This window comes from Janibacter hoylei PVAS-1 (assembly GCF_000297495.1).
GTDB classification, from domain to species: Bacteria; Actinomycetota; Actinomycetes; order Actinomycetales; family Dermatophilaceae; genus Janibacter; species Janibacter hoylei.
In genome coordinates, this window is record NZ_ALWX01000004.1 from 1 (window position 1) to 55927 (window position 55927).

Annotated in this window: 53 protein-coding genes and 7 pseudogenes (1 of these 60 cut by a window edge); 32 read left to right on the top strand and 28 right to left on the bottom strand. The window is 71.6% G+C overall.

Annotated features, from left to right (window positions below; genetic code table 11):
- The 3 genes from B277_RS01045 to B277_RS01055 form a co-directional block, all read left to right on the top strand.
- A partial coding sequence (locus B277_RS01045) for a PhzF family phenazine biosynthesis protein (protein WP_007924187.1) occupies positions 1–440 on the top strand: 440 nt, incomplete at its 5' end.
- Positions 441–519: 79 nt separating this feature from the next.
- The gene (locus tag B277_RS01050; RefSeq protein WP_007924188.1) at positions 520–753 is read left to right on the top strand and encodes a superinfection immunity protein; all 234 of its coding nucleotides are present in this window, start codon (positions 520–522) and stop codon (positions 751–753) included.
- A gap of 216 nt (positions 754–969) precedes the next feature.
- A complete protein-coding gene (locus tag B277_RS01055) occupies positions 970–2655 on the top strand; it encodes an ABC-F family ATP-binding cassette domain-containing protein (RefSeq protein ID WP_007924189.1) in 1686 nt (561 codons plus the stop codon).
- 31 nt (positions 2656–2686) lie between these two features.
- On the opposite strand, the gene B277_RS01060 is transcribed toward B277_RS01055, so the two are convergent.
- The 5 genes and pseudogenes from B277_RS01060 to B277_RS01075 all read right to left on the bottom strand — a co-directional run bounded on the left by B277_RS01060 (position 2687) and on the right by B277_RS01075 (position 8366).
- Entirely contained in the window at positions 2687–4621 is a 1935-nt protein-coding gene (locus tag B277_RS01060) for an acyl-CoA dehydrogenase family protein (protein ID WP_051987791.1), read from the bottom strand.
- Between the two features lie 106 nt (positions 4622–4727).
- Entirely contained in the window at positions 4728–5762 is a 1035-nt protein-coding gene (locus B277_RS01065) for a phosphotransferase family protein (protein WP_007924191.1), read from the bottom strand.
- The gene (locus tag B277_RS19400) at positions 5755–6957 is read right to left on the bottom strand and encodes a class I adenylate-forming enzyme family protein (protein WP_274517164.1); all 1203 of its coding nucleotides are present in this window, start codon (positions 6955–6957) and stop codon (positions 5755–5757) included. The genes B277_RS01065 and B277_RS19400 overlap by 8 nt, the downstream gene beginning before the upstream one ends.
- A gap of 103 nt (positions 6958–7060) precedes the next feature.
- Positions 7061–7402 (bottom strand): annotated as a pseudogene (locus tag B277_RS19405) (AMP-binding protein); the annotation flags it as partial.
- 7 nt (positions 7403–7409) lie between these two features.
- Positions 7410–8366: a cyclase family protein gene (locus B277_RS01075; RefSeq protein WP_007924193.1), complete on the bottom strand. Its 957-nt coding sequence runs from the start codon at positions 8364–8366 to the stop codon at positions 7410–7412.
- A 137-nt stretch (positions 8367–8503) separates the two neighbouring features.
- On the opposite strand from B277_RS01075, the gene B277_RS01080 reads away from it, so the two are divergent.
- A complete protein-coding gene (locus B277_RS01080; protein WP_007924195.1) occupies positions 8504–9412 on the top strand; it encodes a TetR-type transcription factor C-terminal domain-containing protein in 909 nt (302 codons plus the stop codon).
- Positions 9413–9504: 92 nt separating this feature from the next.
- Here the strand turns inward: B277_RS01080 and B277_RS01085 are convergent, their stop codons facing one another.
- The 3 genes from B277_RS01085 to B277_RS01095 are packed head-to-tail and all read right to left on the bottom strand — an operon-like array spanning position 9505 to position 12996.
- Positions 9505–10923 (bottom strand): MFS transporter, encoded by a 1419-nt coding sequence (locus B277_RS01085; RefSeq protein WP_007924196.1) that lies wholly within the window; start codon positions 10921–10923, stop codon positions 9505–9507.
- Positions 10920–12296 carry a M20/M25/M40 family metallo-hydrolase gene (locus B277_RS01090; protein WP_007924197.1) on the bottom strand — a complete coding sequence of 459 codons (1377 nt, stop codon included), beginning with the start codon at positions 12294–12296 and terminating at the stop codon, positions 10920–10922. The genes B277_RS01085 and B277_RS01090 overlap by 4 nt, the downstream gene beginning before the upstream one ends.
- 25 nt (positions 12297–12321) lie before the next feature.
- Positions 12322–12996 (bottom strand): TetR/AcrR family transcriptional regulator, encoded by a 675-nt coding sequence (locus tag B277_RS01095; RefSeq protein ID WP_007924199.1) that lies wholly within the window; start codon positions 12994–12996, stop codon positions 12322–12324.
- Positions 12997–13120: 124 nt separating this feature from the next.
- On the opposite strand from B277_RS01095, the gene B277_RS01100 reads away from it, so the two are divergent.
- From B277_RS01100 to B277_RS15600, 4 genes are all read left to right on the top strand, one after another.
- Positions 13121–14410 carry an acetyl-CoA C-acetyltransferase gene (locus tag B277_RS01100; RefSeq protein ID WP_007924201.1) on the top strand — a complete coding sequence of 430 codons (1290 nt, stop codon included), beginning with the start codon at positions 13121–13123 and terminating at the stop codon, positions 14408–14410.
- 34 nt (positions 14411–14444) lie between these two features.
- Positions 14445–15782, top strand: a complete 1338-nt coding sequence (locus B277_RS01105) for a 3-oxoacyl-ACP reductase (protein WP_007924202.1) — start codon at positions 14445–14447, stop codon at positions 15780–15782.
- Positions 15782–16627: a MaoC/PaaZ C-terminal domain-containing protein gene (locus B277_RS01110; protein WP_007924203.1), complete on the top strand. Its 846-nt coding sequence runs from the start codon at positions 15782–15784 to the stop codon at positions 16625–16627. The genes B277_RS01105 and B277_RS01110 overlap by 1 nt, the downstream gene beginning before the upstream one ends.
- Positions 16628–16746: 119 nt before the next feature.
- Complete coding sequence (locus B277_RS15600; RefSeq protein WP_007924204.1) at positions 16747–17211, top strand: hypothetical protein; 465 nt, start codon at positions 16747–16749, stop codon at positions 17209–17211.
- On the opposite strand, the gene B277_RS01120 is transcribed toward B277_RS15600, so the two are convergent.
- From B277_RS01120 to B277_RS17215, 3 genes are all read right to left on the bottom strand, one after another.
- Positions 17203–18129 (bottom strand): family 1 glycosylhydrolase, encoded by a 927-nt coding sequence (locus tag B277_RS01120; protein WP_420795257.1) that lies wholly within the window; start codon positions 18127–18129, stop codon positions 17203–17205. The genes B277_RS15600 and B277_RS01120 overlap by 9 nt on opposite strands.
- On the bottom strand, positions 18038–19732 hold the full coding sequence (locus B277_RS01125; protein ID WP_007924208.1) for a family 1 glycosylhydrolase: 1695 nt from the start codon (positions 19730–19732) through the stop codon (positions 18038–18040). Before B277_RS01125 ends, B277_RS01120 begins: the two co-directional genes overlap by 92 nt.
- A gap of 149 nt (positions 19733–19881) precedes the next feature.
- The gene (locus B277_RS17215; RefSeq protein WP_156811703.1) at positions 19882–20019 is read right to left on the bottom strand and encodes a hypothetical protein; all 138 of its coding nucleotides are present in this window, start codon (positions 20017–20019) and stop codon (positions 19882–19884) included.
- A 45-nt stretch (positions 20020–20064) separates the two neighbouring features.
- On the opposite strand from B277_RS17215, the gene B277_RS01130 reads away from it, so the two are divergent.
- Complete coding sequence (locus tag B277_RS01130; RefSeq protein WP_007924209.1) at positions 20065–20430, top strand: VOC family protein; 366 nt, start codon at positions 20065–20067, stop codon at positions 20428–20430.
- A gap of 115 nt (positions 20431–20545) precedes the next feature.
- Here the strand turns inward: B277_RS01130 and B277_RS01135 are convergent, their stop codons facing one another.
- Entirely contained in the window at positions 20546–21280 is a 735-nt protein-coding gene (locus B277_RS01135; RefSeq protein ID WP_007924211.1) for an MOSC domain-containing protein, read from the bottom strand.
- A 72-nt stretch (positions 21281–21352) separates the two neighbouring features.
- Complete coding sequence (locus B277_RS01140; RefSeq protein ID WP_156811704.1) at positions 21353–21787, bottom strand: HNH endonuclease; 435 nt, start codon at positions 21785–21787, stop codon at positions 21353–21355.
- A 129-nt stretch (positions 21788–21916) separates the two neighbouring features.
- Here B277_RS01140 and B277_RS01145 point away from each other — a divergent pair, with 129 nt between their 5' ends.
- Positions 21917–23266 carry a M20/M25/M40 family metallo-hydrolase gene (locus B277_RS01145; RefSeq protein ID WP_007924215.1) on the top strand — a complete coding sequence of 450 codons (1350 nt, stop codon included), beginning with the start codon at positions 21917–21919 and terminating at the stop codon, positions 23264–23266.
- Between the two features lie 48 nt (positions 23267–23314).
- On the opposite strand, the gene B277_RS01150 is transcribed toward B277_RS01145, so the two are convergent.
- A complete protein-coding gene (locus B277_RS01150) occupies positions 23315–23515 on the bottom strand; it encodes a DUF5703 family protein (RefSeq protein WP_202865232.1) in 201 nt (66 codons plus the stop codon).
- A 38-nt stretch (positions 23516–23553) separates the two neighbouring features.
- On the opposite strand from B277_RS01150, the gene B277_RS01155 reads away from it, so the two are divergent.
- Positions 23554–23862 (top strand): primosomal protein, encoded by a 309-nt coding sequence (locus tag B277_RS01155; protein WP_306511886.1) that lies wholly within the window; start codon positions 23554–23556, stop codon positions 23860–23862.
- Positions 23863–23875: 13 nt separating this feature from the next.
- Here the strand turns inward: B277_RS01155 and B277_RS01160 are convergent, their stop codons facing one another.
- The gene (locus B277_RS01160) at positions 23876–24880 is read right to left on the bottom strand and encodes a magnesium and cobalt transport protein CorA (protein WP_007924218.1); all 1005 of its coding nucleotides are present in this window, start codon (positions 24878–24880) and stop codon (positions 23876–23878) included.
- A 49-nt stretch (positions 24881–24929) separates the two neighbouring features.
- On the opposite strand from B277_RS01160, the gene B277_RS01165 reads away from it, so the two are divergent.
- On the top strand, positions 24930–25646 hold the full coding sequence (locus B277_RS01165; protein WP_007924219.1) for an MSMEG_4193 family putative phosphomutase: 717 nt from the start codon (positions 24930–24932) through the stop codon (positions 25644–25646).
- Complete coding sequence (locus B277_RS01170) at positions 25643–26167, top strand: DUF3090 family protein (protein WP_007924220.1); 525 nt, start codon at positions 25643–25645, stop codon at positions 26165–26167. Before B277_RS01165 ends, B277_RS01170 begins: the two co-directional genes overlap by 4 nt.
- On the opposite strand, the gene B277_RS18520 is transcribed toward B277_RS01170, so the two are convergent.
- Positions 26155–26607: a hypothetical protein gene (locus tag B277_RS18520; protein ID WP_238539335.1), complete on the bottom strand. Its 453-nt coding sequence runs from the start codon at positions 26605–26607 to the stop codon at positions 26155–26157. The two genes, B277_RS01170 and B277_RS18520, sit on opposite strands and share 13 nt — an antisense overlap.
- A 1-nt stretch (position 26608) precedes the next feature.
- On the opposite strand from B277_RS18520, the gene B277_RS18525 reads away from it, so the two are divergent.
- Together B277_RS18525 and mshC are read left to right on the top strand one after the other, a co-directional pair.
- Positions 26609–26959: a protein kinase family protein gene (locus tag B277_RS18525; RefSeq protein WP_238539336.1), complete on the top strand. Its 351-nt coding sequence runs from the start codon at positions 26609–26611 to the stop codon at positions 26957–26959.
- Between the two features lie 23 nt (positions 26960–26982).
- Entirely contained in the window at positions 26983–28224 is a 1242-nt protein-coding gene (gene mshC, locus B277_RS01180; protein ID WP_040880506.1) for a cysteine--1-D-myo-inosityl 2-amino-2-deoxy-alpha-D-glucopyranoside ligase, read from the top strand.
- A gap of 163 nt (positions 28225–28387) precedes the next feature.
- Here mshC and B277_RS01185 read toward each other — a convergent pair whose 3' ends face one another.
- Complete coding sequence (locus B277_RS01185) at positions 28388–29245, bottom strand: PAC2 family protein (protein ID WP_007924223.1); 858 nt, start codon at positions 29243–29245, stop codon at positions 28388–28390.
- Positions 29246–29279: 34 nt separating this feature from the next.
- On the opposite strand from B277_RS01185, the gene B277_RS01190 reads away from it, so the two are divergent.
- Complete coding sequence (locus tag B277_RS01190; RefSeq protein WP_007924224.1) at positions 29280–29978, top strand: HAD family hydrolase; 699 nt, start codon at positions 29280–29282, stop codon at positions 29976–29978.
- Here B277_RS01190 and B277_RS01195 read toward each other — a convergent pair.
- The 5 genes and pseudogenes from B277_RS01195 to B277_RS20455 form a co-directional block, all read right to left on the bottom strand.
- Positions 29975–30814, bottom strand: a complete 840-nt coding sequence (locus B277_RS01195) for a RecB family exonuclease (protein ID WP_007924225.1) — start codon at positions 30812–30814, stop codon at positions 29975–29977. The genes B277_RS01190 and B277_RS01195 overlap by 4 nt on opposite strands.
- The gene (locus B277_RS20440) at positions 30811–31095 is read right to left on the bottom strand and encodes a vitamin B12 dependent-methionine synthase activation domain-containing protein (RefSeq protein WP_338009718.1); all 285 of its coding nucleotides are present in this window, start codon (positions 31093–31095) and stop codon (positions 30811–30813) included. Before B277_RS20440 ends, B277_RS01195 begins: the two co-directional genes overlap by 4 nt.
- Positions 30995–32743 (bottom strand): vitamin B12 dependent-methionine synthase activation domain-containing protein, encoded by a 1749-nt coding sequence (locus tag B277_RS20445; protein ID WP_338009717.1) that lies wholly within the window; start codon positions 32741–32743, stop codon positions 30995–30997. The genes B277_RS20440 and B277_RS20445 overlap by 101 nt, the downstream gene beginning before the upstream one ends.
- 39 nt (positions 32744–32782) lie before the next feature.
- Positions 32783–32974, bottom strand: a pseudogene (locus B277_RS20450) (hypothetical protein); the annotation flags it as partial.
- Positions 32928–34463 (bottom strand): annotated as a pseudogene (locus B277_RS20455) (homocysteine S-methyltransferase family protein); the annotation flags it as partial. The pseudogenes B277_RS20455 and B277_RS20450, both read right to left, overlap by 47 nt.
- Positions 34464–34702: 239 nt before the next feature.
- Between B277_RS20455 and B277_RS18545 the strand changes: the two are divergent.
- The 3 genes and pseudogenes from B277_RS18545 to arc form a co-directional block, all read left to right on the top strand.
- Positions 34703–35200 (top strand): annotated as a pseudogene (locus B277_RS18545) (site-2 protease family protein); the annotation flags it as partial.
- A 531-nt stretch (positions 35201–35731) separates the two neighbouring features.
- A complete protein-coding gene (locus tag B277_RS18550) occupies positions 35732–36751 on the top strand; it encodes a tRNA (adenine-N1)-methyltransferase (RefSeq protein WP_040880507.1) in 1020 nt (339 codons plus the stop codon).
- A gap of 60 nt (positions 36752–36811) precedes the next feature.
- Positions 36812–38471, top strand: a pseudogene (gene arc, locus B277_RS01210) (proteasome ATPase).
- Positions 38472–38488: 17 nt separating this feature from the next.
- Here the strand turns inward: arc and B277_RS17225 are convergent.
- From B277_RS17225 to B277_RS01220, 4 genes and pseudogenes are all read right to left on the bottom strand, one after another.
- Entirely contained in the window at positions 38489–38650 is a 162-nt protein-coding gene (locus B277_RS17225; RefSeq protein ID WP_156811705.1) for a hypothetical protein, read from the bottom strand.
- A gap of 85 nt (positions 38651–38735) precedes the next feature.
- Positions 38736–39098: pseudogene (locus B277_RS18555) on the bottom strand (DUF3054 domain-containing protein); the annotation flags it as partial.
- Complete coding sequence (locus B277_RS01215) at positions 39082–40086, bottom strand: alpha/beta hydrolase (protein WP_007924230.1); 1005 nt, start codon at positions 40084–40086, stop codon at positions 39082–39084. The pseudogene B277_RS18555 and the gene B277_RS01215, both read right to left, overlap by 17 nt.
- A complete protein-coding gene (locus tag B277_RS01220; RefSeq protein WP_007924231.1) occupies positions 40083–41036 on the bottom strand; it encodes an alpha/beta hydrolase in 954 nt (317 codons plus the stop codon). The genes B277_RS01215 and B277_RS01220 overlap by 4 nt, the downstream gene beginning before the upstream one ends.
- A 277-nt stretch (positions 41037–41313) precedes the next feature.
- On the opposite strand from B277_RS01220, the gene B277_RS01225 reads away from it, so the two are divergent.
- The 8 genes from B277_RS01225 to B277_RS01260 all read left to right on the top strand — a co-directional run bounded on the left by B277_RS01225 (position 41314) and on the right by B277_RS01260 (position 48054).
- A complete protein-coding gene (locus tag B277_RS01225; protein ID WP_051987793.1) occupies positions 41314–41871 on the top strand; it encodes a GNAT family N-acetyltransferase in 558 nt (185 codons plus the stop codon).
- A complete protein-coding gene (gene dop / locus B277_RS01230) occupies positions 41868–43364 on the top strand; it encodes a depupylase/deamidase Dop (protein ID WP_007924233.1) in 1497 nt (498 codons plus the stop codon). The genes B277_RS01225 and dop overlap by 4 nt, the downstream gene beginning before the upstream one ends.
- Before the next feature lie 33 nt (positions 43365–43397).
- Entirely contained in the window at positions 43398–43595 is a 198-nt protein-coding gene (locus B277_RS01235) for a ubiquitin-like protein Pup (protein ID WP_007924235.1), read from the top strand.
- Entirely contained in the window at positions 43592–44416 is an 825-nt protein-coding gene (gene prcB, locus B277_RS01240) for a proteasome subunit beta (protein ID WP_007924236.1), read from the top strand. Before B277_RS01235 ends, prcB begins: the two co-directional genes overlap by 4 nt.
- Positions 44413–45108 carry a proteasome subunit alpha gene (prcA, locus tag B277_RS01245; protein ID WP_007924239.1) on the top strand — a complete coding sequence of 232 codons (696 nt, stop codon included), beginning with the start codon at positions 44413–44415 and terminating at the stop codon, positions 45106–45108. The genes prcB and prcA overlap by 4 nt, the downstream gene beginning before the upstream one ends.
- Before the next feature lie 9 nt (positions 45109–45117).
- Positions 45118–46506 carry a Pup--protein ligase gene (gene pafA, locus B277_RS01250; RefSeq protein ID WP_007924240.1) on the top strand — a complete coding sequence of 463 codons (1389 nt, stop codon included), beginning with the start codon at positions 45118–45120 and terminating at the stop codon, positions 46504–46506.
- A 70-nt stretch (positions 46507–46576) separates the two neighbouring features.
- A complete protein-coding gene (locus B277_RS15605; RefSeq protein WP_128277103.1) occupies positions 46577–47626 on the top strand; it encodes an FKBP-type peptidyl-prolyl cis-trans isomerase in 1050 nt (349 codons plus the stop codon).
- A gap of 41 nt (positions 47627–47667) precedes the next feature.
- Complete coding sequence (locus B277_RS01260; RefSeq protein WP_007924242.1) at positions 47668–48054, top strand: FKBP-type peptidyl-prolyl cis-trans isomerase; 387 nt, start codon at positions 47668–47670, stop codon at positions 48052–48054.
- Between the two features lie 122 nt (positions 48055–48176).
- On the opposite strand, the gene B277_RS01265 is transcribed toward B277_RS01260, so the two are convergent.
- On the bottom strand, positions 48177–49274 hold the full coding sequence (locus B277_RS01265) for a DUF3866 family protein (protein ID WP_007924244.1): 1098 nt from the start codon (positions 49272–49274) through the stop codon (positions 48177–48179).
- 38 nt (positions 49275–49312) lie between these two features.
- On the opposite strand from B277_RS01265, the gene B277_RS01270 reads away from it, so the two are divergent.
- The 5 genes and pseudogenes from B277_RS01270 to B277_RS01290 all read left to right on the top strand — a co-directional run bounded on the left by B277_RS01270 (position 49313) and on the right by B277_RS01290 (position 55305).
- Positions 49313–50299 (top strand): helix-turn-helix transcriptional regulator, encoded by a 987-nt coding sequence (locus B277_RS01270; RefSeq protein ID WP_007924246.1) that lies wholly within the window; start codon positions 49313–49315, stop codon positions 50297–50299.
- Entirely contained in the window at positions 50296–51258 is a 963-nt protein-coding gene (locus tag B277_RS01275) for a helix-turn-helix transcriptional regulator (RefSeq protein WP_007924248.1), read from the top strand. Before B277_RS01270 ends, B277_RS01275 begins: the two co-directional genes overlap by 4 nt.
- A gap of 70 nt (positions 51259–51328) precedes the next feature.
- Entirely contained in the window at positions 51329–51598 is a 270-nt protein-coding gene (tatA, locus tag B277_RS01280; protein WP_040880495.1) for a Sec-independent protein translocase subunit TatA, read from the top strand.
- Between the two features lie 26 nt (positions 51599–51624).
- The gene (gene tatC, locus B277_RS01285; protein WP_238148125.1) at positions 51625–52452 is read left to right on the top strand and encodes a twin-arginine translocase subunit TatC; all 828 of its coding nucleotides are present in this window, start codon (positions 51625–51627) and stop codon (positions 52450–52452) included.
- A 23-nt stretch (positions 52453–52475) separates the two neighbouring features.
- A pseudogene (locus B277_RS01290) lies at positions 52476–55305 on the top strand (DEAD/DEAH box helicase).
- A 122-nt stretch (positions 55306–55427) separates the two neighbouring features.
- Here the strand turns inward: B277_RS01290 and B277_RS01295 are convergent.
- Positions 55428–55927, bottom strand: partial view of a 5'-3' exonuclease gene (locus B277_RS01295; protein ID WP_007924257.1) — the 3' portion only. It continues 436 nt past the right edge of the window; the window shows 500 of its 936 coding nt (coding positions 437–936); its start codon lies off the right edge, out of view; the stop codon is at positions 55428–55430.

Consider the following 55927-nt stretch of genomic DNA (forward strand, 5'->3'; position numbering starts at 1 on the left):
CGGAGCGAGCTCGCCTTCACCGCACCGCCGCTCGTGGCGCACGGGGCCGTTCGGACGACGCCGATCTCGACCGGCTCGTCGCGGCTCTGGGGATCACCCGCGCCGACGTCGTCGGACACCAGTGGGTCGACAACGGCCCGGGCTGGGCCGCGGTGCGGCTGCGCTCCGCCGAGCAGGTGCGGGCTCTCAAGCCGGACTGGTCGCGCGCCCCCGACGCCAAGGTCGGGGTCATCGGCTGGCACGAGGACGGCGGCGAGCACCTCTACGAGACGCGGGCCTTCGTCCCGGGCCTCGGCGTCGGCGAGGACCCCGTGACCGGCAGCCTCAACGCCGGCATCGCCCAGTGGCTCGCGGGCGAAGGGGAGGTCCCGCACCGCTGGAGCGTCACGCAGGGTGGGTGCATCGGTCGGGCGGGGGGTGCTGTCGCTGACGGCTGCTGACGACGGCGAGGTGCGGGTCGGCGGCGCAGTCGTCTCGCTCGTGGAGGGGACGATCAGGCTCTGAGCCTAGGCTGGGGCCATGCCACGCATCGTCACCGACCAGAAGACCCGAGTCGTCAGCGCCCCGGTGGCGATCATCGTCGCCATCCTCTCCGCCGGCTACATGCTCCCGTGGGCCATCGCGGCCGTGCGCGGCAACCGCAACGCGTGGTCCGTAAACTGGGTCAACCTGCTCCTCGGCTGGACCGTCATCGGCTGGATCATCGCGCTCGTCATGTCGATCAAGGAGCACCGCATCCTCGAGGTGCGCTGACCCTTCGAGACGGCCGCGGGCGGCCTCCTCAGGGACCGGCCCTTCGAGACGGCCGCGGGCGGCCTCATCAGGGACCGGCCCTTCGAGACGGCCGCGGGCGGCCTCCTCAGGGACCAGCCCTTCGAGACGGCCGGCCGCAGACGCCTCGCTCCTCAGGGAGCGTGGGGGCCGAAATGCGGTTGGTGACACCGGGCGGATCGGGGAGGATCCCCCTTCGTGGGACATGTCGACGTCGCCGGTGTCAGGTACGAGCTCTCGGACGGGCGGGTGCTGCTCGACGAGGTCTCCTTCCGCGTCGGTGAGGGGGCCAAGGTCGCGCTCGTCGGGGCCAACGGCGCCGGCAAGACGACGCTGCTGCGCATCGTCACCGGCGAGCTGACCCCGCACGCGGGATCCGTCGCCCGCAGCGGTGGTCTCGGTGTGATGCGCCAGCACGTCGGCGCCGGCCTGGGGGAGGCGCCCACCGTCGCCGACCTGCTCATGTCGGTCTCTCCGCAGCCGGTCCGCGATGCGGCGGCGGAGGTCGACCGGCTCGAGCTGGCCCTCATGGAGACCGAGGACGAGCGCACGCAGATGCGCTACGCCACGGCCCTCACCGACTACGTGGACGCCGGTGGCTACGACCAGGAGGTCGTGTGGGACGTGTGCACGACGGCCGCGCTGGGCGTGCCCTTCGAGCGGTGCAAGTACCGGGAACTGAGCACCCTCTCCGGCGGCGAGCAGAAGCGGCTCGTCCTCGAGTACCTGCTCCGCGGACCCGACGAGGTGCTGCTCCTCGACGAGCCGGACAACTACCTCGACGTCCCCGGCAAGATCTGGATGGAGGAGCAGATCCGGGCCAGCGACAAGACGATCCTCTACATCAGTCACGACCGCGAGCTGCTCGCCAACACCGCCACCCGCGTCGTCACCGTCGAGCTGGGCAGCGCGGGCAACCGCGTGTGGACCCACCCCGGTGGGTTCGGGACCTACCACGAGGCGCGGCAGGAGCGCTTCGCCCGCTTCGAGGAGCTGCGCAAGCGGTGGGACGAGGAGCACGCCAAGCTCAAGGCGCTCGTGCTCATGTACAAGCAAAAAGCCAAGTACAACTCCGACATGGCCACCCGCTACCAGTCGGCGCGGACCCGGCTGGAGCGCTTCGAGGCCGACGGGCCACCCACCGAGCAGCCACGCGAGCAGAGGGTGACGATGCGGCTGCACGGCGGCCGCACCGGCAAGCGCGCCGTCATCTGCGAGCGGCTCGAGCTCACCGGGCTCATGCAGCCCTTCGACCTCGAGGTCTGGTACGGCGAACGGGTCGCGGTGCTCGGCTCCAACGGCTCGGGCAAGTCGCACTTCCTGCGGCTGCTCGCCGCCGGTGGCAGCGACCCCGAGGTGGACAACCTGCCGGTCGGCGAGGCGGTCATCGCGCCCGTGGCGCACACCGGCCGGGCGAGGCTCGGAGCGCGGGTGCGCCCGGGGTGGTTCGTCCAGACCCATGAGCACCCCGAGCTCATCGGCCGCACCCTGCTGGCGATCCTCCACCGCGGCGACGATCACCGGTCGGGCCTGGGCCGCGAGGCGGCCAGCCGGGTCCTCGACCGCTACGAGCTCGCGCACGCGGGGGAGCAGACCTTCGAGTCGCTGTCCGGCGGGCAGCAGGCGCGCTTCCAGATCCTGCTGCTCGAGCTGTCCGGGGCGACGCTCCTCCTGCTCGACGAGCCGACCGACAACCTCGACGTCGAGTCCGCGGAGGCGCTCGAGGAGGGTCTGGCCGCCTTCGAGGGCACGGTCCTCGCGGTGACCCACGACCGGTGGTTCGCGCGCGGCTTCGACCGCTTCCTCGTCTACGGGGCCGACGGTCGGGTGCGCGAGAGCGACGGCCCGGTCTGGGACGAAGGGCGCGTCGCCCGCGGGCGGTGAGCGGCGCGGCCGTGGCGTGGCCCCGGTCGCGCTAGAAACTGGCCAGGTCCGACATCATCTCGGTCGTCAGCCACGAGTCGGGGATGCCGAAGCCGGAGATGAGCGTCCCCGCGTGGGGGCGCAGCTGGCCACACAGCTCGTTGACCCGGGCGACGACCGCCTTGGACTGGCTGGCGCTCAGCCGGCCGTGCTCGATGAACCACGCGCGGTTGGCCTCGACGGTGCTGAAGACGAAGAGGTCGCACACGAGGTTGAGCAGGTCCCGTCCGGGCCCGTCGGGGGCCTCCTCGATCGCGGTGACGAAGGCCTCGAGCGCGATCCGGTCGATGTGCGCGCGGGCCGACTCGAGCAGGTGGTCCTGCGCCTCGTTGAAGACGCGGAAGGAGTCGGCGCCCTCCTCGCCGGCGCGACGCAGGCGCATCGCGAGCGTCTCGGTGAGGTGCGACTCCCGGTCCTCGAAGAAGGCGAGCTGACCGCCGCGGTCCTCGAGGGCGTTGTCGCCGTCCTTGCCCGGCGCGCCGGAGATCAGCCGCTGGATGATCGACCCGCCGATGGTGTGCTCGATGACCGAGGTCGTCACCTGCCGGGCCCCGAAGAGGATCGCGCCACGGGTGTCGAGCTCCTGGAAGTCGCTCTTGTAGTCGGTGAGCATGCCCTTGGCGAGCAGCTGCAGCAGCACCGTGTTGTCGCCCTCGAAGGTCGCGAAGACGTCGGTGTCGGCCTTGAGGTCGGCGAAGCGGTTGAGCGCCATGTAGCCGGCCCCGCCGCACGCCTCGCGGCAGGCCTGGATGGTGTCGTTGGCGTGCTCGGTGGTGATCGCCTTGAGGCCGGCGGCGCGTGCCTCGAGCTCGCGCTGCGACGACTCGTCGGTGATCTCGCCGGTGTTGATGTCGGCGAGCTTGCCGGTCAGCGCGTTTTGCGCGAAGGCCAGCGCGTAGGACTTCGCGAGCCGGGGCAGGAGCTTGCGCTGGTGGGCCCGGTAGTCCATGACGACGACCTCGTGCTCGCCGTCGGGGTAGGTGAACTGCGTGCGCTGCAGTCCGTAGCGCACCGCGAGGGTCAGGGCGCTGCGGGTGGCCGCACCCGCGCCGGCGGCGACCGTCACCCGGCCGCGCACGAGGGTGCCCAGCATGGTGAAGAAGCGCCGGTTGACGCTCTCGATGGGCGAGGAGTAACGGCCCTGGTCGTCGATGTCGCCGTACTTGTTGAGCAGGTTGGCCCGCGGCACACGGACCTGGTCGAACATCAGCCGGCCGTTGTCGACCCCCTTGAGCCCGAGCTTGGCCCCGCAGTCGCCGATCGTCACGCCGGGCATCGGCTGCCCCGCCTCGTCGCGCAGGGGGACGAGGACGCAGTGCACGCCGTGCTGCTCCTCGCCGACGACGAGCTGGGCGAAGACCGCTGCGAGCCGGGCATCGCGCGCGGCACCACCGATGTAGTCCTTGCGGGCGGCGGGCGAAGGGGAGTGGACGACCAGCTCGTCGGTCGCGGGGTCGTAGGTCGCGGTGGTGAGGATCGACTGCACGTCGGAGCCGTGGCCGGTCTCGGTCATCGCGAAGCACCCGGGCAGCGACAGGTCGGCCATGCCGGGCAGGTACTCGCGGTGGTGGCGCTCGGTGCCGAGGTTGGCGATGGCCCCGCCGAAGAGACCGAACTGCACGCCCGCCTTGACGAAGACCGACAGGTCGCCGTGGCCGATCATCTCCAGCCCGGTGACCGAGGCCCCGACGTCACCCGTGCCACCGAGGTCGACCGGCAGGGTCGCCCGGACGAGCTCGCTGTCGGTGAGTGCGGTGACGAGCTCGAGGGTGCGCGCCCGGTGCGCCTCGAGGTCGAGCCGCAGGTCGGGCTCGGCGACCGGGAAGCGCGGGTCCGCGCGCAGCTGCTGCCGGATGGCCTCCCACCGACCGTCGAGGACGGATCGGATCTGCTCGGCGACGGGGTCCTTGGTCTGCTCGGCGCTCATGCTCCGCATGCTCGCAGATGCACGGTCGTCACGGGCACCGGGGCGGGTGCCGAGCGCGTCACGCGGACCCCAAGGGCGTCACGCAGACCTCAGCGCAGCCGCCGGGTCAGGCGTCGCGGGCGGAGTCGAGCAGGTGGGGCACGAGCGGGCCGAGCCGCTCGAATCCCTCACCGACCGTGAGCCCCTCGTCGTGCCGGTGCCGGATGCCCTCGAAGATCGCGGCGACCTTGTACAGGGCGAAGCCGACGTACCAGTCGAGGCCGGAGAGGTCGAGCGTGGAGACCTCGGCGTAGGCCGCGACGAGCTCGCGCCGGTCCGGGTAGCCGGGCACGTCGCCCGGGTGGGCCGCCACGGGGGAGTCCAGCCCACGCATGCCGTCCCACCACACGAGCGTGGAGGCGACGTCGGCCAGGGGGTCGCCCCTCGTCGCCATCTCCCAGTCGAGCACGGCGTCGATCTGGTCGTCGGGGCCGACGACGACGTTGTCGAGCCGGTAGTCGCCGTGCACCAGTCGGGTGCGCTGGGTCGTGGGCAGGCTCCGCCGCAGGCACCGCGCGACGTCCTCGAAGTCCCCCAGCAGCGGCGAGCCGACGGCCGAGACCTGACGCAGCCAGGTGTCGAGCTGGCGGGAGAGGTAGCCGTCGGGCCGGCCGAGGCCGGCGAGCCCCACCTCGTCGGGGACGACCTCGTGGAGGTCGGCGAGGCACCGCATGAGGTGGCGGGCGAGCCGCCCCGGCTCCGGCACCGCGGCGAGCTGCTCCCGATCACGCAGGACCTCCCCTTCGGCGAAGCCCATGACGAAGAAGGGGGTGCCGAGCAGATCCTCGCCCTCCGGCCCCGCGAGGTGCACAGGGCGGGGGACGGGGACGGCGGTGGGGTGGAGCGCCGAGATCATCCGGTGCTCCCGCCCCATGTCGTGCGCCGTCTCGAGCGCTGCCCCGAGCGGGGGCCGACGCAGCACCCAGCGCCGCTGCCCGTCGGTGAGCAGGTAGGTGAGGTTGGACCGTCCCCCGGAGATCAGCGACGCCGTGAGGGGGACGTCGCCGATCTCCGGTACGTGCCGGGCGAGGTACGGCGCCAACCGACGGAGGGGGAGCCCCGGCAGGTCCTCGCCGGCGACGGCGATGGTCGGCTCAGCCACGCAGCTCACGCCGCAGGATCTTGCCGGTCACCGTCTTGGGCAGCTCGTCGAGGACCTCGACCTGACGCGGGTACTTGTAGGCGGCCATGCGCTCCTTGCAGAAGGCGATGATCTCGTCGGGCTCCACCTGTGCGCCCGCCCGGGTGGAGACGAAGGCCTTGACCGTCTCGCCGCGCTTGTCGTCAGGCACGCCGACGACGGCCGCCTCACGGACGGCCGGGTGCTCGGCGAGGACGTCCTCGACCTCGCGCGGCCACACCTTGTAGCCCGAGGCGTTGATCATGTCCTTCTTGCGGTCGACGATGAAGATCCAGCCCTGCTCGTTCATGAAGCCCACGTCGCCGCTGTGCAGGGCACCGCCGGGCAGCGAGGCCCGGGTCTCCTCGGGCTTGTCCCAGTAGCCGGCGACGACCTGCGGGCCCTCGGCCACGATCTCGCCGATCTCGCCGAGCGGCAGGTCCCTCCCTTCGTCGTCCTGGATCCGCACGATCGTCGACGGGACCGGTGCCCCGACGGACAGGGCGCCGGATGCCGGGTCGATCGGCGACTGCACGCCGAAGGGGGTGAGCGTCATCGGGCTCGTCGTCTCGGTCAGGCCGTAGGCGTTGTGGACCTGGCGGCCGGTGACCTCGTGGAAGCGCCGCTCCGCCGTCGGGGAGATGGGCGCGCCACCGGAGTAGACCGTGTCGAGCGAGGCGAAGTGCTCCGGCGTGACGTCGGGGTGGTCGAGCAGTGCGTTGAGCGCGGTGATCGCCCCGATCGTGCACGTCGGCCGGTGGCGCTCGAGGGTGTCGAGCATGACGCCCGGCTCGAAGCGGTAGGCCAGCACGAGCGGCATCGGCGCGAGCAGGCTCAGCGCGATGTGCCCGATGAGTCCGGTGATGTGGAAGAGCGGCGCGATGGCCAGGACCGACCCGCCGGGCGCAAACATCGCGCAGTCGCGGTAGACCATCGCGGTGAAGACGACGTTGCCGTGCGTGTTCATCGCGCCCTTGGGGCGGCCGGTCGTGCCGGACGTGTAGGTGAGGAAGGCGATGTCGTCCGCGCTCGGGCTGACCGGTGGTGGCACCTCGCCGCGGTGGCGCGCGATGAGCTCGGCGAGGTCGCTCGTCCCCTCGTGCCGCGCCCGGCTGCTGCCGGCGAAGAGCCGCTCGTCGGCCTCGGTCTGGTGCTCGAGCTCGCTCGTGGTGAGCACCAGCTGCACGGGGGGAGTCGGGCACGACGTGGCGGGCGACCTCGTCGTAGAGCCCCTCCTGCGACAGCAGGACGCGCGCGCCCGAGTCCTCGAGCAGGTAGCGCAGCTCGCGCTCGCGACTCATCGGGTTGATCGACACGAGCATCCCGCCCGCCTTCCACGCGGCGACCATTGCGATGACGAACTGCGGGATGTTTTGCAGGTACACCGCCAGCCGGTCACCTGCGGCGAAGCCCTCGGCGAGCAGCCCGACGGCCAGGGCGTCACTCATCTCGTCGAGCTCGCGCCGCGAGATCACCCCGTCGAAGTAGCGGATGGCGTCGCCGTTGGGGTCGGTCTGCACGCCGGCGCGAAACATCTCCAGGGCAGAGGTGTGCTCCGGGTCGAGCGTCTCCGGCATCTCGCCGTAGAGCCCCAGCCAGGGCTTGTCGTCGTAGGCACTCATCCACGCCTCACTTGATGACGATCGGGTTGACCGGCGAGCCGGAGCCTTGGTGCACCTTGAGCGGGGCCGCGGCGTAGAAGACGTCGTAGGCGCCGTCCGCGGCGCAGTCGGCGGCGAGGTCCTCGAGGTCGACGATCTCGGTGAAGGCGATGCCGAGGTTGCGCATCAGGGCGTTGTGCAGCGTCAGCGCGACGCCGGTCTCGGGGTCGGTCGTTACCTCGTTGGCGATGGTGTCGGTGACGAGGTTGGGGATCTCCATGTCGGCGAACCACTGGACGAGCTCGGAGCTGTAGATCAGGCCCGGCTCGCAGAAGTCGTCGTAGAAGGCGGCGCCGAGCTCGTGGAAGCGGGCGAGGTAGTTGGTGCGGATGAGGATGATGTCGCGCTTGCGCAGTTCGACGCCCTGTTGCGCGGCGCACGCGAGCAGGTCCTCATGGGTGTAGGTCTCGGCGGAGTCGAGGCTCCCCTTGCCACGGTAGCGGGCCATGTCGAGCAGCACCGCACGGCCGACGACACCGCGCTCGGCGATGGGCTGGACGCTGGCCTTGTCCATCCCGCCGACGGTGGTGCGGGCGTCGTAGCCGTTCCACAGCTTGCCGCCGTACCAGACGTGTCCGAGGGCGTCGTACTGCGTCGACCCCTGGAGGAAGGCCTCGATCTTGTCGTCCGCGTAGTGCAGGCCGCCGGGGAAGACCGGCGCGTCGTCGCCGTCCCAGGTGGACTCGTCGAAGATCTGCGTGCGGGTCGCCGGCTCGCGGCTCGGCCACACCGGATCCCCCTTCGGGTCGCCGATGAGTCGCTGGATCGGGAAGACCTTGCCGCTGCGGATCAGGCCGGCCGCCGCGATCACCTGCTCCGGGCCGAGGTAGTTGAGCGAGCCCACCTCGTCCTCAGGGCCCCACTTGCCCCAGTTGGTGGGAGCGTCCTTGAGCAGGTCGGTCAGGTCGGGCGCAGCGTCGGTCATGGCTCCTCCTTGAGCACAACGGTCTGAACAATCACTTGGTCGATCCGTGATGTGCCTACCGTGCTGGTAGGGCCTCTAGGGTGTCAACGACGATCTTGTTCAGTATCGCTGAACATCTGGGACGAAGGGAGCCGGCCGTGGGCGTGCCCGAGGAACCGTCGCTGCACCGGGTCGCCATGGGCCGCGCGGTCCGTGATCTGCGCACGAGGCGTGGCCTCACCGTGCGTCAGCTCGCCGACCAGCTCGGGGTGAGCATCGGCACCGTCAGCGCCGTCGAAAACGGCCGTGTCGCGACCTCCACCGAGCGTGCTGTCCAACTCGCCGACGTGCTCGGCGTGCGGCCCGAGCGGCTGCTGCAGGGCGTCGCCGAGCCGATCCGCGACGAGCGGTGGCGCGTGACCGCGGGCGAAGGGGAGGCCGCCGGGGCCGGGCACTGGCGCCGCTTCGAGCCGCTCGACCTCGACCCCGCCCTGCGCGGCGCGCTCGCGTGCTTCCTCGAGCTGGGTTACCACGGCTCGACGATGCGGGGAGTCGCCGAGCGCGCCGGGCTGTCGGTCGCCGGCCTGTACCACTACTCCTCCTCCAAGCAGCAGCTGCTCGTGTCACTCCTCGACCGCACCATGGACGACCTGACCCGTCGCACCTCCGCAGCGCAGGCCGAGGCGGAGGACCCGTGGACCCGGTTCGCCCGGCTCGTCGAGTGCCAGGCGCTCTTCCACAGCCACCGGCGCGAGCTCGGCTTCATCGGGGCGACCGAGATGCGCAGCCTCGCCGGCCCGGCCCGGGCGCGCATCGCGCGGGTCCGTCGGGAGGAGCAGGCGCGCATCGACGACGAGGTGCGGGCCGCTTGCCGGGCTGGGGCCTTCGCCACGCCGCTGCCGCACGAGGCCGCCCGCGCGGTCGTGACGATGTGCACGGCCATCCCGCAGTGGTACCGGCACGAGGGTGACTCCACGCCCGAGCAGGTCGCGCAGTGGTACGTCGACTTCGCCCTCGACCTCGTGCGCTGCGACCCGGCGCTCCGGCCCGGGGTCGCCCTGACGTAGGGCATCGGGACAGGGGACGCACGTGCGGAGTCAAAGACGTCCCGCGTGTCGGGGCGCGCGGGCTGTCTCTGAGCTGCCCGCTCGGAGACGACTCAGACCTCGACGGGCTCACGTTCCCGATCGGTCGCCGGCAGTCGCGAGAGGGCGATCGCCGCGAGCAGTGCCGACCCGGCACACACGCCCCACACGGTGAGGTAGCCCGACATCGGGGCGTGCCCCGCGGCCGGGTCGGAGATGCTGCCGGTGGAGGCGAGGGCGACGGCGAAGATCGCCGAGGCGATGCAGCCGCCCACGGTCTTGGTCGCATTGGTCAGCCCCGCTGCCTCGGCGGTGCCGCCGTGGGCGGCGACCGCGGCCGCTGCGGCCGGCAGGGAGGCGACGAGGGCCCCCGAGCCCAGGCCGGCCACCCCCATGGCGAGCATCGTGTGCGCCAGGGCGGTGTGGAGCGGCAGGAAGGTCGCGTAACCGAGGGCGACGAGCCCGGCGGCGCCGACGAGCATCCACCGGACTCCCACCCAGCGTGCCGCGACGGGGGAGAGCAGCGCCCCGACCGCCATGCACGCGACGTAGAGGCCGATGAGGTTGGCGATCGCACCGGCGTCGACACCGAGCCCGTAGCCCACCTCCGCCGGGTCGGTCCGGGCGAAGGTCGACAGGGGGATCTGCGCACCAAGCACACTCATGCCGAAGAGGGCCGCGGCCAGCTGCACCGGCCACATGCCCGGCGCAGCCAGGGCCCGCACGTCGACGAGCGGCGAGTCGGCCCGCGACTCGACGCGGACGAAGGCCCACATGACGAGGCATCCCCCGATGACGAGTGCCCACGCGAGCCCGCTCGTCAGACCCTGCAGCCGGATGACGACCAGACCGCCGAGCACGAGGAGCAGCCCGCTCGAGAGCAGGGCGGTGCCGGCGAGGTCGAGCCGGCCGGTGGCCGGCGCCGACTCGTCGCGCACGCCGAGGACGATCGCCACGAGCGCCAGGGTGGTCGCCGCCGCCGGGACGGCGAGCAACCCGGTCATCCCGATCACGGGCTGGAGCGCGCCCGCCCCGAGCGCACCGATGATGACGCCGACCTCGAGGGCGAGCACGAGCAGCGCGGCCCCTCGACGCACCAGGGCGGGTTGGTCGGGGCGGTCGCGCGTGCGCTCGTGGAGGATGGCGATCTCCATCGGCAGCCACACGGTGTAGGCGCCCTGGATCGCCCAGCCGACGAGGAAGGTCCAGAAGCCCGGGGCGAGTGCGACGAGCCAGCCGCCGATGGCCGTGATGAGCGTCGCGACGATGAGCACCCGTCGGTGACCGTGCAGGTCGCCGAGGCGGGAGAGCACGGGTACGGCGAGGGCCGCGACGATGAGCTGGGCCGCCTCGAACCAGTTGACGTCGCCGTCGGGGATCGCGAGGTGGTCGGCGATGTCGGAGTAGATCGGCGTGTAGTACCCCTGCAGGACGCCGGAGGCGATCTCGACCGCCGCGAGGAAGCCGACGATCCGCCAGATGGCCGGGCTCATCCGGCCACCGCCGCAGCGACGGACTCGTGGGTGAGACCGTCGAGCAGGGTGCGGTACCACCGCACCCCGTCGAGGAAGTCCTGCACGCCCAGACGTTCGTCGTAGCTGTGGATCGACTCGCGCTGCTCGGCGCTCATCCGGAAGGGGGCGAAGCGGTAGACGCGCGGGCAGATCGTCGTGAAGTGCCGGGCATCGGTCGCCGCGTACATGACGTACGGCACGGGGACGGCCTCGGGGAAGACCGTCGTCACCGTCCGCTCGAGCAGGGCGAAGGCGGGGTCGTCCGTCGGGGAGAGCGGGCTCGGCTCGTGCGCTTCGGCGACCTCGACATCGATGGTCCGACCGACGACGCGGCGGATGCGCTCGGTCGCCGCCGCGGTCGTCTCGCCGACGGCGATGCGCAGGTTGAGCCCGGCGACGACGGAGGTCGGGTTGACGTTGATCGCCGGCGAGCCGCTGAGCGTCGTCACGGCGACCGTCGTCCGCGCGAGGGCAGCGGCCTCGGGGCCTGCCGCCACGAGGACGCGTGCGAGGAGCGAGGGGGGCGCGCTCCGCGCGAGCCACGACCGGCCGCAGTGCGCGCGGCAGGTGCGGCACCAGGCGCCCGAGCATCTCGAGCGTCGCGGGGGGAGACGTGCGCGGGGAAGGGGTGGCGCTCCAGTCGGGTGATGGCCGCGGCGATGCGGGCGGCGGGTCCCCCCCTTCGCCGGTCGTGAGGCGTGGCCGCCGCGGCCACTGGCGGTGAGTCGAAGGGAGAGCACCCCCTTTTCGGATACGCCGACGACGCCCAGGGAGCGGGTCACGCCGGGGAAGGCGTCGGAGGCGACGGCACCCCCTTCGTCGAGCACGAACCACGGCCGCACCCCGCGCTCGCGGAGCAGCTCGACCGCGGCGAGCGCGCACGTGCCCATGACCTCCTCGTCGCTGCCGAAGGAGAGCCACACGTCGCGTGCCGGGGCCAGGCCCTCGGCGAGGAGGGACTCGACCGCTGCCATGACTGCGACGAGCTGGCCCTTGTCGTCGAGCGTGCCGCGCCCCCAGATCATGCCGTCGACGACCTCGGCAGCCAGCGGCGGGTGGGTCCACAGCGACTCGTCACCGATGGGCACGACGTCCATGTGGGCCATGAGGACCACGGGGTCGGCGTCGCAGGTCGGGGAGCCGGGGTCGGCCGGGACCCGGATCAGTAGCCCGTGGGGAGGAACGTCGACGACCTCCCCGGCCTCGTGCACCCGCGGGAAGTGCCGGCGGAGCACCGCGTGCAGCTCGACGAAGGGGGCCGGGTCTGTCCGGTCCGGGTCGTCCGAGGCGACGGTGTGGAGTCGCAGGACCTCCCTGAGGGCGGTGACGGACGGTGCCTCGGTGGTCGCCATGGCCCGACCCTACCCACGCCGGGCGTCAGGAGGAGGGGCGTTTCCAGGCGATCTTCGTGCCCGACCAGGCGAGGTCGGTGAGCCGCTCGGTCAGCTCGCCGCGAGTGAGGTCACCGGCGAGCCCGGCGAGCCAGGCATCGGCGCCGGCCCGCACGAGCCCGACGAGGGAGTGGCCCCACAGGCGGGCGGGGGCCGGGTCGTTGCCGCGGTCGACGAGCGCCGCGGAGATGAGGTCGCTGATCTGGCCGGCGATCTTGCCGGTGGCGGTGGCGACGGCCTCCGCCGCATTGCCGGACCGGTCGGAGACGACGATGGGTGCGGAGACGATGAAGCGGTAGAGCTCGGGGTCGCGCTCGACGAGCTGGAGGTAGGCGTCGATGGCCGCGCGGACGACGGAGCGGGGGTCGACGTCGAGGGCGCTCAGGCCCGTGCGCTTGGTGTTTTCGCCCAGGACCTTGCCGATGTCGCGCAGGATCAGCTCGTCGACCCGCTCGGCGACGGCCTGGTAGAGGCCGTGACGGTCGCTGAAGTGGCGGTAGAAGACGGTCTTGGAGGTGCCGGCCTCCGCGGCGAGCTCGTCCATGCCGACGGAAGCGCCCCGCGCGCGGATCGTGCGGATCGCGGACTCGACGAGCGTGCGTCGTCGCTCCTGTCGATGCGCCTCCCAGCGGGAGCTGCGGCCGTCGGTGGTGGTGCTCACAGGACGGACGGTAGCAGGTACCGCGAGTACCTGCTACCGTCCGTATCGTATAAGTGCACACTCGGGGGCGCCGGCATCCGCCCGGACCGTCCCGACTCCAACACTCACGACCAGGAGACCTGTGGTGGCTAACAACCTGCCGCGTCGCGCCGCCGTCCTCGGTGGCAACCGCATCCCCTTCGCCCGTCAGTTCGGCGCCTACGCCGAGGCGTCCAACCAGGACATGTTCACCGCTGCCCTCGACGGGCTCGTCGCGCGCTACAACCTCGGCGGCAAGCACATCGACGAGGTTGCCGGCGGTGCCGTCATCAAGCACTCCCGCGACTTCAACCTCGTCCGTGAGGCCGTCCTCGGCTCCGCGCTGGCCCCGACGAGCTCCGCCTACGACCTGCAGCAGGCCTGCGGCACCGGCCTCGAGACCGCGATCCTCGTCTCCAACAAGATCAAGCTCGGCCAGATCGAGTCCGGCATCGCCGGTGGCGTCGACACCGCCTCCGACGCCCCGATCACCGTCACCGAGTCCCTGCGCAAGAAGCTGCTCAAGGTCAACCGCGCGAAGGGCGGCAAGGCGCAGGCCCTCGCCCTCACCAAGATCCGTCCGACGGACTTCGGCATCGCGACCCCGGCCAACGTCGAGCCGCGCACCGGCCTGTCGATGGGTGACCACATGGCCATCACGGCCAAGAAGTGGGGCATCACCCGCGAGGCGCAGGACGAGCTGGCGATGAAGAGCCACCACAACCTGGCCCGCTCCTACGACGAGGGCTTCCAGGACGACCTCGTCACGAGCTTCATGGGTCTGGCCAAGGACCAGAACATGCGGGCCGACTCCTCGATGGAAAAGCTCGCGAAGCTCAAGCCGGTCTTCGGCAAGGGCGATGACGCGACGATGACCGCCGGCAACTCCACGCCCCTGACCGACGGCGCCTCCGTCGTCCTCCTCGGCTCCGAGGAGTGGGCCGCCGAGCAGGGCCTCACCCCGCTCGCGTGGTTCGTCGACGGCCAGGCCGCGGCGGTCGACTACGTCCACGGTGCCGAGGGTCTGCTCATGGCCCCGGCCTACGCCATCCCGCGCATGCTCGAGCGCAACGGCCTGACGCTGCAGGACTTCGACTACTACGAGATCCACGAGGCCTTCGCCGCGACCGTGCTGTCCACCCTCAAGGCGTGGGAGGACGAGGACTTCTGCCGCGAGAAGCTCGGCCGCGACGCCCCGCTCGGGTCGATCGACCGCGACAAGCTCAACGTCAACGGCTCCTCGCTCGCCGCGGGCCACCCCTTCGCCGCCACCGGTGGCCGCATCGTCGCCGCGCTGTCGAAGATGCTCCACGCCAAGGGTCCGGGCAGCCGCGGCCTGATCTCCATCTGCGCCGCGGGTGGACAGGGCGTCGTGGCCATCCTCGAAGGCGCCTGAGCCTTCCACCGACACACCTCCTAGGAGACATCACATGGGATTCGAGTACGGCAAGTTCGTCAGCTCCGGCCTGGGCAAGCAGATCGCCAACACCCTCGGCCTGCCCCGCCCGACGACACTGCGTCGTCACAAGGCCGGTGGCTCGCTCATCAACGGCGCGGTGCTGCTCGCCGGTCACGGTGACGCCCCCGTCGCGGCGCTGCTCACCGAGGCCCTCTCGGCCGACGGCGTCCAGATCGCGACCTCCCCGTCGACCTCGGTCGCGGGCGTCGTCGTCGACATGACCCAGGCGGCCACCCCGGCCGACCTCGAGACGCTGCGCGGCATCCTCGCCCCGGCGCTGAAGACGCTGGCCCCGACCGGTCGCGTCATCGTCATCGGCCGCCCGGTCGAGGAGACCGAGGACGTCGCCGAGGCCGCGGCCCGCCGCGCCCTCGAGGGCATCGTCCGGTCGGTCGGCAAGGAGATGCGCGCGGGTGGCACGGCCAACCTCGTCTACGTCTCCGAGGGCGCCGACGCCAACGTCGAGGCGACGATCCGCTTCTTCCTCTCCGGCCGCTCGGCCTACGTCTCGGCGCAGGTCGTGCACGTCGGTGACGCCGTCGCCGACATCGACGTGCCCGAGAGCTGGGACGCCCCGCTCGCCGGCAAGGTCGCCGTCGTCACCGGTGCCGCTCGCGGCATCGGCGCGGCCATCGCCGAGGTGCTCGCCCGCGACGGCGCGACCGTCGTGTGCGTCGACATCCCGGCTGCCGGTGGCCCGCTCTCCGCGGTCGCCAACAAGCTCGGGGGCTCGGCCCTCCAGGTCGACGTCACCGCCGAGGACGCGGGCGCCAAGATCGTCGAGCACGCGCGCTCGCTGCACGGCGGCTTCGACATCGTCGTGCACAACGCCGGCATCACCCGCGACAAGCTCCTCGTCAACACCGACGCGGACCGTTGGGGCTCGGTGCTCAACGTCAACCTGCTGTCGATCCTCAAGATGAACGAGGCGCTCGTCCCGGCCATCAACGAGGGCGGGCACATCGTCAACGTCGCCTCGATCGCCGGCATCGCGGGCAACCGCGGTCAGGCCAACTACGCGGCGAGCAAGGCCGGCGTCATCGGCATGACCTCGAGCCTGGCCAAGGACCCGCAGGTCCTCGCCAAGGGCATCACGGTCAACGCCGTGGCCCCGGGCTTCATCGAGACCGAGATGACCGCCAAGATCCCGCTCGCCACCCGCGAGATCGGTCGCCTGACCAACTCCCTGTCGCAGGGCGGTCAGCCGATCGACGTGGCCGAGACGATCGGCTGGTTCTCCTGGGACGCCAACCGCGCCGTCACGGGCAACACCGTGCGGGTCTGCGGCCAGATGATCCTGGGCGCCTGATGTCGGTCACGACCGTCAAGAGCATCCCGGCGCTCGGGCCGATCTACGCCAAGGCGGCACTGCCGGGCAAGGGTGGCGGCAGCTCGCTGCCGGACGTCACCCTGCGCCTGGAGGGGCACGCGATCGACCGCTCGGACCTGCTGGAGTACCAGCGGATCTGCGGCTTCAACAACAGCGACGTCCTGCCGCACACCTACCCGCACGTCGTGGGCTTCCCGCTCCAGATGCAGCTGATGTCCGGCAAGGGCTTCCCCCTGCCGCTCATGGGTCTGGTGCACGTCGAAAACGTCATCACGGTCCACCGTGAGATCCGCTTCGACGAGGCCCTCGACATCACCGTGCGTGCCGAGGCCCTGCGGCCCCACCCCAAGGGCAAGGTCGTCGACCTCGTCACCGAGGTGGACGTCGAGGGCGAGCGGGTCTGGGAGGGGCGCTCGACCTACCTCGCCCGTGGCAAGGGTGACGCCGACGCCGAGCGGGGGGCCCAGCCCCCGGCGATCCCGACCGGTCAGGCCGCCGCCACGTGGAGCCTGCCGGCCAACCTCGGGCGCACCTACGGGCTCGCCTCCGGCGACATCAACCCGATCCACATGAGCGGGCTGACGGCCAAGGCGATGGGTTTCCCGTCGGCGATCGCCCACGGGATGTGGACCTATGCCCGGGTCCTGGGCGCCATTGGTCCGCGTACCAGCGGCCCGTGCACGAGCCACGTGTGGTTCAAGAAGCCGGTGCTCCTGCCGGCCAAGGTCGACTTCGTCATCGACACCGATGGTGCGGAGACGGTCGCCGGGCTGCGCAGCACGCGCAAGCCGGAGATCGAGCACCTCGTGCTCACCCTCGTCTGACGAGTCGTCGACACGATGGCCCGCACCCTCGACCGGGGTGCGGGCCATCGTGCGTCCCGTGCCGTCTCGCGTCGCGTGCCGGCGGCCTCCCCGGACGATCCGTGCGAGACGATGGGGGCATGACGTCCCCGCCGCTGCCGCCACCCCCGCAGGTCCAGCAGTTCCAGCAGCCCGTGCCGGGACCCGGCCGCGGGACGATCGCCTGGGCGATGGGCCTGGCCGTCCTCATGTGCCTGCCCTTCGTCGGCAGCGTGCTCGCGAGCGTCCTCATGATCACCGTCGGCCTGTCCCTGCGGTCGAAGGGAGGGCTCGCCGCGCGCAACGGTGTCCATGCGGCCAACTGGGGTCTGACCTACCTCGTCCTCACGGTCGTCCTCGTCGGTACGCACTTCGGGCTGCTCTGGTACCTCACCGCCGACGACCCCGACGGGATCGAGGGCTTCTTCCCCTTCGGCCTCATCATCACGGCCTGGGCCCTGGTCTCGCTCTGGCACCTCGTGCTGTGCACGTGGGGCATCGTCGCGAGCGGTCAGGGGCGTGAGCTGCGCGGCACCGGCCTGCCCGTCTGGCGTGCCTCAGCCTGAGGACCGCAGGGTCCGGGTGCGGTCGCGCAGCCAGGCGTAGGAGTCCTTGGGGACCCGCTCCTGGTCGGCGCCGACGTGGACGAGGCCGAAGCGCTGCGTGTAGCCCTCGGCCCACTCGAAGTTGTCGAGCAGCGACCACACGAAGTAGCCCCGGACGTCGACTCCCGCATCGATCGCGGCGGCGACGGCCTCCAAGTGCCGGTCGAGGTATCGGATGCGCGCCTCGTCGTGGACGGTGCCGTCCTCGACGACGTCGTCGGTCGAGCACCCCGACTCGGTGACGTGCACGGGTGGCAGGCGGTCGCCGTAGCGGTCCCGCAGCTGGACGAGCACCTCGGTCAGTCCCTCGGGGGCGACCGGCCAGCCGAAGGCCGTGTACTCGTCCGCCGCCATCGGCACGACGTCGAAGGGGATGCCCTCCGGCACGCTCAGCTGCGCCTCGAGCCGGGGCGCCGCAGCCCGGGCGGCGACGGTCGCCGGTAATCCGGGTGCCCCGACGAGGGTGGGGTTGTAGTAGTTGACGCCGTAGGCGTCGAGCGGCTCGCTGATGACCGCCAGGTCCTCGGCGACGGGACCGGGCATGCCATCGCCCATGCCGTTGGGGTACTCGCCGAGCAGGATCGGCTCGGCGAAGGCGCGGTTGTGGATCGTGTCGTAGAGCGCGGCGGCGGCGACGTCCTCGTCGGCATCGCCCACCGCGTGCACGGGCGTGTGGTTGTTGGCGGTCCCGACAGCGCGCGCCCCCGCGGCCCGCAGCGCCCGGGTGGCCAGGCCGTGCCCGAGGAGGAGGTGGTGGCCGGCGGCGAGCGCCTCGAAGCCACGCGACTCACCGGGCGCGTGGATGCCGATCGCATGCCCGAAGAGGGTCGAGACGACCGGCTCGTTGACCGGCATCCACATCGCGACCCGGTCGGCCAGCCGAGCGGCGACGAGAGCGGCGTAGTCGCCGAAGCGCTCGGCGGTCTCGCGGGCCATCCAGCCCCCCCTTCGCCTGGAGGGCCGACGGCAGGTCCCAGTGGTAGAGCGTGGCGAAGGGAGCGACCCCCGCCTCGCACAGGGCGTCGACCGCCCGGTCGTAGAAGTCGAGGCCGACAGGGTTGGCCGCGCCGTCACCCGTCGGCTGGATGCGGGGCCAGGCGATCGAGAAGCGGTAGGCATCGACACCAAGGCCGCGCAGCAGGTCGACGTCCTCGTCCCAGCGGTGGTAGCTGTCGCAGGCGACGGCACCCGACGACCCGTCGGCGATCGCGTCGGGCCGGTCGCAGAAGTCGTCCCAGATGCTGCGGCCACGACCACCGGCGGTCACACCCCCTTCGATCTGGTAGCTGGCGGTCGAGGTGCCGATCACGAGGTCACGGGGCAGGGGCACGGGCTCTCCTAGTCGACGGAGCGGATCTTGCGGATGAGCAGGGCGGCGGCGACACCGATGGCGGCCGCGAGGAGGTAGAGGGTGCGGTAGCCGTCGGCGTGCGTGCCGTGCCTCGCCGACCACGTGATGATCGGGCCGGCGAGTGCGGGCGCGAGGACCTGGGGCAGGGCGTTGGCGATGTTGATGACCCCCAGGTCGCGCGCCCGGTCGCCGGCCCGGGGGGAGGACCTGGGTGATGAGCGCGAAGTCCACGGCGAGGTAGATGCCGTAGCCCACCCCGAGGATCACCGCGCCGACCAGCGCGGCCGGCCACGTCTGGACGAGGGCGAGGAGGACCGCGGCCGACGACATGACGAGGCCGGAGACCATGACGAAGGGCTTGCGTACGCCGAGACGGTCGGACCACATCCCGGCGACGATCGCGGAGACGACGAGGCAGGCGGCGTAGAGCAGGGTGAGCACGAGGACGCCGAGCTCGGGGTCGTCGACACGCACCGCGTCGGTGAGGAAGAAGAGCAGGTACATCGTGCAGATCGAGTTGGCGATCGTCGCGAGGAAGCGGGTGGCCCAGGCCCACGCGAAGTCGGGATGCTGCCGGGGCGAGATCCAGAAGCCCCGGAGGAAGTCCGCGACGCGTGTCGGCGGCAGGTGGCCGCGGGGGAGCGGGCGATCCATCGAGCGCAGGACGAAGGGGGTGACCGCCGCGACGACGAGCACGGCCAGGACGAGGTAGGCGCCGGTGGTGCCGGCGACGAGCGTCGCCACGCCGGTGCCGACGACGATGCCGAGGGTCTGGGTCATGCCGACGACGCCGCTCACGAGACCGCGCTGCTCGACCGGCACGAGGTCGGGCACGGCTGCGGTGAGCGCCGCGAGCGTGCCGTTGAGCCCGGCCTGGACGAGGCACCAGCCGAGCACCATGACGGGCACCGTGTCGGCGAGGGCGAGGACGACGAGCCCGAGCGCGCCGACGACGGTCCCGCCGACGAGCCACGGCACGCGACGGCCCAGCCGCGATGTCGTGCGGTCGCTGAAGGCTCCCGCGAGCGGGTTGGCGAGTGTCGACACCGCGGCGCCGATGCCCGTGACGAGGGAGAGGGTCGCCTCCTTGTGGTCGGGTGTCAGGGCGGCGGCCTGCAGCCCGAGGAGCACCTGGATCGGGCCGAACCAGCCCGGCGCACATCCCGACCCCGGCGAGCCCGAGCCGGGCGATCCACCCTGCGGGGACGGGCGTCGTCGGCTCGGCGAAGGGGTCGTGGCCGTCTGCGTCGACGACCCGTGCGGGCTGCATGGAGCGCATGCTACTCGCCGGTAGCCCCGCTCGGGTAGGTGTGGCTGCCGGTGATCGCCTCGATGACCGCGGCCACCGCGGGCAGGCCCTCGCTGCCGGCGCGGTGGACGAGGTGGTGGCGTCGCCCGAGGGTGACTCGACCGTTCACCTCACGGCTGTGGTGGCTGTCACACCCTGCCGCCATGCTTGGTCCATGGCACACGGAGACATCACGCACATCGACATCCCGGTCAGCGACCCGCAAACAGGAGCGGCCTTCTACGGTGGGCTCTTCGGCTGGCAGATCGCCGAGATCCCCGGCTTCGAGGGCTACCCCATGTGGCAGGCGCCCAACAAGATCAGCGGGGGCGGCCTCGCGCCACGCGGCGACGGCTTCGAGCACCCGCGCTCCTACGTCGAGGTCGACTCGATCGAGGAGGTCCTGGCCCGGGCGACGCAGTCGGGCGGCTCGGTCGTCATGGACAAATCGCCGATCAGCGAGACGAGCTGGTTCGCCGTGATCGCCGACCCTGACGGCAACCACATCGGTCTCTACGAGGGGACGACCGAGGCCTCCTGACCAAGGCTGTCCGGCACGCGTGCCGACGAAGGCCGGCCGGGTTCGGTCCCCGTCCGGCGAGGGGTCCCGGGGCCGTCCGACGAGTGGTGTCCCGGACCCGCTGAGCCCGGGGCGCTCACCCAGGACTGGGCACGGGGGTGACCGCGTCCCCGAGGCGCGCCTCGCCGGGCGTCACGACATCGGCATCGATCCCGAAGGGGACGTCGCGCTCCGCTCGCCCCTGCCCGGCGATCGTGTGGAGGTGGCGTGTGTCGAGGGCGGCGGTGTCCGGGTTGATGTCGACGACCCGGCAGCGGGGGACCGGGCCGCGCACGCGCACGGTCGCGCCACCGACCTGCAGGAATGTCCCCGGCTCCGGGTCCTGCTCGGCGGCGACCGTGAAGGTGGCCCTAAAGCGGGAGTCCTGAGCCTCGCACAGGCGGCGCAGGGCGCCGGTCGTCACGAGGGTCACCGAGCCGCCGTAGACGACCTCGCCCGCCGTGCGGATCCGCGCTAGCCGGACGTGCCGACCGAGGTGGGCCGACAGCTGGTCGGCGTGCGGTGACGTCATGACCTCCAGCCGCGCTGCGCGGTCCCAGTAGCTGCAGGTGCGGACCTCGCCCGTGGGGAGGGGTGCGGCGGTCACCGTGCCCTCGCCCGGGGTGGTCACCGTCAGGTCCGCCCCGTCCCAGGCGGCGGTGACGAGGACCATCGTCGGGTTGTCGACGGTGCGCAGCACCCGGTCGCGGCCGGTCTCCAGCAGGCAGTAGAGGCGGTCGCCGCGCGGTCCCGTCGGGTCGAGATGCACCCGGTCGAGGTCGGTGTGGCGGGCGCCCTTGAGCGGGGTGAGGCCGATGCGGGTCAGGTGCACGCCCGTCAGTGAACCATGTTCAGGACGCGCCAGTACCCCCGACCGGGGTGGTCGGGGGCGGGGCGGGGGTCGCTAGACGTGCCAGGTCACGCCGCGGGCCGTGGCGGTCAGGTCGGGGACGTGGACATGGGTGTGGTGTCGTTCGCAGAGCAGGGCGGCGTTGGCGATGTCGGTGTGTCCACCGCGGGACCAGTGGGTCAGGTGGTGGGCGTCGGTCCACTGGGCGGGCATGGTGCACCCGGGGTAGGTGCACCCGCCGTCGCGCAGGACGAGGAGGCGGCGCTGGCCAGGGGTGAAGTAGCGGGTCGCGCGGCCCAGCTCGAGGGGTTCGCTCTCGGTGCCGAGCATGACGGGGACGATCCCGGCGGCGCAGGCCAGCGCCTCCGACACGTCACCGTCCGGCAGCTGCCACGTCGTGCCCTCGTCCATCACCAGCAGCGCACGCACCGCATCACGCACCCCGGGAAGCACTCCCGGATCGTGGTGGCGCGCCGTCAGCTCTGACATTCCGTTGACCCTATGAGCGACCCCCGACAACGCTCTGCGCGCGACCTCGAGCCCCGGTCCGGACCCTGCCGCGCCAGACGCGGGACCCGCACCGGCCAAGGTCCGCCGGGTACCGCGTAGCCTGCCCGCATGAGCGAGATTCCCCCGCACGCGGGTGGTGCCCCCACCGCGCCCGAGCACGAGGTCGTCCGCATCTGCCGCGACCTGCTGCGCATCGACACGAGCAACTACGGCCCCGGCCAGGACGGGCCGGGGGAGCGCGAGGCCGCGGACTACGTCGTCGCCCAGCTGCGTGAGGTGGGGCTGGACCCGCAGGTCTTCGAGTCCGACCCGGGCCGCACGACCGTCGCCGTGCGCATCGCCGGCGCCGACCGCGACCGCGGGGCGCTGTGCATCCACGGCCACCTCGACGTCGTGCCGGCCCATGCCGAGGACTGGAGCGTCCCTCCCTTCGCCGGGGAGGAACGCGACGGCTGCCTGTGGGGACGCGGCGCCGTCGACATGAAGGACATGGTCGCGATGATGCTCGCCTGCGTCCGCCACCTCGCCCGCACCGGGACGGTGCCGCCGCGTGACCTGCTCTTCGTCTTCTTCGCCGACGAAGAGGCCGGCGGGGTCCTCGGCAGCCAGTTCATGGTCCGCGAGCACCCGGAGGTCTTCGAGGGGGTCACGGAGGCGATCAGCGAGGTCGGCGGGTATAGCGTCACCGTCGAGGACGCGCAGGGGGAGCCCCACCGCGCCTACCTGCTCCAGACCGCGGAGAAGGGCATCGCCTGGCTCAAGCTCGTGGCCCGCGGCACGGCCGGCCACGGGTCGGTCCCGACCTCCGACAACCCGATCGTCCACCTCGCCGAGGCCATCGCCCGGATCGACGCGCACAAGTGGCCCCGCGAGTTCATCGCCAGCGTCCGGGGGCTGCTCGACGGCCTGTCCGAGATCACCGGCGTCGGCTACAGCGACGAGGACGCCGAGGAGCTGCTCGAGCGGATCGGCCCAGCCGCAGGCTTCGTCCGGGGAGCCCTGCAGGACACCGCCAACGTCACGATGCTCGACGCGGGGTACAAGCACAACGTCGTCCCGCAGAGCGCCACGGCATCGCTGGACTGCCGCTTCCTCCCCGGCCACGAGGAGGACCTCATGGCCACGATCCGCGACCTCGCCGGCGAGCACGTCGAGGTCGTCGTCGACCACAAGGACATCTCGCTGGACTCGCCCTTCGCCGGCGACCTCGTCGAGCGGATGCGTGGGGCGCTGCTCGCCGAGGACCCCGAGGCGTCGATCCTGCCCTACTGCCTCTCCGGGGGGACGGACAACAAGGCGCTGTCGACGATGGGCATCGTCGGGTACGGCTTCGCGCCGCTGCGGCTGCCGGCCGACCTCGACTTCGCGCCGATGTTCCACGGCATCGACGAGCGGGTCCCGCTGGAGTCGCTCGAGTTCGGCGCCAAGGTCCTGTGGCGGCTCGTCGGCGACTGCTGACGGTCCGACGTGGCGGCGACGCTCGGCGTCAGCGCAGCGCCGGTGCGCTCAACGTGAGGGCAGCGCCGGCGGGCGCGGTACGCGGATGATCTTGCGACGCAACCAGGCCTTCTGCCGACCACTGATGTACACGACGGTGCGGTGCAGCTCCCAGCGGCCGTACTCGGCGTGGTCGGCCAGCTCCTGGCGGATCGCGGCGCGGCCTGCGCCGCGCGGGAACTGGATGGTGCGGAACTCGTACTCGGGCATCGGTGCCATTGTGGCCCACGGGCGGTAGCGTCATGCCCATGAGCGACCCGCGCCCCGCCCTGAACCAGCTGATCGCCGCCTTCGAACGTCACCTCGAGGCCTCGGCACAGCGCCGTGGTGAGGACGACCCCACCGTCGTGGCGGCCTACGAGGATCTCGCCGACGCCTTCGAGGCCTACGACGACGCCCTGCACGACGCCACCGGCGAGATGACGCCTCTCGTCGTCGTCGACGAGCAGTTCATGGTCGATGACGACGAGTCCGACGACTACGACGACGACGAGGACGAGCAGTCCTACTCCGGCCTCGACGACGAGGACTACGACGCGGACGACGCCCGGCGCTGAGTCGGCCTCCGACTCACAGCCAGCCGGAGCGCCGGAAGAGCCGGTGGAGCACGACGCAGGCCAGCACCATGACGAGCAGCGCCAGCGGGTAGCCGTAGTGGATCTCGTGACCCCCGACGCTCACGCTGGCCGACAGCTCCGGCATGCCCTCGAAGTTCATCCCGTAGATCCCGGCGATCATCGTCGGGAGCGCGAGCATCGCGGCCCAGGCCGAGATCTTGCGCATGTCCTGGTTCTGCTGCACGCCGACCTGGGCCAGGTGCGCGCTCAGCACGTCTGACAGCAGCCGGTCCTGGGACTCGGTGTTGTCGTTGACGAGCGACAGGTGGTCGTTGACGTCGCGGAAGCGCAGGCGCAGCTCCTCGGTCGGCACCGGCGTCCCCGTGCCGACGAGCAGCGCCAGTGGTCGGGCCAGCGGCAGAGCGGCCCGCTTGAACTCGAGGACCTCGCGCTTGAGCGCGTAGATCTCGGCGGTCGACACCGACCCGTCGGGGGAAAAGACCCCGGCCTCGATGTCGTCGAGGTCCTGCTGGATCTCGTCCTCGATCTCGAGGTACTGGTCGACGACGAAGTCGATGATCGCGTGGAAGACCCCCCACGGCCCGTGCCGCAGGGCATCGTGGCCGTCGGCCTCGAGCCGGCTGCGCAGGCCCGCCAGCGGACTCGCCTCTCCCTTGCGGATCGTGACGATGTGGTCGGCGCCGATGAAGACCATGATCTCGCCCGACTCGACGTCCGAGCTCGCCTCGACGTAGCGCAGCGGCCGCAGGACGACGAAGTGCCCGTCGCCGTACCGCTCGATCTTGGGTCGCTGGTCGCCCGTGACGGAGTCCTCGATGGCCAAGGGGTGCAGCCCGAGCTCCTCGGACACCCGCTCGAAGGTCTCGTCCGATGGGTCGCGCATCCCGATCCACAGGAAGTCCGAGCTGCCACTGGCCCGGATGTCGTCCAGGGTCTCGCTGATGTCCCCACAGGGCAGGCGTCGTCCGTCGTGGTACCGGGCCTGGTCGACGATCACCCCCGCATCGTTGCAGGTGCGGCGCCGCCCTGCGCCTAGGGTGAGGCGCGTGGCGTACTGCATCCTCATCAGGCACGGCCGGTCCACGGCCAACACCGCGGGTGTGCTCGCCGGGTGGACCCCCGGCGTGGCCCTCGACGACACCGGGCGGGAGCAGGCCGCCGCGCTCGTGACGCGGCTGGAGGGCACCCCCTTCGTCCACGTGGCGACGAGTCCGCTGCAGCGGTGCCGGGAGACCGCACAGCCCCTGCTCGAGGCCCACGGGCTCACCGCCCAGGTCCACGAGGGGCTCGGTGAGTGCCACTACGGCGCCTGGACCGGTCGCCCCCTGTCCGAGCTCGCGGGCGAGCCGCTGTGGCGGGTCGTGCAGGACCAGCCGAGCCTGGCCACCTTCCCCGACGGGCTGGAGCACCCGGGGGAGTCGATCCGGTCGATGGCCGACCGCGCCGTCGCGGCGGTCCGGGAGATCGATGCCGCCGTCACGGCCGAGCACGGCGAGCACGCCGTGTGGGCCGCCGTGAGCCACGGGGACGTCATCAAGTCCGTGCTCGCGGACGCGACGGCCACGGCGCTCGACGACTTCCAGCGCCTGCACGTCGACCCGGCGTCGGTCTCCGTCGTCCACTACACCGCGACCCGCCCCATGCTGCTGCGCAGCAACGACACCGGCCGGTCGGCCCTCACCCCACCCCGGCCGAAGGGGGACACCCCGCCAGCAGGGGACGCGCCCGTCGGTGGCGGAGCAGGACTAGGGTCGACGCCATGAGCCTCGTCGAGTTCGATCCGCCGGAGCGCTTCGTCCTCGGGACGGTGGGACCGCCCGGACAACGCACCTTCTTCCTCCAGGCCAACGACGGGTCCCGGCGGGTGCAGGTCTCCCTCGAAAAGCTGCACGCTCAGATCCTCGCCGAGCGCATCGGCGAGCTGCTCGACCAGGTGGGCGGGGCCGCAGCGACCGTCGCGGCCGCCGTGGAAGCGGCGGACAACGCACCGCTCGACACCCCGATCTACGAGGACTTCCGGGTCAGTGCCCTCGCCCTCTCGTGGGACGACGAGCGGCAGGTCGTCGTCATCGAGGCCCATGACCACGACCCGGACGAGGTCGAGGAGGACATCATGGTGCAGCTCAACAGCCTGCGCGTCTCGTTGCCCCCGGCGCAGGCGCGGGCCTTCGCCCAGCGGTGCGAGACCGTCGTGCGCGCCGGCCGTCCGGCCTGCCCCTTCTGCGGTGGCCCGGTCGACGAGGACGGGCACATCTGCCCCCGAGCCAACGGCTACAAGCGCTGACGGTGGCAGGTCCCCCTTCGCTCGTCGACGGTGAGCTCGCGGTCCTCGGCCGGCACCCTCTCGCGAGCAATGTCGTGCTCGTCGCCGAGGTCCGCGCCGCCGGCCACGAGCCGCTGCTCGTCGCCTACAAGCCCGTCGACGGCGAGCGGCCGCTGTGGGACTTCCCCGACGGGACGCTCGCGGCCCGCGAGGTGGCCGCCTCGGTCGTCGACCGGCTCGGTGGCTTCGACCTCGTGCCCGAGACCGTGTGGCGCGACGGACCGGCCGGCCCCGGAGCGGTGCAGCGGTGGGTCGGCGACGCGACCAGCCTCTGCCCGACCCCGGTGGCCGTGACGCCACCCGATGCCGTGCCCGACGGCAACATCGTCGTGCTCGAGGGCGAGGACGCCGAGGGGGGCGCCCCTGCTCGTCTCCCACCCGGACGACCCGCGCCTGCGCACGATGGCTGTCCTCGACGCGGTGCTCAACAACTCCGACCGCAAGGGTGGGCACATCCTCGAGCACGACGGTCGCCTCTGGGGCATCGACCACGGCGTCGGCCTGCACGCCGAGCCCAAGCTGCGCACGGTCCTGTGGGGGTGGGCGGGTGACCCGATCCAGCCGGCTGACCTGGAGCGGCTCTCCCGCCTCGACGCGGCGTTGGACCGGGCCGAGGTACGGGCCGAGCTGACCGTGCTCATCACCCCCGTCGAGCTGGCGGCCCTCGCCGAGCGGGTCGCCGACCTGCTGGGCGAAGGGCGTCATCCAGAGCCGTCGGGGGAGTGGCCTTCGATCCCGTGGCCACCACTGTGAGCCGCACCTCGTAGGCTGTGCGCGTGAGAGCCTGGCCGTCCCCCCACCTACCCGTCGTCCCCGGAGAGCCGATCTCCCTTCGCCTGCACGACGTGGCCCGCGACGAGGTGGCACCGGTGGAGCCGACGGACCCCGCTCGGCTCTACGTCTGCGGCGTCACCCCCTACGACACGACGCACATGGGGCACGCCGCGACCTACGTGACCTTCGACCTGGTCAACCGGGCGCTGCGTGACGGCGGCCGTCAGGTCACGTACGTGCAAAACGTCACCGACGTCGACGACCCGCTCTTCGAGCGGGCCGCCCGTGACGGGGTCGACTGGCGCGACCTCGGGCAGGACCAGATCGCGCTCTTTCTCGAGGACATGACGGCGCTCGGGGTCATCCCGCCGGAGCACTTCATGGGCGTCATGGAGTCGATGCCGCAGATCATCGCGGCTGTGCAGCAGCTCGTCGCCCGAGGTGTGACCTACGAGGTCGTCGAGGACGGGGTCCGCGACATCTACCTCGACCTGGGTGCGGCCGGCGGGCTCGGCGAGCTGAGCCATCTCGACCGCGAGACGATGCTCGGCTACTCGGCCGAGCGCGGCGGCGACCCGCAGCGTGCCGGCAAGCGTGACCCCCTCGACCCGATGCTCTGGCGGGGTGAGCGCGCGGGCGAGCCGGCTTGGGACGCAGGCGATCTCGGCCCTGGCCGCCCCGGCTGGCACATCGAGTGCACGGCGATCGCCATGGCGCACCTCGGCGACCACGTCGACGTGCAGGGCGGCGGCACCGACCTCGTCTTCCCGCACCACGAGATGTCGATCGTGCAGGCAGAGGCGCTCACGGGGGAGCGACCCTTTGCCTCTCACACGACGCACCAGGCGATGGTCGCCTACGACGGCGAGAAGATGAGCAAGTCCAAGGGCAATCTCGTGCGCGTGTCGACCCTGCGCGGCGAAGGCGTCGACCCAATGGCCATCCGACTCGTGCTCCTCGCGCACCACTACCGCAGCGAGTGGGAGTGGACGGACGCCGACCTCGACGAGGCGAGGGCTCGCCTCGAGCGGTGGCGGGCCGGCCTGTCCACCGACGGCGGGCCCGACGCGACCGCCACCGTCGCCGCCGTGCGTGCCGCCATCGCCGACGACCTCGACACGCCGCAGGCCCTGGCCGCGGTCGACGCCTGGGTGGAGCAGTCGCTCGGGCAGGGTGGGCAGATCCGCTCGGCACCCGGCGAGCTGGCCCGAGCGATCGACGCGCTGCTCGGCATCCGCCTCTGAACCCACCTCCCCGCCGAGGGACTGGGGTCCGCATTTCCCCCAGGGAAATGTCGCCCTGAGCTGGGATTTGCCTAGGGAAATGCGTCTGGATGGGGCTGTAGTCCGCATCTCCCTAGGGAAATGCGGCGGGTGGGGGGCGGGCGGAAGGGGGAGGAGCGCCGGGTCAGCCCTTGCCGGGGGCGCCGTCGCCCCGGCGGCGAAGGTACCGCTCGAACTCCTTGGCGATCGCATCGCCGCTGGCCTCGGGCAGCTCGGTCGTGTCCTGGGCGCTCTCCAGGGCGGAGACGTAGTCGGCGACGTCCTCGTCGGTGCGGGCCAGCTCGTCGACGCCCCGCTCCCAGGCCTGGGCCTCGTCCTCGAGGTCGTCGTGGTCGATGACGGTGTCGAGCAGGTCCTCGAGCCGCACGAGCATCGCGAGGGTCGCCTTGGGGCAGGGCACCTGCGCGGCGTAGTGGGGGATCTCGGCCCACACGGCGATCGAGGCCATCTCGGCCTGACGGGCGCCGTCGGCGACGACACCGGTGATGCCGGTGGGGCCTTCGTAGCGGGCGGGCTCCAGGTCGAAGCGGTAGGCCGTCGCCTCGTCGTCGCTCGTGCACGACACCGGGATCGGGCGGGAGTGCGGCACGTCCGAGAGCAGTGCGCCGAGGGTGATGACCGTGCGCACCCCGTGCGAGGCCGCCAGGTCGAGGATCTCGGTGGTGTAGGCCCGCCACCGGAAGGAGGGCTCGGTGCCGACGACGAGGATGACGTCGCGACCGAGGCTGTCCGGGGAGGCCAGCATGATGCGCGTGGTGTCCCAGTGGATGCCCCGGCCCTGCCCCTGGTTGGTCACCCGCGGGCGGTTGACCTGGAAGTCGTAGTAGTCCTCCGGGTCGATCGCGGCGACGATCTCGGCGTCCCACAGCGAGGCGAGGTGCCCGACGAGGCGGGAGGCGGCCTCACCCGCGTCGTTCCATCCTTCGAAGGCGCAGATCATCACCGGGTCGTGCAGTTCGGGTAGCTCCTCGATCTGGATCACGTCGACCAGCCTACGACGCGTACGGTGGGGCCTCGTGAGCACCGACACCACGCGGTCCGACGTCCGCGACCTGCCCGCCGCGGTCCTGTGGGACATGGACGGGACCCTCGTCGACACCGAGCCCTACTGGATCATCGCGGAGCACGAGCTCGTCGAGGAGTTCGGCGGCACCTGGACCCACGAGCTGGCGCTCCAGCTCGTCGGCAACCCGCTCCTGGTCTCGGCGCAGTTCATCATCGACAACTCGCCCGTCGACCTGCCCGCGGAGCAGGTCGTGCACCGGCTGCAGTCCCGGGTGATCGAGCAGATCGCCGACGAGGTGCCGTGGCGCCCCGGGGCCCGCGAGCTGCTCGCGGCCTGTCGCGAGCTCGACATCCCGCAGGCGCTGGTGACGATGTCGTGGGCCGATCTCGCCGGTGCGGTCGTCGACGCCACGGAGCCCGGCTCCTTCGGCCTGGTCGTCTCCGGCGACCAGGTGACCCACGGCAAGCCGCACCCGGAGCCCTACGAGACCGCGGCCGAGCGACTGGGGGTGGAGCCGGCGACCTGCGTCGCCATCGAGGACTCGCCGACGGGCGTCCGGTCGGCCGCTGCGGCCGGCGTGCCGACCCTCGCGGTCCCTCACGTGGTCGAGGTGCCCGACATCGCGGGCTCGGTGCGGATCCCGACGCTCACCGGGGTCACCCCCTTCGACCTCATGCCGCTCGCGCTGGGCGCGGTCGCGCGGCCTTAGGACCCGGCAGGCGAAGGGGGCGGCTCGGCCTCCGGGGTGACGATCTCGATCGTCTCCGGCAGGGCCGGCGGCGTGCCGCCGAAGGCGGGGCACAGCGGCTTGAAGTCGCACCAGCCGCACAGCTTCGACGGGCTCGGCCGGAAGTCGCGCGTGGCGACGGCCTGCTCGATGGCGGTCCAGACGGCGCGGACGTTGCGCTCGAGCGCCAGCAGGTCCGCCTCGTCCGGCTCGTAGCGCACGATCGTGCCGTCCTTGAGGTAGACGAGCTGCAGCAGGTCGGGGACCCGCCCGGTCCGTCGCCACATGACGAGGCCGTAGAACTTCATCTGGAAGAGCGCCTTGCCCTCGAAGCCCGCGGCCGGGGTGCGGCCCGTCTTGTAGTCGACGATGCGGACCTGACCCGTGGGCGCGATGTCGACCCGGTCGATGATGCCGCGCAGCAGCAGTCCGTCGAGCTGGGTCTCGACCTGTACCTCACGTTGAGAGGGCTCGAGCCTCGACGGGTCCTCGAGGGTGAACCACCGGTCGACGAGGCGCTCGGCGGCAGCGAACCACGACTCCTCGGAGAGTGACGGGTCGTCGGCGATCAGGTCGGCCAGCTCGGGGCGCTCGGCGACGAGCGCCGCCCAGCACCCCGGCACGAGGGCGCGGGCTGCCTGCGGCGTGCGCTCGGCCGCCGGCAGGTCGAAGACCTCCTCGAGGACCGCGTGGACGAGGGTCCCGCGGGCCGCCACCGGGGACGGGACTTCGTCGAGGCGGTCGATCGTCCGCAGGCGAAACTTCAGCGGGCACTGCTTGAAGTCGGCGGCCCGCGAGGGGGAGAGCGCGGCCCTCACTCGGGGGAGTAGCCGAGGTTGGGGCCGAGCCAGCGCTCGGCCTCACGCATCGTCCAGCCCTTGCGCGCGGCGTAGTCCTCCACCTGGTCGCGACCGAGGCGTCCGACGACGAAGTACTGGCTCTCCGGGTGCCCGAAGTACCACCCCGAGACCGCGGCTCCCGGCCACATCGCCATCCCCTCAGTGAGCTCGATGCCGATCTCGTCGACGTCGAGCAGCGACCACAGGGTCTGCTTCTCGGTGTGGTCGGGGCAGGCGGGGTAGCCCGGGGCCGGACGGATGCCGGAGTAGGCCTCCTTGATGAGCTCGGTGTTGTCCAGGGACTCCTGCGGTGCGTAGCCCCCAGAACTCCGTGCGCACCCGCTCGTGCAGCCGCTCGGCGAAGGCCTCGGCGAAGCGGTCGGCGAGCGCCTCGAGGAGGATCGCGTTGTAGTCGTCGTTGTCCGCCTTGAACTGCGCGATCCGCTCCGCGACGCCGAGGCCACCGGTGACCGCGAAAGCGCCGATCCAGTCGGCCACCCCCGTCTCCCGTGGCGCGACGAAGTCCGCGAGGCTCCGGTTGGGCACCCCGGGCCGGTGCTTGCCCTGCTGGCGCAGCATGTGGAGCGTGTGGGCGACCTCGGTGCGCGACTCGTCGGTGTAGATCTCGATGTCGTCGCCGACGGCATTGGCGGGGAAGAGGCCGATGACCCCCTTCGCCGTCAGCCACCGCTCCTCGATGATGCGGTCGAGCATCGTCTGAGCCTCGTCGTAGAGCTTGCGTGCCACCTTGCCCGTCGCCGGGTTGTTGAGGATGTCGGGGAAGGACCCCTTGAGCTCCCACGCGTTGAAGAAGGGCTGCCAGTCGAAGTACTCGCGCAGCTCGGCGAGGTCGTAGTCGGCAAAGACCATCCGCGTCGGCGTGACCCCGGTGAGGTGCGGGTGCTCGACGCTCCAGTCGATCGGGGTCCGCGCGTCACGGGCCTCGTCGTAGCTCAGCATCGGCCGATCATTGGTCTTGGCCGCGTGCCGCTGACGCAACGACTCGTAGTCGGCAGCGATCTCGTCGAGCAGCTTGGTCCGCCCCGTGTCGCTGAGCAGCTGGCTGACGACGGGCACCGACCGCGAGGCGTCCTTGACCCAGACGACGGGCCCGTCGTACTGCTGGTCCACCTTGACCGCGGTGTGGGCCCGGGAGGTCGTCGCACCACCGAGGAGCAGCGGGATGTCGAAGCCCTGACGCTGCATCTCGGAGGCCACCCCGACCATCTCGTCGAGCGAAGGGGTGATCAGCCCGGACAGTCCGATGACGTCGGCCCCGTGCTCCTTGGCCGTGTCGAGGATCTTTTGCGTCGGCACCATGACCCCGAGGTCTATGACCTCGTAGTTGTTGCACTGCAGCACGACGCCGACGATGTTCTTGCCGATGTCGTGGACGTCGCCCTTGACCGTCGCCATGACGATCAGGCCCTTGGACCGGCTCTCGTCGCCCGGCTTCTTCGCCGCCTCGATGAAGGGGATGAGGTGGGCGACGGCCTTCTTCATCACGCGGGCCGACTTCACGACCTGCGGGAGAAACATCTTGCCCTCGCCGAAGAGGTCGCCGACGACGCCCATGCCGTCCATGAGGGGGCCCTCGATGACCTCGAGCGGCGCACCGCCGGCGGCGTCGATCTCGAGGCGCAGGGCCTCGGTGTCCTCGACGACCCAGGTGTCGATGCCCTTGACGAGGGAGTGGGTGATCCGCTCACGCAGGGGCAGCTCGCGCCACTCCTGGGTCGCGGTCTCCTCGACGGCGCCGGTGCCACGGTGCTGCTCGGCGATCTCGAGCAGTCGCTCCGTGGAGTCGGGACGCCGGTTGAGCACGACGTCCTCGATCCGCTCGCGCAGCTGCGGATCGAGCGTGTCGTAGGGGACGAGGGCGCCGGCGTTGACGATGCCCATATCCATGCCGGCGTTGATCGAGTGGTACAGGAAGACGGCGTGGATCGCCTCGCGGACGGGGTTGTTGCCGCGGAAGCTGAAGGAGACGTTGGAGACGCCGCCGGAGACGAGCGCCCCCCGGCAGGTTGTCCTTGATCCACCGGGTGGCCTCGATGAAGTCGGTGCCGTAGGCGGCGTGCTCCTCGATGCCCGTGGCCAGAGCGAAGATGTTGGGGTCGAAGACGATGTCCTCGGCAGGGAAGCCGACCTCCTCGGTGAGGATCGTGTAGGCCCGCTGGGCGATCTCCTTGCGACGCTCGAGGTTGTCGGCCTGGCCCTCCTCGTCGAAGCCCATGACGACGACCGCGGCCCCGTACTTGCGGCACAGCCGGGCCTGCTCGACGAAGGGCTCGACCCCCTCCTTCATCGAGATGGAGTTGACGATCGCCTTGCCCTGGGTGCGCTGCAGGCCGGTCTCGATGACCTCCCACTTGGAGGAGTCGATCATCAGCGGGACGCGGGAGATGTCCGGCTCGGAACTGACGAGGTTGACGAAGGTGCCCATGGCGGCGACGCCGTCGAGCATGCCCTCGTCCATGTTGATGTCGATGACCTGCGCGCCGCTCTCGACCTGCTGGGCCGCGACGGCGAGGGCGGCCGGGTAGTCGTCGGCCTCGATGAGCTTGCGGAACTTCGCCGATCCGGTGACGTTGGTCCGCTCGCCGACGTTGACGAAGAGGGAGTCGGCGGTGACGTTGAAGGGCTCCAGGCCCGACAGTCGCAGTGCCGGCTCGACCTCGGCCGGCACGTGCGGGGTGGCGCCGGCCGCCCCCTCCGCGATGGCGGCGATGTGCTCGGGGGTCGAGCCGCAGCATCCACCGAGCAGGTTGACCAGGCCGCTCGTCGCGAACTCCGCGACGAGGGAGGCCATGTGCGCGGGGTCCTGGTCGTACTCGCCGAAGGCATTGGGCAGCCCGGCATTCGGGTAGGCCGAGACGAAGGTGTCGGCGACCCGGCCCATCTCCACGATGTACTGCCGCAGCTCCTCGGCACCGAGGGCGCAGTTGAGCCCGACGGCGAGTGGCTGCGCGTGCCGGACCGAGTTCCAGAAGGCCTCGGTCGTCTGCCCCGTGAGCGTGCGCCCCGAGGCATCGGTGATCGTCCCCGAGATGATGACCGGCCAGCGGCGACCGTGCTGCTCGAAGAGCGTCTCGAGCGCGAAGATCGCGGCCTTGGCGTTGAGCGTGTCGAAGATCGTCTCGATGATGAGCAGGTCGACACCGCCCTCGACGAGGCCTTCCGCCTGCTCGAGGTAGGCCGTGACGAGCTCGTCGAAGGTGATGTTGCGCTTCGCGGGGTCGTTGACGTCGGGGGAGATGGACGCCGTGCGGTTCGTCGGGCCGAGCGCACCCATGACCCAGCGCGGTCGGGTCGCGTCCTTGGCCGTGTACTCGTCCGCAGCGGCGCGGGCCAGGCGCGCGGCCGCGACGTTCATCTCCCGGGAGAGCTCCTCCATGCCGTAGTCGGCCATCGAGATGCGCTGCGCGTTGAAGGTGTTGGTCTCGATGAGGTCCGCGCCGGCCTCGAGGTACTCCCGGTGCAGCTGGGTGATCAGCTCCGGTTGGGTGAGCACGAGCAGGTCGTTGTTGCCCTTGAGGTCGCTGCTCCAGTCGGCGAAGCGCTCCCCGCGGAAGTCCTCCTCGGACAGGCCCTGGCGCTGGATCATCGTGCCCATCGCGCCGTCCATGATGAGGACGCGCTCGCGGAGCGCCTCCTCGAGCTGGGGTGTGGCGTCGGGGCGGAGGGCGGTGTCGGTCACCGGGTGATCCTGTCGCAGAAGGCTCGATGGGCAACCGCCATTATCACCATTCGGTCTCCTCGCCTAGGGTCTGGGCATGGCCGAGACCCCCCCAGGAGCACCCCCGAGGCATCCGTCTGGCCACCATCGGCTCGGTCCCCGTGTACCTCGGCTGGTCCTGGCTGCTCATGGGTGGACTCATCGTCTTCATCGTCGGGCCGGGCAGCGCGCAGGCGCACGGCCCGGTGACCGGGTACGGCATCGCGGTCGTCTACGCGCTCGCGCTCCTGCTGAGCGTCCTCGCCCACGAGGCGGCCCACGCCGTGACCGCACGCGCCTTCGGGCACACGGTCCACCGGGTCGTGGCCGACCTCTGGGGCGGGCACACGGCCTTCGAGGCGGCGCGCTCGACCCCGGCCACGGCCGCGGCCATCGCCGTGGTCGGCCCGCTGACCAATGCGGTGATCGCCATCGTCTGCCTCGTCGCCTCGGCGGTGCTCGGGTCGGGCATCCCCGGACTGGTGCTCGGCGGCATCGCCTTCGTCAACGGCGCGCTCGCGGTGCTCAACCTGCTGCCGGGCCTGCCCCTCGACGGCGGGCAGATCGTCGAGGCCGGCGTGTGGGCGGTGACCCGTGACCAGGGGCGGGCCCGGGTCGTCGCCGGCGTCTTGGGCCGCGGTCTGGTCGTCGTCATCGTCGTCGCCGTCATCGGCGTGCCCCTGCTGGCCGGACGCTCACCACAGCTGACGACGGTCCTGTGGACCGCGCTCGTCGGGAGCTTCCTGTGGACCGGGGCGACCTCCGCCATCGCCCACGGCCGGGCGCTGCAGCAGATCAACCGCCTCGACGTGCGCTCGCTGATCGAGCCGGCCGCGCCGATCCACCGGGACGCCCCGGTGGGCGAGCTGACCTCCCTTCGTGCCCTGCCCGTGGTGGTCGACGAGGCGGGCCGGCCGGTCGGGGTCATCGACCACGACGCCCTGCGCGGGATCGCCCCTGACGCCGTCGACCGCACCCCGGTCTCCGCCGTGACCGTCGCGGCGCCGGAGGGCTGGGCCGTCGAGCTCGTCCCCGGACACGAGGCGGTCGACCTCGTCACCGCCTTCCAGGAGTCGCGCGGCCGGGTCGTCGCGGTGACCGAAGGGGGGAGCGCTGCGGGGCATCGTGCGGGTCGAGCGGGTCAACGCGGCCTTCGGACGCAACTAGACTCGCCGACCATGACCGCCACCGGATCCGCCTACCGCCGCGGCCCCTTCCGTGAAGGTGACCGCGTGCAGCTGACCGACCCCAAGGGGCGCCTGCACACGATCACGCTCACGCCGGGCAAGCAGTTCCACACCCACCGCGGGCACGTCAAGCACGACGACCTCATCGGTGCGCCCGACGGGTCGACGATCACCAACACGGCGGGCACCGAGTACCTCGCGCTGCGACCGCTGCTGTCCGACTACGTCATGTCGATGCCGCGCGGCGCCGCCGTCGTCTACCCCAAGGACGCGGGCCAGATCGTCCAGATGGCCGACGTCTTCCCAGGGGCGACGGTCGTCGAGGCCGGTGTGGGGTCGGGTGCGCTGTCGATGTCGCTGCTGCGCGCGGTCGGCGACGAGGGGCGGGTGCTGTCCTTCGAGCGGCGGGCGGACTTCGCCGAGATCGCCAGGGCCAATGCGCAGGCCTTCTTCGGGGAGGACCACCCGGCGTGGTCCGTCACCGTGGGCGACCTCGTCGAGTCGCTGCCGTCGGCGGTCGAGCCGGGCTCCGTCGACCGTGTCGTGCTCGACATGCTCGCGCCGTGGGAGTGCCTCGAGGTCGTCGCCGACGCGCTGACTCCGGGCGGGGTCCTCATCTGCTACGTCGCGACCGCGACCCAGCTGAGCAAGGTCGCCGAGGCGATGCGTGACTTCGGCACCTTCACCGAGCCGGAGGCCTGGGAGTCGCTCGTGCGCGGCTGGCACCTCGAGGGTCTCGCCGTGCGCCCGCAGCACCGGATGCACGGCCACACCGGCTTCCTCATCACGACCCGCCGCCTCGCCCCAGGCGTGACGCCGCCGATGCGCAAGCGTCGCCCGGGCAAGGGCTACGCGGCCCAGGAGGAGTCCGGCCAGCCGGACGTGGCCCCCGAGCCGATGCCCGGCGCCGACGACGCCGAGTGGACGTCGGAGGCCCTCGGTGAGCGGGTCGCCTCGGAGAAGAAGATGCGCAAGCTCGCCCGAGGTGTGGTCCCCCCGACCCCACGGTGAGGCGAAGGGGGACACTGGGACCCAGAGCGCCGTCACCTCGGCGGGAAGGGAGCACGACAGATGACGACAGAGCCCACCCCCCAGGACGTGCGGGCACTGCAGGACAAGCTCACCCACCAGCAGTCGCAGATGGCGAGCGTGGCCTCGCAGAACGAACGACTCGTGCGGACCCTCAAGGATGCTCGCCAGCAGATCGTCACCCTGCGTGAGGAGATCGAGCGCCTGGCCCAGCCCCCTTCGTCCTACGCGGTGGTCGTTGACGTCCACGACGACGGCAGCGCCGACGTGCTGAGCGGGGGCCGCAAGATGCACGTCGCGGTCTCGCCGGCGGTGGAGTCGGGGGGAGCTCGGGGTCGGCCGCGAGGTGCGGCTCAACGAAGCGATGAACATCGTGTCGGTGCACCCGGAGGACGTCGCCGGCGAGGTGGTCGTCGTCAAGGAGGTGCTCGACGAGGATCGGCTGCTCGTCCTCATGCGCCAGGACGAGGAGCGGGTCGTGCGCCGCGGCGCCCGGGTCACGGGCACGCAGGTGCGGGTCGGTGACGCCGTCCTCGTCGACCAGCGCAGCAACATCGCGGTCGAGCGGATCCCGCGGGCGGAGGTTGCCGACCTGGTCCTCGAGGAGGTCCCCGACCTCGGCTACGACGACATCGGGGGGCTGAGCGAGCAGATCGAGGCGATCCGCGATGCCGTCGAGCTGCCCTACCTGCATGCCGACCTCTACGAGCGGCACCAGCTCAAGGCGCCGAAGGGGGTCCTGCTCTACGGTCCTCCCGGCAACGGCAAGACGATGATCGCCAAGGCGGTCGCGGCCTCGCTGGCCCGCAAGGTGGCCGAGCGCACCGGTCAGGAGAGCGCGACGGCCTACTTCCTCAACATCAAGGGCCCGGAGCTGCTCAACAAGTACGTCGGCGAGACCGAGCGGCACATCCGCCTGATCTTCCACCGGGCCCGGGAGAAGTCGAGCGACGGCACCCCCGTCGTCGTCTTCTTCGACGAGATGGACAGCCTCTTCCGCACCCGCGGCTCGGGGGTCTCCTCGGACGTCGAGACGACGATCGTCCCGCAGCTGCTCGCCGAGATCGACGGCGTGGAGGGCCTGGACAACGTCATCGTCATCGGGGCGACCAACCGCGAGGACATGATCGACCCCGCGATCCTGCGGCCGGGGCGGCTCGACGTGAAGATCAAGATCGAGCGCCCCGACGCCGAGGGCGCGCGGGACATCTTCACCAAGTACCTCACCGCGGACCTGCCGCTGCACCCGGAGGACCTCGAGGAGCACGACGGCGACCGGCAGGCGACGGTCGACGGGATGATCGAGGCGGCCGTGGACCACATGTACGCGGAGTCCGACGACAACCAGTTCCTCGAGGTGACCTACCAGGGCGGCGACAAGGAGATCCTCTACTTCAAGGACTTCAACTCGGGCGCGATGATCCAAAACATCGTCGACCGCGCGAAGAAGTCCGCGATCAAGGACTTCCTCGGCACCGGCACCGAGGGTGTGCGCGTGGGGCACCTGCTCGACGCCTGCGTCGCGGAGTTCAAGGAAAACGAGGACCTGCCCAACACGACCAACCCGGACGACTGGGCGCGGATCTCGGGCAAGAAGGGCGAGCGGATCGTCTACATCCGCACCCTCATCGGCGGCAAGTCCGGGGGCGCGGAACCGGGGCGCTCGATCGACACTGGCTCGCGCACCGGCCAGTACCTCTGACGGCCGGGGCGGTCCCCTCAGCGGTCCTCGGGCGAGCGGGGCTGGCGGATCCCGAGCTCGTCGACGACCCGGTCGCGGTCGGCCGGGTCGACGAGCCCGCGCCCGCGGGTCTCGTCGCGCGGTCCCTCGAGCGACTCGAGGTCGAGCGGGTCGCCGACGCGGGTGTGCTGCGTGGGCACCCGGCCGCGACGCTGGCTGCGCGGGCGCTCCTGCGGGGCGGGGGGTGGGGCGGCGCCGATCGATCGCCCACAGGACGAGGCGCCAGCCCACGAGGGTGACCCCGAGGAAGATCGTCGCGACGATGACGAAGGGCAGGGCCGTGCCCTGACCGACCATGTCGCGCAGGGCCATCCCGCCGAAGACCGTGGCGATCCAGACCGTCAGGCCGTGCCACCAGCGGGTCGGCCAGGTCTGGCTCGACAGGAGGACGACGAGCCAGCCGAGAGCCAGCCCGCCGAGGAAGGGCCAGGCCGTGTCCCACCAGCCGGCGGGGTCGAGCGGCTCCTCGTGGGTGCGCCGCCCGATGAGCGTGAAGACGGCGACGACGAGCACGTCGAGGCCGGCCGCGAGGGCGGTCCGGCCCCGCGGGGCGGTGAGGGGCTCGTCCCGCTCACGCACGGCCGTCACCCCCGACGAGGTGCCGTCGGATCTCGGTGACGAGCTCGTGGCGGCTCTGCGCGCCGGCTCGGGCCACCCCCGGGAAGCTCGCGAAGCCGTGCGGCAGCCCGAGGTAGTTGGTGACGCGCACCTCGACGCCGACGGCGCGCAGGGCCTCGGCGTAGCGCAGGCCGTCGTCGCGGATCGGGTCGAGGTCGGCGGTCTGCACCAGGGCCGGGGCGACTCCGGTGACGTCGCCGAAGAGCGGCGAGACGATCGGGTCGGTGTAGGCGACCGCGTCCTGCGCGTCGCCGATGTAGAGCGTGCGGAAGGCGATGATCTTGTCCTCGGTGAGGATCGCCCCGTCGGCGTGCTCCCTGATCGAGGGCGAGGCCATCGTCAGGTCCGTCGCAGGGTAGATCAGCGCCTGGTGGCGGATCACCGGCTCGCCGGCACTCGTGCGCAGGTCCCGCAGCTGCTGGGCGACGATGGCGGAGAGGTTGCCGCCGGCGGAGTCGCCGCACAGACCGATCCGGTCCCGGTCGACGCCGTGGTCGGCATGGTCGTGGAGCCAGCGCACGACGTCGATCGCGTCGTACGAGGCGGTAGGCGCCCGGTGCTCGGGCGCCATCCGGTAGTCGACGCTCACGACGACCGCGTCGAGCTCGGCCGCGAGGTGGCCGCACAGCGGGTCGTACATCCGGGTCGACCCCTGGACCCAGCCGCCGCCGTGGAGGTAGACGAGGAGGGGGCGGTCCTCCCTTCGTCCGGCCGGCGTGTACCAGCGCAGGGGGATGCTCGCCCCGTCGCGGGCCGGCGCGGAGCTCTCGTCGATCGTCACGCCCGAGGGCACCCGCCCGGTGATCCACGAGAAGGGGGGAGTGGTCGGGTAGACCCTGGCGCGGGCTGCGCGGATGTCGTCGAGCGTGGCGTCGACGATCGAAACCCGACCGATGTTGTCGAGGAAGGTCGTCAGGGCCGCGACGAGCGGGGGCAGGCCGGGGTAGGGGCGCTTCACGGGTGCTCCTCGTGCAGGTGGTGGGCGATCTCGCCGATGAGCTCTTCGAGAGCGGGCTGGGCGGCCGGTGCGAGCCCGGGGAAGGTCTGGTAGCCGTGGGGCGCGCCGCGGTAGGTCGTGTGGCGGACCTCGACCCCCGCCTCACGCAGCGCCTGCGCGTAGGCGTCGCCGTCGGGACGAAGGGGGTCGACCTCCGCCGTCTGCACGAGCGCCGGCGGCAGACCGGTGAGGTCACCGAGAGCGGGTGAGATGACGGGGTCGCGGTCGTCGCCCTCCTCACCGAGGTAGAGGCTGCGGAAGGACCGCATCATGTCGGGGGTGAGCACCGGGTAGCGCTGGTTGAGCAGCTGCAGGTCGTCGGTCTCGCGGTCGGTGAGGTCCGGCGCGGGGTAGACGAGGGCCTGGTGCCGCAGCCCCGGGAAGCCCTCGTCGCGCAGGACCTGGGCGATGCCGGCGGCGAGGTTGCCACCGGCGCTGTCGCCGGTCACCCCGACGGCATCGGTGCGCGCGCCGATCTCGGCAGCGTGCTCGATCGCCCAGCGGGTGGCGTCGAGGCAGTCGTGGGCCGCCAGGGGAGCGCGGTGCTCGGGAGCCATCCGGTAGCCGACCGTGACGACGACGACCCGTGCCTGCGCGGCGATCCGCGTGCACAGCGGGTCGTAGACGCCCATGTGGCCGAGGACGAAGCCGCCGCCGTGGAAGTGCATGAGCAGCGGGAGCGGCCCGTCGGCCTCGGGGCGGTGGACCCGGATCTTCAGCTCGTGGCCGTCGCGGGCCGCGATCCGCCGGGTCTGCGAGGTCACGCCGCGCTCGGGGCGTCCGAAGAACCACGTGTACGGGGCCCGCATCGGGATGTTGGCGCGCATCCGCGACAGCTGGGCGGCCGTCATCTCCTCGGCGGGCACGCCCTTGCGGGTCAGCCACCCCAGCACCCGCGTCCGCCAGGGCATCCACGTCGTCCTCATCGCCCCATTCCAGCATGCGGCCTCCTCGTCCGATCCCTGAGGAGGTCTCGGGCTGGCTGGTGCGCGCATCTCCCTAGGCAAATTCGCTTTCCTCCGGTTCCTGAGCAGGTCGCCCAGCGAGACCTCCCCCCCGATCCCTGAGGAGGTCGCCCAGGAGACCCGCCCCCCCGGTCCCTGAGGAGGTCGCCCAGCGACCGTCTCGAAGGGATCTGGCCCCGAAAGTCGGTGGTGCCCCGGGGCCCGTTGCACGAGCATGGCCGTCATGAGTCTGGTGACCCCGACCCTGGTGACCGAGCGGCTGCGGCTGCGCCCGGTGGAGGATGAGGACGCAGGCTTCCTCTGGGAGCTGATGTCCGCCCCCTTCGTCCTGCGCTACTGGGACGAGCCGCCGTGGAGGGATCCGTCGCGGGCCCAGAGGTTCGTCGACCAGTCCCGCAGCGCCGCCTCCGACGGGAGTGGTGCGCGGGTGCTGGTCGAGAGGGCGCAGGACGGTGAGCGGCTGGGGTGGTGCGGGGTGAGCAGCTGGGACCCGGCCTTCCGCAGCGCGGAGCTGACCCTGTGCTTCGGGCATGCCTCCTGGGGGCACGGTCACGCGACCGAGGCGGGCGCGGCCCTGCTCGACTGGGCCTACGCCACCCTCGACCTCAACCGCGTCCAGGCCATGGCCGACACGCGCAACATCGCCTGCGGGCGCGTCCTGCACAAGCTGGGCTTCGTCCTCGAGGGCACCCTGCGGGAGGACTGCGTCGTCGACGGGGTCGTCTCCGACTCGTGGGTCTCGGGCTGCTCGCGAGGGACCGCACCTAAGGTGGGCCCATGAGCGTGCGGCGGGTCATGGGCATCGAGACCGAGTACGGCATCGCGGTGCCCGGGCAGCCCTGGGCCAACCCGATGACCGCGTCCGGCGAGGTCGTCACGACATATGCGCGGGCGCACGGACTGCGCTCCGGTCACGGGGCGTGGGACTACAGCGACGAGCACCCGCTCGTCGACGCGCGCGGCTTCGAGCTGCCGCGCTCGCGCGCCGACGCCTCCCAGCTCACCGACGTCGAGGACCCGACGCTCGCCAACGTCGTGCTCGTCAACGGCGCGCGCCTCTACGTGGACCACGCCCACCCCGAGTACTCCTCGCCGGAGGTGACCTCGCCGCGCGACGCGCTCGTCTGGGACCGCGCGGGCGAGCTGGTCATGCGCGAGGTCGTCGCCCGGCTGGCCGGACGCGAGCCGGGCATCAACCTCTACAAGAACAACACCGACGGCAAGGGCGCCTCCTACGGCACGCACGAAAACTACCTCGTCGAGCGGAGCACCCCCTTCGAGCGGATCGTCGCGCAGCTGACCCCCTTCTTCGTCGCCCGGCAGGTGCTCTGCGGTGCCGGGAGGGTCGGCATCGGCCAGGAGAGCGAGCGGGCCGGCTACCAGATCTCCTCGCGCAGCGACTTCTTCGAGGCGACCGTCGGTCTCGAGACGACCTTCAAGCGGCCGATCATCAACACCCGCGACGAGCCGCACGCCGACCCCGACCGCTGGCGCCGGCTGCACGTCATCATCGGCGACGCCAACCAGGCCGACGTCGCGGGTCTGGTCAAGGTCGGCGCGACCTCGCTCGTCCTGCGGCTCATCGAGGCCGGCGCCGTGGACCGCGACCTCGAGGTGCTCCACCCCGTCGAGGCGCTGCGGGTGGTCTCGCACGACCCGACCTGCCGCGCGACGGTGCGGATGCGCGACGGCCGCGACCTCACGGCGGTGCAGATCCTCGCCGAGTACCTCGAGATGGCGCGCGCCTTCGTCGATCGCGAGGGCAGCGACCCGGCGACCGACGAGGTCCTCGACCACTGGGAGCGGCTGCTCGGCCTGCTGGCCCACGACCCGCTCGACGCTGCCGCAGACATCGACTGGGTCGCCAAGCTCGCTCTCCTGCAGCGCTACCGCGACCGCGACGGCCTGGCGTGGGACGACCACCGGCTGCGCGCCATCGACATCCAGTGGTCGGACGTGCGCCCGGACAAGGGCGTCTTCCACAAGCTCGAGGCCGCGGGACGGATCACCCGGCTGACGACCGACGCCGAGGTCGAGGCGGCCGTCTCGACCCCACCGGCCGACACCCGCGCGTGGTTGCGCGGGCGGGTGGTCGGGGCCTTCGGCGAGCAGGTCGTCTCCGCGTCCTGGGACGCCCTCGTGCTGCGGCTCCCGCGGGCCGGGCGCGTGGTCCGCGTGGCGATGCCCGACCCGCTGGCCCTTGGTCGGGACGGCACGGAGGCCCTCGTCTCGGCCGGTGACGTGGACTCCCTCGTCGCCGGCCTCGGGGCATAGGGTCGGGGCACGACCCGTAGCGAAGGAGCAACGATGGCCCAGGAGCAGATCCGTCCCCAGTCGAGCGGTGGCGGCGACGACGTCGAGCCGGACACGGGCTTCGGTCAGGTCGCGGCGACCAACGCCGCGCGCGACGAGGAGGTCGACTCCGTGCTCGACGAGATCGACGGTGTCCTCGAGGCCAATGCCGAGGAGTTCGTCAAGGGCTTCGTGCAGAAGGGCGGCCAGTGAGCCGCGACCCCGTCGACGGACGACTGCCGGCCGCCTATCTCGCGGCCGGCAGCTCCTCCTTCACGGACTTCGTCGCCGCGGTCGACCCTGGCCTGCTGCCCGGGGGCCGGGCGACGGGAGCGGCGGGAGTCGTCGACGCGCCGCACGGCACGACGATCGTCGCGCTGACCTGCAGCGGCGGTCTGGTCATGGCCGGCGACCGCCGCGCGACCATGGGCAGCCTCATCGCCAACCGTGACATGCGCAAGATCCACGCGGCCGACGACAGCTCGCTCATCGGCATCGCCGGCACGGCGGGCGTGGCCCTGGAGATGGTGCGCCTCTTCCAGGTAGAGCTCGAGCACTACGAAAAGGTCGAGGGCGTCAACATGTCCGTCGAGGGCAAGGCCAACCGTCTGGCGGCGATGCTCCGCGGCAACCTCGCCCTGGCCATGCAGGGCCTGTCCGTCCTGCCGGTGCTCGGCGGGTACGACGCCGCGTTGGGGGCGGGCCGCATCTTTTCGTACGACGTCACCGGCGGGTGCTACGAGGAGCAGGAGCACCACAGCGTCGGCTCCGGCTCGCTCTTCGCGCGCGGCTCCCTGAAGAAGCTCTGGCACCCGGACCTCGACCGGGCAGCCGCGGTGCGGGTCGCGGTCGAGGTGCTCTACGACGCCGCCGACGACGACTCCGCGACCGGTGGCCCGGACTTCCACCGCCGGATCTGGCCGGTCGTCGGGGTCGTCGACGCGTCGGGGGTCTCCTTCGTCAACGAGGCAGAGTGCGAGCAGGTCGTCACGCAGGTCCTCGCCGACCGTCACGGGGGAGGTGCCCGCGCATGACGCAGCCACCCTTCTACGTCTCCCCGGAGCAGGTCATGGCCGACCGGGCGGAGTTCGCCCGCGCCGGTATCGCCCGCGGCCGCTCGGTCGTCGTCCTCGGCTACGACGATGGCATCCTCCTCGTCGCCGACAACCCGAGCAGCCGCTCGCTCAACAAGATCAGCGAGATCCACGACCGCATCGCCTTCGCCGGGGTCGGCAAGTACAACGAGTTCGAAAACCTGCGGGTCGCCGGCATCCGCTACGCCGACCTGCGGGGCTACTCCTACGACCGCTCCGACGTCACGGCCCGTGCCCTGGCCAATGCCTACGCGCAGACGCTCGGCACCGTCTTCACCCAGGACCAGAAGCCCTACGAGGTCGAGATCGTCGTCGCCGAGGTCGGTCGCGCCGTCGCCGACGACCGGATCTACCGCCTCACCTACGACGGGTCCGTCGCCGACGAGCGCGGCTGGGTCGCGGTCGGCGGCGACAGCGCCCGGCTCAACGAGTTGCTCGACGAGCAGTGGCGGCCGGGCATGGACCTCGAGGACGCCCACCGGCTCGCTGTGGAGGTCCTCTCCGGCTCGGCCGAAGGGGGCGACGCCGGCGGTCTGCTGCCGACCGACGCCCTCGAGGCCGCAGTGCTGGAGCGGCACCGTCCCCGGCGGTGCTTCCAGCGGGTGCGTGGCTCCCTTCGCGGCGACGGTTAGCCTGCAGACGTGGACAGGCGCATCTTCGGCATCGAGACCGAGTTCGGCATCACGGCGGTCTCGGACGGTCAGCGGCGGCTCACGCCCGACGAGGTGGCGCGCTACCTCTTCCGCAAGGTGGTCACCTGGGGCCGCTCGAGCAATGTCTTCCTGCCCAACGGGTCCCGCCTCTACCTCGACGTCGGCAGCCACCCGGAGTACGCGACCGCCGAGTGCGACGACCTGACCACGCTCATCGCCCATGACCGGGCCGGTGAGCTCGTCGTGCAGGACCTCGTCGACGACGCCCAGGCACGGCTCGAGGAGGACGGCGTCGCGGGGGAGATCTACGTCTTCAAGAACAACGTCGACTCCGCGGGCAACTCCTACGGCTGCCACGAAAACTTCCTCGTGCAGCGCACCTCGGACTTCGCGTCCGTTACCGACGGGCTGCTGCCCTTCCTCATCACCCGCCAGCTGATCGCCGGCACCGGCAAGATCATGCCCTCACCCCGCGGCGCGCGGTTTTCGGTCAGTCAGCGAGCCGACCACATCTGGGAGGGGGTGTCGTCGGCGACGACCCGCTCGCGGCCGATCATCAACACCCGCGACGAGCCGCACGCCGACGCGGAGCACTACCGCCGGATGCACGTCATCGTCGGTGACTCGGCGATGACCGAGACGACCACGCTGCTCAAGGTGGGCGCCGCCCACCTCGTGCTGCGGATGCTCGAGGAGGGCGTCGCCCTGCCGGACATGGCGCTCGACAACCCGATCCGGGCGATCCGCGACATCAGCCTCGACCCTACCGGACGCACCCCGGTCAAGCTCGCCGACGGGCGGCGGATGAGTGCCCTCGAGATCCAGGGGGAGTACCTCGCCCGGGCCACGGAGCACGCGGCCCGCGAGGGCATCGACGACGAGGTGAGCACACGGGTGCTCGACCTCTGGGAGCGCACGCTCGACGCGATCGAGCGTGACGACCTGGTCGCCGTCGGCACCGAGATCGACTGGGTCATCAAGTACCGCCTGCTCGACGCCTACGCGAGCCGCCACGGGCTCGACCTCGACGACCCGCGTCTGGCCCAGCTCGACCTCGCGTACCACGACATCAACCCGCGCCGCGGCGTCCACCACGTGCTGCAGCGCGCGGGCAAGATCGCGCGCGTCGTCACCGACGAGCAGATCCGCGAGGCGGTCGACGTGCCGCCGCAGACGACGCGTGCCCGGCTGCGCGGCGACTTCGTCCGCACGGCACGCGAGCACGGGCGTGATGTCACCGTCGACTGGGTGCACCTGAAGATCAACGACGAGGCGCAGCGCACCGTGCTGTGCAAGGACCCCTTCCGCGCGGTGGACGAGCGGGTCGACCGGCTGCTCGAGCTGCTGGCGTCGCGGCCCACCCCGGCGGGCCCCTGAGTCAGGCAGTGTCCAGACTCGGTGGTTAGGCTGCCGGGGCCAACGCGTTTCCCACACATCGAGGTTGATCGTGCCGAAGTCCCCCCGACTGACCACCGCTGCCGCGGTGTCCGCCGCCGCCGTGCTCGCGCTCAGTGCCTGTGGCGGTGACTCCGACACCGACGCGACGAGTGACGGCAAGACCGACGCGTCGGCCTCGTCGGCCTCGTCGTCCGAGTCCTCGCCGGTGACCCTCGCGGACCCCAAGCCGGAGGACACCAAGAAGGTCGAGGACATCGAGATCACGGAGGCCAAGGGCAAGAAGGCGCCGTCGATCTCGATCGAGGACAAGCCGCTGAGCGTCACCGAGACGACGCGCAAGGTGCTCGACGAGGGGTCCGGCGAGACCCTGCCGGACGACGCCTACGTCGAGGTCGACCTCGCCATGTTTTCCGGCAAGGACGGCAAGGCCATCGAGGGCTCCGAGACGTACACGAGTGCCCCGATCGTCCTCTCCCTCGGCAACGAGGGCGCCCTGCCGGGCCTCGTGAAGTCGATCAAGGGGCAGAAGGTCGGCGCCCACGGCGTCTCCGTCATGCCGCCCAAGGACCTCTTCGGCGACCAGGGCATGCCCCAGTACGGCGTCGACGGCAAGGACAACCTCGTCCTCGTCTACGACGTGCGCGGCATCATGCCGCAGGAGGCGAAGGGCAAGGCCGTCACGCCCAAGGACAAGACCCTGCCAACCGTGAAGTGGAAGGCCGACGCGCCCGCCGACATCACCATCCCCAAGGACGCGAAGAAGCCGAAGAAGCTCGTCACCGAGAAGCTCATCGAGGGCACCGGCAAGACGGTCAAGAAGGGCGACCAGGTGTACGTCAGCTACACCGGCGTGAAGTTCAAGAGCGGTGAGGTCTTCGACAGCTCCTTCAAGGAGGGCCGCGGGCCCTTCCCCTTCGTCGTCGGTCAGCAGGGCGTCATCCCTGGCTGGGACAAGGCCGTGGAGGGCTCCAAGGTCGGCGACCGTCTGCTCGTCGTCGTCCCGTCCAAGGAGGGCTACGGCGAGCAGGGCACCCCGGACGGCTCGATCAAGCCCAACGAGGACCTCGTCTTCGTCGTCGACATCCTCAGCGCACCCTGACCCGACCCCACCCCCGCCACACCCACGACAAGGAGAGCCACATGCCCTTCGACCCCAGCACCACCAAGCCCGAGATCGACTTCCCCGAGGGCGAGGCGCCCACCGACCTCGTCGTCGAGGACATCACCGTCGGTGACGGTGCCGAGGTGACCCCCGGGTCGCCCATCCAGGCGCACTACGTCGGCGTCGCCCACTCGACCGGTGAGGAGTTCGACGCGTCGTGGAACCGCGGCGCCCCGCTCGCCTTCACCGCCGGCATCGGCCAGGTCATCAAGGGCTGGGACGACGGTCTCCTCGGCATGAAGGAGGGTGGTCGCCGCAAGATCACCATCCCGCCGCACCTCGGCTACGGCGACCGCGGCGCCGGCGCTGCCATCAAGGGTGGCGAGACGCTGATCTTCGTCGTGGACCTCGTCAAGGTCGGCTGACCCCGACCTCACCTCTGCTCCACCCGCCCCCGGCGCATCTCCCCAGGGAGGTGTCGCCGGGGGCCGCATCTACATGGGGGAATGCGGCTGGCGTGCGCATATCCCTAGGGAGATGCGGGAGTTCAGGGGAGCAGTGCGGCGGCGTGCCGGCCGGCCAGGGCCGCGGTGACGAAGGGGGTGACGTCCTCCGTCGCACTCCGGCCCATGCTCGTCAGCGGGACCGGGCTCGTGGCGAGCGCTTCGGCGACCCCGTCGAGGGGCAGCGGTACCAGGTGCGGCGCGCCGGCCGACGTGCTGATCGCCGTCTCGAGCTGCTCACGGACATCCGGCCAGGGCGCATCGGTCGAGTCCGCGACGACGACGTCGGCCCCACCGAGCAGCGCCCGCGAGAGCACGGTGGCCGTGTGGTGCGAGAGTCCGACGTGCCGTGGGCGCGGGTCGCTGCCGGAGACCCGCGGCACGACGACGCCCCGCCCGCGCAGGACGTGGACGGCGTTGAGCACGTCGCCGGTGGACAGCCCGGACCAGCCCCACGTCGTCGACGAGCCGGCATTGCCCGGCCCCTGGGCGACGACGACGACGTCGCAGCGGAGGACGTGCCGGGCGGCGAGGAGCGCCGAGTGCACCGTGATCGCCTCGTGCTCCCCGCCGTAGGCCTGCCCTGCCGTGATCGTCGTCGCGAGCCAGCCGGCCTCGACGAGCCGGGCCGCGCTGTCGGACAGGGCGAAGGGGAGTGCCGCCGAGTCGGTCATGACGTACCCGACTCGCGCCTGCGGCGCGACCGACCGGATGCCGGCGAGGACGGCTGGCAGGGCCGAGTGCAGCTCGGCCACGACGACCGGCAGCCCGCGCAGGTCGCCGCCGGCGATGTCGGGGTGCTCGCGCATCGTCTCGTGGTGGGGTGACTCCTGCTCCTCGAGGGTCTGGACCATCTGCTGCAGCGGTGTGTAGCGCGCCTTGACGATGTGCCCGGGGCCGTCTGCCGGGTCGGCGGGCGGGCGGGTGACGTCGGCGACGACGAGCGCCATGCCGCCCGTCCCGAGACCTCGGCGCAGGGCCGAGATGTTGAGCAGCACCTCGTCGCCGGGCTCCGGAGAGCCGACGACCTCGGTGAGGGCCAGCGCGGGGACGTCCGCCCCGTCGACCTCGACGCGCAGCCGGACCGCGCCGCGCCGGGCACGGGTCACCTCGCGGACCACGCCGCTGCGCCAGTGGATCATGTGCGGCAGGTTAGCCTCAGCGTGACGAAGGGAGCGACGTGGCAGCACCCAACACCCCCGCGGCCAAGACGGAGCGACTGCTCAACCTGACGATGAGCCTGCTCTCGTCGCGGATGCCGTTGCCCAAGCAGCGGATCCGTCGCATGGTTGAGGCCTACCAGCTCGTCGAGTCCGACGAGGCCTTCGACCGGATGTTCGAGCGCGACAAGGAGGACCTGCGCGCCATGGGCATCCCGCTCGTCACCGAGGACATCGGCTCCTTCGAGGACGAGCAGGGCTACCGCATCGACCAGCGCGACTACGCCCTGCCGCCCGTCGAGCTCACCGCCGACGAGCGCGCCGTCGTCGGGCTCGCGAGCCGCGCCTGGGCGCACGCGACGATGGCCGGCACCGCCGCGACGGCCTGGCGCAAGGTCGCGGCCGACGACGAGGTGGGGGAGGACCCCTTCGCCGGTCTCGAGCCGCGGCTCGGTGGCGCGGAGCCGGCCTTCGAGCCCCTCAAGGACGCCGTGCTGTCGGGGGTCGCCGTCCGCTTCGACTACGCCCGCCCCGGGACCGGCGGAGCCTCCCCGCGCCGGGTCGAGCCCTGGTACCTCACCGCGTGGCACGGTCGGTGGTACCTCGTCGGCCACGACCTCGACCGCGAGGCTGCGCGCGTCTTCCGCCTGTCGCGGATCACCTCGACGGTCACGGTCACCCGCGAGTCGATCACCGTCGCCGCGCCCGACGACGTCGACCCGGTGCGCATGATCGCCGCCGTCGACGGCCGCGAGCCCCAGCCGCTGCCGGCGGTGCTGCGCGTGCGCGTCGGCACGGGCCACGGGCTGCGCCGACGCGCCGTGCGCGTCGAGGACGCCGAGCCGCAGTGGGACCGCCTGCACCTCGAGCACGGTGACCTGCGCTGGCTCGCCGACGAGATCGCCAGCCACGGCGCCGACGTCGTCGTCGAGGAGCCCACCGAGCTGCGCCAGGCCGTCGTCTCCCGGCTGCGGGCCGTCGCCACCCACGAAGGGAGCCCCCGATGAGTCGTCAGGGTGTCGAGTCCGCGACGAGCCGCGTCCAGCGGCTGCTGACGATGGTCCCGTGGCTCGTGAGCCGCCAGGGGATCGAGATCTCCGCGGCGGCCGCCGGGCTGGGGATCAGCGAGGAGCAGCTGACCAAGGACCTCGACCTGCTCTTCATGTGCGGGTACGGGCAGATGCCCGACGAGATGATCGAGGCGAGCTACGAGGGCGGCCGCGTCTTCGTCACCAATGCCGATGCCATCGCCCGACCGCTCCGGCTCACCGTCGACGAGGCGATCTCGCTGATCGTCGGGCTGCGCTCGCTCGCCGCGAGCGGCGCCGGCGACTCCAGCGCGGTCGAGCGTGCCCTGGCCAAGCTCGAGGAGGCGACCGGGGCGATCCCCGGGGTCGACCGGGTGGTGGTCGTCGAGGACGACACCGAGGTCGGACGCACCACAGCGGCCCTGCGCGACGCCGTGACCGCCGGCCGCCGCGTGCACCTGTCCTACGTCGTCCCGAGTCGCGACGAGCGCACCGAGCGCGATGTCGACCCGATGCGGCTGGCCCACGTCGACGGTCACTGGTACCTCGAGGGCTGGTGCCACCGGGCGCAGGACGTGCGCCTCTTCCGCGTCGACCGGATCGAGGACCTCGAGGTGCTCGACGTGCCGGCCCGCCTGCCCGAGGGCATCACCGGTCGCGACCTCAGCGCCGGCGCCTACCAGGCCAGCGACGCCGACCTGCCGGTCACCCTGCGCCTCGCGCCGTCCGCCCACTGGGTCGCGGAGTACTACCCGGTGACATCTCGCGAAACGGCGGGTGAAGATCTGCTCGTCACGCTCCCGACGAGCAATGAGGGATTCCTCCGCCGTCTCGTGCTGCGGCTGGGCGGCGGAGCGCAGGTCGTCGCGCCGGAGTCAGCTCGAGCTGCCGTCGAGGGAGCCGCCGAGCAGGCCCTGAGCGGCTACGACGCACACTGACGCCTCACGGCTCGCGCACAGGGTCGAGGCATACACTGACAACGTTGGTCGCCACCTGAAAGGTCTTGCCATGCCCAATCTGGGTCCCATGGAAATCATCCTCATCCTGCTCGTCATCCTGCTGCTCTTCGGCTTCAAGAAGCTCCCGGACGCCGCGCGCAGCGTCGGCAAGTCCGCCCGCGTCTTCAAGGCCGAGGTCAGCGAGATGAAGGAAGAGGACCGCCAGCGCGAGGAGGCCAGGAAGCAGGGGCAGGCCGGCAGCACCCCGACCGCCGACGGCAACGCCGTCATCGACGAGGCCAAGCCCCGCACGGACAACCAGTCCGGCCCGGTGGCCTGAGCCACCCCCCTTCGTCCACAACCCGCATGGCTCGTAGCCCACGCACGCCCAAGGACCCCGAGGGGCGGATGCCGCTCAAGGCGCACCTCATCGAGTTCCGCAACCGGCTGATGGTCTCGGCCGCGGCGATCGTCCTCGGCGCGATCGTCGCGTGGATCATCTACCCGACGGTCTACGAGCAGCTCACCCTGCCCTTCACGGAGTACAAGAGGGCCAACCCCGACAGCGTCGTCACGCTGAACTTCGGCAACGCGACCTCGGCCTTCACCACCCAGCTCGGGCTCTCCCTCTTCACCGGGGTGATCCTCGCCAGCCCGATCTGGGTCTGGCAGATCTGGGCCTTCATCCTCCCCGGGCTGACCAAGCGTGAGAAGCGGATGTCGATCGGCGTCTTCGCGACGGCGCTGCCGCTCTTCCTCGGCGGCTGCTACTTCGCCTACGTCACCCTGCCCAAGGCGCTGCTCATCCTCTTCGGCTTCACGCCGGACGACGACAAGTCGAGCAACATCCAGCAGGCGAGCGACTACTTCACCTTCATCACCCGCTTCATCCTCGCCTTCGGCCTGGCCTGGCTGCTGCCGGTCTTCCTCGTCGGTCTGTGCGCCATCGGCGTGCTCTCGGGCAAGACGCTCAAGAAGTCCTGGCGGGTGGCGATCCTGCTGATCTTCATCGCCTCCGCGGTCATCACGCCGACGCCGGACCCCTTCACGATGTTCCTGCTCGCCGGTCCGCTGTGCCTGCTGTACTTCATCGCGCTCGGCGTCTGCCTGCTCATCGACAGGCGGCGGGTCGAGGCCGGCGAGGAGCCGGACTGGTCGGACCTGCCGGACGACCAGGCCTCACCGCTGCGCTGACGCCGCTGGCATAGCGTGGGGGCATGTCCTCGCCCGCCGACCGATATGCCGCCGCCCGCCGTCGCAGCAGGGGCCAGCTGGCCACCTTCGCCGACTCGCTGGGGTTCGAGCTCGACCCCTTCCAGCGCGACGCCTGCGAGGCCGTGGAGGCCGGGCACGGCGTGCTCGTCGCCGCGCCGACCGGCGCGGGCAAGACGATCGTCGGCGAGTTCGCAGTCCACCTGGCGCTGGTCCGGGGGCAGAAGGCCTTCTACACGACGCCGATCAAGGCGCTGAGCAACCAGAAGTACCACGAGCTCGCCGCCCGCCACGGCCACGACAACGTCGGGCTGCTCACCGGCGACACCTCGATCAACGGCGAGGCACCGATCGTCGTCATGACGACCGAGGTCCTGCGCAACATGATCTACGCGGGGTCGACGACCCTCGACACCCTCGCCTTCGTCGTCATGGACGAGGTGCACTACCTCGCCGACCGCTTCCGCGGCGCCGTGTGGGAGGAGGTCATCATCCACCTGCCGCGCTCGGTGCAGGTGATCTCGCTCTCGGCGACGGTGAGCAATGCCGAGGAGTTCGGTGACTGGCTCGCCGAGGTGCGCGGCGGTACCGAGGTCATCGTCTCCGAGGTGCGTCCAGTCCCGCTGTGGCAGCACATGCAGGTGGGTCGCGAGGTCCATGACCTCTTCGTCGACGAGGCCGGCGCCGCCGAGGGTTCGCCGGCCAAGGTCAACCCCGAGCTCCTCGACGCGATCCGCTCGCGGCTGCGCTCCACCGGTGACGAAGGGGGACCCGGTCGCGGTGGTCGAGGTGGGCACGGCCGCGGTGGTCGTGACCGGCGCGGTGGCCGCGACCGTCGCGACGCGCGGGGTCGGGGTGAGCACACCGCGCCGGGTCCGCGTGGCGGGGGAGGCCGCTTCGGTGGCGCCGCGTCGCGCACCGAGGTCATCCGCGAGCTCGACCGCGACGGGCTGCTGCCGGCCATCACCTTCATCTTCAGTCGGGCGGGGTGCGAGGGCGCCGTCGGGCAGCTGCTCGGTAACGACGTGCGCCTGATCTCCGAGCGAGAGGGCGAGCGCAACCGGCGCACGGTCGAGGAGCGGGCCGCGGTGCTCGCGGGGGAGGACCTCGACGTCCTCGGCTACCACCAGTTCGTCGAGGGGCTGTCGCGAGGATTCGCGGCCCACCACGCCGGGATGCTCCCGCTCTTCCGCGAGGTCGTCGAGGAGCTCTTCACCGCCGGCCGCATCCGGGCGGTCTTCGCCACGGAGACCCTGGCCCTGGGCATCAACATGCCGGCGCGCACGGTCGTGCTCGAAAAGTTGGTGAAGTTCAACGGCGAGTCCCACGTGGAGATCACCCCGGCGGAGTACACGCAGCTGACCGGCCGCGCGGGCCGGCGCGGCATCGACGTCGAGGGGCACGCCCTCGTCGTGTGGTCGCGGGGGATGGACCCGATGGCCGTGGCCGGGCTGGCCCAGACCCGCACCTACCCGCTGCGCTCGAGCTTCCGCCCGACGTACAACATGGCGGTCAACCTCGTCGCCCAGGTGGGGCGGCAGACGGCCAAGGAGGTGCTCGAGACCTCCTTCGCGCAGTTCCAGGCAGACCGGGCGGTCGTCGGGCTGGCGACCCAGGTCCGCGACCAGCAGGAGTCGCTGCAGGCCTACGCCGAGGCGATGCACTGCCACGTCGGTGACTTCCGCGAGTACGCCGCGCTGCGGCGACGCATCACCGATCTCGAGAAGGAGGGCTCGCGCAAGCGCAGTGCCAACCGGCGGGCGGAGATCGCCGTGTCGCTCGAGGAGCTGCGGGTCGGTGACATCGTCCGGCTCGGCGGCCGACGCGCCGGCCTGGCGGTCGTCATCGCCCCGCCACGCTCGTACAAGGGGGAGTCGAGCGCACCGACGGTGCTCACCGAGGGCAAGCAGGTGCGACGCCTCACCGCCGCCGACCTCGACCGGCCGCTGGCCCCCTTCGGCCGTCTGGCGATCCCGAAGGGATTCAACCCCAAGTCGGCCAAGCAGCGGTCCGACCTCGCGGCGACGCTGCGGATCAAGGCGCCGCACGAGGACGCGCCGAGCGTGCGGCGGGAGGCCGTCGAGACGGCGAAGGGGGAGGACGAGCGGATCGAGCAGCTGCGCCGCGAGCTCAAGGCACACCCCTGCCACCAGTGCCCCGAGCGCGAGGAGCACGCCCGTTGGGCCGCGCGGTGGTGGAAGCTCAAGCGCGAGACCTCCGCGCTGCAGCGCAAGGTCGAGCTGCGCACCAACTCGGTGGCGCAGACCTTCGAGCGCATCTGCACGGTGCTCGTCGGCCTGGGGTACCTCGGTGAGGACGGCGAGAGCGTCACCGACCTCGGCACCCGACTTCGGCGGCTGTACACCGAAAAGGACCTGCTCACCGCCGAGTGCCTGCGCGGGGGGCGCGTGGACGCGGCTGGACCCGGCCGAGCTCGCGGCGGTCGTGTCGATGCTCGTGCACGAGCCCCGACGCGACGAGCACGACGCCTTCCCGCGGATGCCCACGGACGGCGTGGCCGACGCCTGGCAGGACATGGTGCGCCGCTGGAGCGAGCTCGAGGAGCTCGAGGGCGCGCACGCCCTGCAGCAGACCGGCGAGCCGGACGGTGGGCTGGCGTGGGCGGTGCACCGGTGGGCCAGCGGCCGGCGCCTCGACGAGGTGCTCTCGGGCTCGGACCTGACCGCGGGCGACTTCGTCCGGCGGTGCAAGCAGGTCGTCGACCTGCTCGACCAGATCGGAGACGCGGCCCCGCAGCCGCACCTGCGCGGCGTGGCCCGCACGGCCGTCGACAAGGTGATGCGGGGGGTTGTCGCCGCCGACCGCCTCGACTGACCCCGTCCCCACCCCGCATTTCCCTAGGCAAATCACCAGGCTGGCGGTCATTTCCCTAGGGAAATACGGGGCCTGTGCGCATTTCCCTAGGGAAATGCGGGAGTCCGTGGTCGCGGGTGGGGTCAGCCGCGCAGGGCGGTCGCCACCCGGTCGAAGGGGGAGGTGAGACCGTGCTCGACGGCGAGCCGGCTCATCGCGGCTGGATCGACGATGTCGCGGGGGAGGCGGATGTCGCCGTCGCCCACTGGGACGTCGTGCGCGACGCGCACGACGAGCGGCGCGACGTCGAGGTAGTCGCTCGCGGCCTCGAGGTTGGCCCGTCGAGCGCCCTTGATCCGCGGGTCGCCGGCGGCCAGGGCCTCGCGGACCCCGGCCAGGCTGCCGAAGTCGGCGATGAGCGCGGCCGCGGTCTTGTCCCCGATGCCCTTGACTCCGGGCAGGCCGTCGCTCGTGTCACCTCGCAGGGCGGCCATGTCGGCGTAGGCGTCGCCGGATGCCACGGCGTACTTCTCCCGGAGGAAGGCCTGCGTCACGAGGTCGGGGTCGCGCACCCCACCGCGTGCGGTGTAGACGACCCGGGTGGCCGAGGCGTCGTCGACGAGCTGGAAGAGGTCGCGGTCAC

Excerpts from the sequence above, each read along its gene's own strand:
- B277_RS01050 (WP_007924188.1), top strand. The coding sequence starts at position 520 with ATGCCACGCATCGTCACCGACCAGAAGACCCGAGTCGTCAGCGCCCCG.
- B277_RS01060 (WP_051987791.1), bottom strand. The coding sequence starts at position 4,621 with ATGAGCGCCGAGCAGACCAAGGACCCCGTCGCCGAGCAGATCCGATCC.
- B277_RS01075 (WP_007924193.1), bottom strand. The coding sequence starts at position 8,366 with ATGACCGACGCTGCGCCCGACCTGACCGACCTGCTCAAGGACGCTCCC.
- B277_RS01085 (WP_007924196.1), bottom strand. The coding sequence starts at position 10,923 with ATGAGCCCGGCCATCTGGCGGATCGTCGGCTTCCTCGCGGCGGTCGAG.
- B277_RS01090 (WP_007924197.1), bottom strand. The coding sequence starts at position 12,296 with ATGGCGACCACCGAGGCACCGTCCGTCACCGCCCTCAGGGAGGTCCTG.
- B277_RS01105 (WP_007924202.1), top strand. The coding sequence starts at position 14,445 with ATGGGATTCGAGTACGGCAAGTTCGTCAGCTCCGGCCTGGGCAAGCAG.
- B277_RS01110 (WP_007924203.1), top strand. The coding sequence starts at position 15,782 with ATGTCGGTCACGACCGTCAAGAGCATCCCGGCGCTCGGGCCGATCTAC.
- B277_RS15600 (WP_007924204.1), top strand. The coding sequence starts at position 16,747 with ATGACGTCCCCGCCGCTGCCGCCACCCCCGCAGGTCCAGCAGTTCCAG.
- B277_RS01130 (WP_007924209.1), top strand. The coding sequence starts at position 20,065 with ATGGCACACGGAGACATCACGCACATCGACATCCCGGTCAGCGACCCG.
- B277_RS01140 (WP_156811704.1), bottom strand. The coding sequence starts at position 21,787 with ATGTCAGAGCTGACGGCGCGCCACCACGATCCGGGAGTGCTTCCCGGG.
- B277_RS01145 (WP_007924215.1), top strand. The coding sequence starts at position 21,917 with ATGAGCGAGATTCCCCCGCACGCGGGTGGTGCCCCCACCGCGCCCGAG.
- B277_RS01150 (WP_202865232.1), bottom strand. The coding sequence starts at position 23,515 with ATGCCCGAGTACGAGTTCCGCACCATCCAGTTCCCGCGCGGCGCAGGC.
- B277_RS01155 (WP_306511886.1), top strand. The coding sequence starts at position 23,554 with ATGAGCGACCCGCGCCCCGCCCTGAACCAGCTGATCGCCGCCTTCGAA.
- B277_RS01170 (WP_007924220.1), top strand. The coding sequence starts at position 25,643 with ATGAGCCTCGTCGAGTTCGATCCGCCGGAGCGCTTCGTCCTCGGGACG.
- B277_RS18525 (WP_238539336.1), top strand. The coding sequence starts at position 26,609 with ATGGCTGTCCTCGACGCGGTGCTCAACAACTCCGACCGCAAGGGTGGG.
- B277_RS20445 (WP_338009717.1), bottom strand. The coding sequence starts at position 32,743 with ATGGATATGGGCATCGTCAACGCCGGCGCCCTCGTCCCCTACGACACG.
- B277_RS18550 (WP_040880507.1), top strand. The coding sequence starts at position 35,732 with ATGACCGCCACCGGATCCGCCTACCGCCGCGGCCCCTTCCGTGAAGGT.
- B277_RS01220 (WP_007924231.1), bottom strand. The coding sequence starts at position 41,036 with ATGCCCTGGCGGACGCGGGTGCTGGGGTGGCTGACCCGCAAGGGCGTG.
- B277_RS01225 (WP_051987793.1), top strand. The coding sequence starts at position 41,314 with ATGAGTCTGGTGACCCCGACCCTGGTGACCGAGCGGCTGCGGCTGCGC.
- dop (WP_007924233.1), top strand. The coding sequence starts at position 41,868 with ATGAGCGTGCGGCGGGTCATGGGCATCGAGACCGAGTACGGCATCGCG.
- B277_RS01235 (WP_007924235.1), top strand. The coding sequence starts at position 43,398 with ATGGCCCAGGAGCAGATCCGTCCCCAGTCGAGCGGTGGCGGCGACGAC.
- prcA (WP_007924239.1), top strand. The coding sequence starts at position 44,413 with ATGACGCAGCCACCCTTCTACGTCTCCCCGGAGCAGGTCATGGCCGAC.
- B277_RS01260 (WP_007924242.1), top strand. The coding sequence starts at position 47,668 with ATGCCCTTCGACCCCAGCACCACCAAGCCCGAGATCGACTTCCCCGAG.
- B277_RS01265 (WP_007924244.1), bottom strand. The coding sequence starts at position 49,274 with ATGATCCACTGGCGCAGCGGCGTGGTCCGCGAGGTGACCCGTGCCCGG.
- B277_RS01275 (WP_007924248.1), top strand. The coding sequence starts at position 50,296 with ATGAGTCGTCAGGGTGTCGAGTCCGCGACGAGCCGCGTCCAGCGGCTG.
- tatA (WP_040880495.1), top strand. The coding sequence starts at position 51,329 with ATGCCCAATCTGGGTCCCATGGAAATCATCCTCATCCTGCTCGTCATC.
- tatC (WP_238148125.1), top strand. The coding sequence starts at position 51,625 with ATGGCTCGTAGCCCACGCACGCCCAAGGACCCCGAGGGGCGGATGCCG.